This window comes from Shimia fortis, assembly GCF_040225985.1.
GTDB lineage: Bacteria > Pseudomonadota > Alphaproteobacteria > Rhodobacterales > Rhodobacteraceae > Shimia.
This window is the reverse complement of record NZ_JBBPEU010000012.1, coordinates 1-54,978: the sequence shown is the minus strand read 5'-3', so window position 1 is coordinate 54,978 and position 54,978 is coordinate 1. Positions and strand designations below refer to the sequence as shown.

The window sequence follows — 54,978 nt, the reverse complement described above, 5'->3', positions numbered from 1 at the left end:
ATGGGCATGTAGTCTTCTTCATTCGGGAAAAAGCTTTCCTCGCTGACCCAGCGTGTCGGCAGCACGGGCTTTTCCCATTTGTGGGATCCCGCGACCATGCGCAGCGTAGCGTCCTTGACCGGATCAAGTGGCGACCAGAAGCTGACGGTCTGCGAGCCTTCTACGAAATAGTAGGGGCCATCCGTGTGCCAAGGGGTGGACATCGAGGTGCCGGGCTCTTTCACGAGCACGTGGTCGTGAAACACCTGAACCGTCTTTGATTGCATCAGGTCTGCCGCGACCTCTGCCGCGGGTGATGTTCGGATCACCTTTTCGAATTCCGGGATTCGCTGCCAGTTGCAGTAATCATCAAAAAACCGGCCAGTCTCGCCCTGTTTCTCGTTCTCGGAGGCATAGGGGCCTGGTTCGGCCATATTGGTTGCCACACCGGCGCGCAGATCATCGACATGGTCGGCAAACAAACCTCGGATCAGGACGACACCGTCGCGCTGAAAGGTCTCGATATCCTGTTGGGTGACAAAGGGATGAGGCATGGAGGCGGCTCCGGTCTTGATTTCGAGCCGAAGCTGCGCCTTCAAATGGCAAAGGTCAAGCGTGCTATCCGACGGATCACAGCATCCAGTCGATGGGCAGCCACCCCGAGGCCGTGACCAACCAGCGGTGCAAGGTGCCGACATTCGGCTCTTGTGTCAGTACAGCCCTGCCGCCTTCGGGTGTGCTTTCGGTCCAGTAAAGGGCGCCGGTCTCGTCCTGATGCACCTGATATGACAGTTTCGGATTGTCAAAAGCCTCTGAGATCGTTGTAGCGATTCTGGGGCTTTCAATCAGCAATCCCATTTCGCAATTCAGGTTGGCCGACCGCGGATCAAGGTTGTAGGATCCGATAAAAGCCCGTTCCCGATCAAACGACATCACCTTGGCGTGCAGGCTCGATGCCGATCCGGCAAGAATTTCAGGCAGGCTCAGCTCCCGGTGCTGTTCGCGCAGGGCGCGCAACTCGAAGAGTTGTGTGCCGTTTTCCAAAAGCGCTGGACGGCGCTGCATGTAGGCCCCATGTACGGGGGGCACATCCGTGGCTTCCATCGAATTGGTCAGCACCCGAGTCGCCACGCCGTTGGCTGCCATTTGGTCGAACACCGCCATCGCGGGATCGCCCGGCACGAAATAGGCCGACACCATATCGACACTGGTTTCGGCTTCGAGGGCAAATCGGGTCAGGGCACTGGCAATTTGCTCACTGTCATCCGCCTGCCCAAGTCCCTTTGTGGGCGGGTCCGAGAAAAGTTCGACCTGTGTCCATTCCATCGGCACGTCGCGTTCGCGGATACCCTGCGCCAGTGCCGAGGTTCTGATCGCGTCCTGATAGCCCGAGCCAAGCGCAGTCTGGCGCGCCGTGGCTGCCGCTTCCTTGATCGGGGTGCCTGTTTTGTAATGCGGCGGCAAAACCTGTTCGGCGTCATAGACCGAGGCGCTGTTCCAGTAGCTGTCAAAATTCGCGGTAACGTCATCGACAATGTCCCCGACCGCCAGCACATCGACATCGACATAATGGAAACCCTGCCCGAACTCGAAATAGATGTCACCAATATTGCGTCCACCGATGATCGTCGCGAACCCGTCAAAGGTGATCGACTTGTTATGCATCCTGCGGTTCAGGCGCGGAAAGTCGAACAGGTACGAGGCCAGCTTGGGATTGCGCAGGGTGAAAGGGTTGAAGATACGCACATCTGCATGGGGCATCGCATCCAGTTCGGCCAGCATGTTGTCGAGCCCCGGAATGCCGTTGTCATCCAGCAAAAGACGCACCCGCACGCCACGCTCTGCCGCGGCCCGCAACTCGTCCAGCAGCATCAGACCGGTCGTGTCATTCTGCCAGATATAGTATTGTGCATCGATCGAGCTTTGCGCCTCGTGCATCAAAAGGGCGCGCGCGGTGAAGGCATCGCGCCCGTGAATCAAAGGCATCACGCCGGTTTGGCCCCGATTCCTCTCCACCGCCGGCTTCAGGATCTGGCCTAGCGGCGTATTCCAATCGGCCGGAAGGCTTTGCATTTCGGTTTCGAAATTCGTCCCCGGCAAGGGAAACAGAATGCGGGCGGTCATAATCGCCAGAACTGACAGCACCGAAAGGATCAGGAGGAGGCTAAGCAGTTTTCTCATGACTGCATCCTAAGCCGATCAGAAGGTGTTTGCCTAGCGCTTGCCGTGCATCTGGCATTCGTCCGGTCTTTGATTGTCGCAGTGTTCAACACACGGTTTCGGAGAGGCCCCGTGCAGAATTGCATCGCTTCACGCGGCAAATGGCCCGTGCGGATGGAAAGCTCCGTATCGGCGTTGCCGCGCCTGTCATTCTGTGGCAAGACGATCTCATCCCGAGTCTGAACGAAGAGTTTGGTATGGCCGACTACGACGTATTGCGCGAAACCATGGTGGATACTCAGATCCGCCCATCGGATGTGACCAAGTATACAGTGATTGACGCGATGTTGTCGGTCCCCCGCGAGGTCTATGTCCCGCGCGACCGCCGTCAGGCCGCTTATGTTGGCGATCATGTCCCGCTCGACAATGGGCGTGTTGTGATGGATCCCCGCGTTCTGGCTAAGATGCTTGATTTCGTGGACATCCAGAAAGACGAGTTGGTGCTGGATATCGGCTCCGGGCTTGGCTATTCGGCCGCCGTCATTGCGCGCATGGCCGAGGCTGTCGTTGCCGTGGAAGACGATGAAGACCGCGTGAGCGAGGCTCAGACCATTCTGGCCGAGCAGGGGGCGGATAACGTCATCCTGCACAGTGGCGAACTTGCCGAAGGTGCTGCCGAACACGGACCCTATGATGTCATCACGATCCAGGGCGCTGTGGAAACCCTGCCCGACGCCGTGGTTGCCCAGTTGAAAGAAGGCGGACGCATTATCTGTCTGTTCCAGGACGGGGCGCTTGGCGAGGTACGTATCGGATACATGATCGACGGGCAGATCAACTGGCGTCTGGCATTCAACGCAGGCGCACCCGTGTTGCCGGGGTTTGAAAAACATAACGCATTCACGCTGTGACGAAACACGCCGCGGCGGGCCGAATCCTGCCGCGTTGGTATGAGAGGTTGAGGGCAGATGGCTCGGGGAATTCTGAATTCGTTTAAGGCCGGCGTCATCGCCATGGCCGCCGCAGTGTCAATGCCGGTTGCGGCGCAGACTGAAACACTGGCGGATGCGCTGGCGAGCGCCTATGACCATAGCGGGCTTTTGCAACAGAACCGGGCGCTGCTGCGCGCCGCGGACGAAGATGTTGCTGCGACCTATGCCCTGTTGCGTCCGATCCTGAACTGGTCGGGCACCGTGACACAGCAGTTCGGCACATTCTCATCGGCGACGACCGGGGGGGTAACCCGCGATATTGATACGGCCGAGGCTTTTATTGGGCTCGGCTTTGAATTGTTGTTGTATGACAATGGTGCAACACGGCTTGCCGTGGAAGCTGCGGAAGAGGCCGTGCTTGCCACGCGTCAAACACTGTTGAACACCGAACAGGCGATCCTGTTCGAGGCCGTGCAGGGGTTCATGGACGTGGTGCGCGATGCCCAGATCGTGCAGTTGCAACAAAACAACCTGCGCCTCGTGGCGCGTGAATTGCAGGCCGCACGAGACCGGTTTGAAGTGGGCGAAGTGACCCGCACCGACGTGGCGCTTGCCGAGGCCCGCCTTGCGGGTGGCCGTGCAGATCTGGCCATCGCACAGGGCGACCTGATGCGGTCGCGTGAACGTTTTGCCGCCGCGACCGGACACCAGCCGGGGGCGCTGGTTGCGCCGTCGGTTGCGCCCAAAACTCCTGCTACTGTCGAAGATGTGAAAGCCATTGCGGTGCGTTCGCACCCTTTGATGATCAAAGCACAGCATGACATTGCCGCCGCAGAAATCGCGGTGTTGCGTGCACGGGCGCTGATGGGCCCGTCTGTACGTCTTGAAGGGTCTTATGGCCTTACCGAGGATTTTGACAACCCCTACAGCACCCATGCAGGCAGTGTTGGCATCCGAGCGACCGGCCCGATCTATCAGGGTGGGCGGCTCTCCGCACTTCTGCGTCAGGCGATGGCACGGCGGGATGCGGCGCGTGCCGCCCTGCACGACACCCGCCACACCATTCGTCAGCAGGCAGGTAGTGCCTGGGCGGTATTGGCGGCCGCAACGGCGCAGTTGGCTGCAAGTGGCGAACAGATCGAAGCCTCGCAGATCGCCTTTGACGGCATTCGCGAAGAAGCCAAGCTTGGCGCGCGGACCACGCTGGACGTGCTGATCGCCGAGCAGGACCTTCTGGATGCGCGGTCGAACCGCATCACCGCGCAGGCCGCGCAATACTCGGCCGCCTACGGGGTGCTGTCCTCGATGGGACTGTTGACGGCGGAATACCTGAACCTCAACGTCGAAATCTATGACCCGGTGGCCTATTACGACATGGTCCGGGATGCCCCTGCGCTTGTTTCCAAGCGTGGTCAACAGCTCGACCGGGTTTTGCGCGCAATCGGCAAAGAGTGACAATTTTCGCTATCTGTTGTGCGAAAATTCCCGAGGGGGTACACTCTCTCGGAGGCAAAGATGGTGTGAAGAATGTCTGACGCAGTAAGCAATGCGGAAATTGAGGATGTCTTGTCGTCCATTCGACGCTTGGTCTCTGAAGGCGGGCGCCCGCACACTGCGGCCACGGAGACGGCCCCATCACCCGAGAAAACAGGACAGGAGCCCGTTGCGCCCGAAGGTGCGGACCGGCTGGTTCTGACACCCGCTTTGCGCGTCTCTGAACCGGTTGAGGATGCCGAGGAAGTTCCCGCGCCCGAGGCTAAAAGCCCCAGTGTTTCAAGCGAAATCGTGTCTGCAGACAGCCTTGAGGATGAAGAACCCGACAGCGGCTTGCATGAGGATGAGGCCGAGGCGCCGCTCATGTTCGCGCATTCGAACTACACCAGCGAGGACCCGGAAGAGGATCTTTCGGACGCGGACTTGGAGCAGGCAGAAGCGGCCTATGACGAGGACGAACCCGGTGACGAGGTCTATGATACCGTCGCTGATATGTCCCCCGAAGATATCGCCGAAGAGGGCTATCCCATGCCGGCCCCCGATTCGCGTATCCTGCGTTGGGAAACCGTGTCGAACCCCACGATCGAACCGTATGAGCCGGATGAACCCGGCGACAGTGATTATGCGGGCACCAATATCCAGTCGTTGAAATGGCAGGGGCGAGACACTGAGTCGGCCACGTCCGAAATCGAAACGCCTGACACAATGGCAGAGCGGATCGAGGCCGAGGCCATGGCCTATGCCACTGAAACGGTCGAGGAAACGTTGGCGCCTGAACTGGAAAACGTCGATCTGGATGACTCGGTCACGCTGGATGAAGCCATGCTGCGCGAAATGGTCGCCGACATCGTTCGGCAGGAATTGCAAGGCGCGCTAGGCGAACGGATCACCCGCAACGTTCGCAAGCTCGTGCGTCGTGAAATCCACCGCGCATTGGCGGCACAGGATTTGGGCTAGATACGCGCACGGCCAGTCTTGATTGAGACTTCGCAATAAAGAAAAGCACATCCGCGAGGATGTGCTTTTCTGATTTCAGCGCAAGCGTTTCAATCAGGCGGCTTCGGCCTGTTGCGCGGCATTGCGGCGCTCGCTTTCCTCGCGGGACAGGGCGACCGATGTGCGTACGCCCTTGCCGACGAATTCCATCAGGCCGGCCACGACGCGTTCGTTCGGGTCGATTCCGGCACAGCTCAGCACTTCGCGACCGTCGCGCGAACGGGCCCAGCGGGCGATCTGTTCAGGTCCATTGCCGTATTTCTTGTCGTCGGCAATGGCGTCATCCAAAGCGGCCAGCACCACGGCGGCAAACAGTTTGCGCGCGCGGTTACCTTGTTCATTATTGAAAGCCGTTCCATCAACGAAATCTCGCATCTCGTCGTCCTTGTATTATTGCTCTTGCGTTTTCGGCGTGGCGCCCCTTATGGCGTAGTATTGTCGATTCGGATAGGGCGATAATGCATAGCATCTATGCAAAATGTGCATGACTTGGGATCGGTGGTGCACGAGATAGGTTGCCTTGCCTCCTGTCAACGGGCCAGATATAGGTGCGGGCAATCCAATATCAACCCTTTTGACACGGTTTCGTCACAATGCCCAAAATCAACGGAAACGAAATTCGCCCCGGCAATGTTCTGGAGCACAACGGTGGTCTTTGGGCCGCTGTAAAGGTCGATCATGTGAAACCCGGCAAGGGCGGTGCCTTTGCTCAGGTGGAAATGCGTAACCTGCGCAACGGGTCCAAGCTGAACGAACGCTTCCGCAGCGCCGACAAGGTCGAGCGGGTCCGTCTGGAGCAAAAAGATCAACAATTTCTGTACGAAGACGACGGAATGCTGATCTTCATGGACACAGAAACCTATGAACAGATCCAGCTTCCTGCCGATCTTTTGGGGGACCGCCGTCCGTTCTTGCAGGACGGTATGACCATCGTGGTCGAGTTCTACGAGAGCGAAGCGCTGAACGCGACCCTGCCGCAAAAAGTGACCTGCAAGATCGTCGAGACCGAGCCGGTTGTCAAAGGTCAGACCGCGGCGAACTCGTTCAAACCGGCCGTGCTCGATAATGGTGTGCGCGTGATGGTGCCGCCGTTTGTCGGTCAGGACGAGGACATCGTCGTGAATACCGAGACCATGGAATACGCCGAACGCGCCTAAGTGACGTTACGTTCCATTCTCAAAGGGCCCGCAGAATCTGCGGGCCTTTTGTATTTTGCGGGGGCGGCGCGGCATTCTCGACGCAATAGGGGCCATCTCAAAAACCGAGTCGGGCGAGGCGCGTGTCTACAAGGGGGCGATAACTGTCGCCAAACAGGACCAGATGCACGAGGGCGGGCCAGAGCTGATAGAGGGGCAGGCGCGCGGACCAGGCGGGAAGGGTGGGGCCGTAGCCATCCCAGAAGGCGGGAGGTGGATGTCCAAACAGGTGCAGCATGGCAAGATCAACTTCCGCATCGCCATAGTAACAGGCCGGGTCGATCAGGTATGCCCCTTTCTGCGTAAACAGCGCGTTCCCCGTCCAGAGATCACCGTGCAGAAGAGATTTCCGAGGTGACTGCGGCAGCAAATCAGGAAGGTGGCGACACAGGATTTCAAGGCGCTTCCGCAAGTCACCCTGCAGCCTGTCAGAATTCGGCAAAAGCCGTCTTTCGGCCCAAAACGCGGGCCAGTCCGCGCTAGATTGATTTTTAATCGTCACGGGCCCGAAGGCATAATCCTCGGGCCACCCGAAATCGGCGCCTTGAGCTTCGTGCAATATCCGCAGCCCTGCACCAAGAGCGTGCCAGCCGGTGTCCGATGCGTGGGCCTCGGGCAGGTGGGCAAGAAACAGCACATCGCCTGACACGCCCAACACTTCTGGAACAGGGGCACTGGCAGCGACCATGGCATGTAGCATTCGGGCTTCGACTTGAATCCGGGGCCCTAGCTTGGCAACGATCTGTTCCCCACTGTCGAGTTTCACGACAAAGACGTCAGACAGGTCACCGCCGTGTAAGCGCTTCGTGGTCGTTGCGTCGCATCCAAAAACCGTTTGCGTCGCTAGGGCCAGGGCGTGCGGGATCACGGCTGCCAGCTGACGGTGGCGTCTCCAGCCTGCATGTCCGGCCCCGCGCGGTCAAAGCGCAGGTAGGCAATCGCCTTGTCCCCAGAGCGGGTCAGCAGCGTGCCAACAGCCTTGGGGCCGGCTGTGATGGTGGTGCCCGTATCGGCCGCGCCAGACACATCAACGACGGCTAGCCCCTTGCGCAGTTCGGTCTTGTGCTTCATCCGCGCGGTGACCTCTTGCCCCACGTAACAGCCCTTGCGGAAATCCACCCCATGCAGGCGTTCGAACCCCGCCTCCAGAATATAGGTGTCGGGGGTCAGTTCTATCCCCGTTTCCGGAATGCAATGCGCGACGCGCAGCGCATCCCAGTCCACGGTATCGTTTTGCTGGGGCTCCGGGCGATACGCTCGCCATCCAAGTGCGGGATGTCGTGGGTCGGAAAGCCCATCTTCGGGCGTTGCGTCCACGCCGCGGTGTACATGCAGCGGGCTTTCCAAAATGTCGACCTTGGCGCGCAGTTTATACATGGCCAGGCGCGGGATCAGCGTTGTGCCAAGTTCCGCATCCACGTCAAGCAGGATGGAGTCGCCATGTCGGGATAGAAAGAAATCGGCCAGATACTTGCCCTGTGGTGTCAGGATCGCGGCATAGACGAGGCCGTTTTCGATGCCCTCAATATCATTCGTTACCAGCCCCTGAAGAAAGTGTGTGCTGTCCGGGCCTGTTATTTCAAAAACGCTGCGTTGCCGTTTCATGGTCTGTCCTGTTCTTGGGCTTTCCAGTCATATAGATAGAAAAACGCCATGCAACAGGGCAGGAGATAGAAATGCGTGCACCGGTTTCCGTTGTGATCCCGACGCTGAACGCCGAAGGGGGCCTGCCCGCCTGTCTTTCGGCCCTGTTCGAAGGTGTGCAGGCAGGGCTGATCCGCGAGCTTGTGATCGTGGACGGGGGATCAGAGGATACCACCCAGGAGATCGCACAAGAGGCTGGCGCGACCTTGGTCGAGACCTCGCCGTCACGGGGCGGGCAACTCGGGGCAGGGGCAAGGGCCAGCGAGGGCGAATGGCTCTTGTTTGTCCATGCAGACACAGTTCTGTCAGAAGGCTGGAGCGCGGCGGTAGAGCCCGTTCTTTCGAACCCGGACAGGGCCCATTATTTCAAGCTGCGCTTTGATCAGGGCGGTGTGCCCGCGCGGATCGTGGCGGGGTGGGCCAACCTGCGCGCGCGGCTTTTCGGGGTGCCCTATGGGGATCAGGGGCTGCTTGTGTCGCGTGTCGTCTATAACGCGAATGGAGGATATCCGGATATCCCGCTGATGGAGGACGTGGCCATTGCCCGTGCACTCAAAGGGCGACTGAGGGTATTGCCCGCCACGGCCGTGACCAGTTCCGCAAAGTACCGCAAGCAAGGCTGGCTGCGCCGTGGGGCGCGCAACCTGACGACGCTGACGCGGTATCTGTTGGGGGCTTCGCCAGAGAGTTTGGCACAGTCCTATCGCCGTTAGAGCCCAGGCAAACGCGACAACAACCGCCCCAGCCAACCCTTTTCTGGCACGTCACTGGTTGGTTTCAATTTGATGACACGGTCTTTCAGTGCGCGTTCCTCGGCGGTTTGTCCATCGGCACTGAATTGCAGGTTATAGAGGTCGGCATAGATGCCATCGCGGGCGAGAAGGTCTTCGTGGCTGCCTTCGTCCACGACCTTGCCCTGATCCATCACGACGATCTTGTCGGCCTCGCGCACGGTACTGAGGCGGTGTGCAATCACCAGCGTCGTACGCCCCTTGGCAAGGCGGTCCAACGCCTGTTGCACCACCGTTTCCGACTGCGCATCAAGGGCGCTGGTGGCCTCGTCCAGCAAAAGGATCGGTGTATCCCGCAACAGGGCACGCGCGATGACCACGCGCTGACGTTGCCCGCCCGAGAGTGAGGTGCCACGCGGTCCGACGCGCGTTTCCAACCCGTCAGGCAGGGCGTTCACGAAATCACTGACATGGGCGGCGTCAAGCACGCCCTTCAACTGTTCGTCGCTGACATCAGTGCGCCCCAAGAGGATATTCTCGCGCAGGGTTTCGTCGAACAGCAGCGCCTCCTGCGACACCACAGAGAACAGGTTGCGAAGATCGCCAAGCGTCATCTCGTTCGTTGCGACCCCGCCGATTTCCACGCGCCCCGAATCCGGATCGACCAACCGGGTCAAAAGGTTGAATACCGTCGATTTTCCGGCACCCGAGGCCCCGACAATTGCGGTGGTTTTGCCCGGCTCGGCAACGAAACTGGTGCCGCGCAGAACCTGCGTGTCGCCATAGGCCAGCGTGACGCCGTCCAGCTTCACCTCTGGCACGCCTTCCGGTGCAGCCACCGGATTGGGGGGCGACAGAAGCGTCGGGCGGGTTTCAACGATTTCTTTCAGCCGTTCGATGCTGGCTGCTGCCACCTGCCACATCCCGCTCAGGGCACCCATGCGACGCAGGGGTTCAAAGGCAATCGAAATGGCGGTGAAAAAGCTCATGAACTCGCCCGTGGTCTTTTTGCCTTCGATGATTTCCCCGCCGCCATAGATCAGCACAGCAAGGAATCCGATCCCGGCCATCAGGTCGATCAGAGAGGTGATCGAAGCCGACCCCAACCGCACACGCACCTCCGTGCGCACAAGGAAATCGGTCAACGCCTTGAACCGGCCCGCCTGATAGGTCTCAAGACGGTTCAGTTTGACCGGCACGATCCCATGGAATACCTCGTCCAAACGCGTGGACATATCGGCGCCAAGATCGCGAGCTTCGCGCGACCTGCGCCGTACGAAACGCTGGGCGACAAGCGATGGCAGAACCAGCAGCGGAATGCCGACAAGCGTGACAAGCGTCCAGCGCCAGTCGACATAAATCGCCACCGAGAACAGAGAGATCAGGGCGAACAGATCACGCCCGGCCCCGATGATAAAGGCGGTCCAGACTCCGTTGATGGATTGCACATCCGCCTGTACCCGCTGGATCAGGTATCCCGGCGGATGAGTCTGGTGATAGGAGTTGTCCTGCCCCATCAAGCGCTGCAACAGCAAGAGTCGCAGATCTGCGGCCGAGCGTTGCTGGATATAGCTCAGCATTACCTTGTAGATCAGCCCGGCCACAGCGCGCACAAGGAATATCCCGAGGATGATCAAGCCCACACGCCAAAGCGCATCCGCGTTTCCGGCGGCAAACACGTCGTCGAACATAGGCATCATCATATAGCTGATCGCGCCCATCATGCCGCCTTCCAGGGCCATGAACACCATGGCCAGGGCAAGCATCACCCAGTGTTTCTGAAGGAAATTTCTCCACAGCCACAGGAACAATCCTTTACTGTGGCCTGGGTCGGTGGCGTCGCTCTTGCTCATGTTGCTGGCACCTTGTTATTGCACCCGCCTGTCGGGTGATGGACCGCATCCGTCTAAGAGGGAAACCCCCAGCTGATCGTTGGGACTCTATGCACGAAGTGGCAAGGATGTCCAGATTTCCCGCAGGTGAGATACAATCGTACGGGTTGGGGTGTTGTCGGGATTGACGAAGCAAAACACGGCGTTAGGGTTCGATGGTTTCTTGCAGGAGTCTTGCCTCATGCCGCTTGCCAACGGCCGTTCCTATCTTGCCATCCCGGGACCATCTGTCATGCCCGAGGACGTCTTGCGTGCCATGCATCGCGGCGCGCCCAATATTTACGAAGGCGAACTGGTCGACATGACCTATGGTCTTGTGCCCGATCTGAAACGCGTGGCCGGCACACAGCATCATGCCGCGATCTATATCGGAAACGGCCACGCCGCATGGGAAGCCGCATTGGCCAATGTCGTCACGCCGGGCGAAACTGTTCTTGTGCCTGCCACCGGGCGGTTCGGCTTTGGCTGGGCCGAAATGGCCGAGGGCATCGGGGCCGACGTGCAGGTGATCGACTTTGGAAGACAGCACGCCATGGACCCTGCCAAGGTGGCCGAGGCACTGGTCGCGGACAAGGCGCACAAGATCAAGGCGGTTCTGGGGGTACATGTGGACACCTCGACTTCGGTGCGCAACGATATTGCGGCCCTGCGGGCGGCGATGGATGCCGCCGATCACCCTGCTTTGTTGATGGTGGATTGCATCGCGTCGCTTGGGTGTGACCGTTTCGAGATGGACCGCTGGGGCGTTGATGTGATGGTCACGGCCTCGCAAAAGGGGCTGATGTTGCCGCCGGGACTGGGCTTTGTGTTCTTCAACGGCAAGGCCGCCGATGTACGGGCAGACATGCCAAGGGTCAGCCGCTATTGGGATTGGACGCCGCGCGCCAACCCCGAGTTTTACTACCAACTCTTCTGCGGCACTGCGCCAACCCATCACCTGTACGGGCTACGCGCGGCGCTGGACATGATTTTCGAGGAAGGGTTGGAAAATGTCTGGGCGCGCCACGCAACGCTTGCCCGCGCGATCTGGGCGGCGGTTGACGCATGGGGCCAAGGCGGCCCGATTGCCCTCAACATCAAGGATCCAGCCCTGCGCAGCCACGCGGTGACGTCGCTGCATATCGGCGCCCCGCTTGGTACAAACCTGCGGCGCTGGACCCAGCACGAGGCCGGTCTGACGCTTGGCATCGGGCTGGGCATGGGCACGGACGAAGACCCGCAGGGCGATGGGTATTTCCGCTTTGGCCACATGGGGCATGTCAATGCGCAGATGGTTCTGGCGATCCTGTCGACGGTGCAGGCCGGAATGACGGCGCTGGATATTCCCTTCGGCCCCGGCGGGCTGGATGCGGCGACAAGGGTGATTGCGCTGGGCTAGGGGTATTTGCCCTGTGCCCTCAAATGGCGTTCAAAAAGGGTGATGGCATAATTCAGCACCCAGCCCGCAACCAGGACCGCAGGCAAGCCCCAGATTGCCAGAAGCACTCCGAAAAACCAGAGGAGATTGACAAATCCCATTACCAGCGCGGGTGTCGTATAGTTCTCAACTCGGTTGATCGGTCGGGCCATGGCATATCCTTTCCGATTAGAGGATACTTCGGTTTCCGCATCTGACCAGCCACGGTTCTGTGAACATGGGCAGGATCAGCCAAGTTCTGCCAGTACGTCTGGCAAGGCTGCCGCAAAAATGCGTAAATCCTCGGGGCGTCCACAGCTGACCCGGATGCAGCGGTTTTGGGGCGCGACAAAGGGCATGCGCACAAAGACGCCTCGCGCCACCAGCCCGTCCAGAACCGCCTTGGCAAAGGTGCCGTCCCGGCCACAATCAATCGCCACGAAATTGGTTGCTGAAGGCACAGCCGACAGTCCATTCTCACCGGCAATCCGCGAGATTTCATCTCGCGCTGCGGCAACATCGGCACAGGTCTGCTGAAGCCAGTCTTGGTCATGCAGCGCGGCCAATGCGCCGACCTGTGATACCCGGTTCATGCCAAAATGGTTTCGGATTTTTTCGAAATTGCGGATCAGATCGGCTGCCCCCATCGCATAGCCCACACGCGCACCGGCCATGCCATATGCCTTGGAAAAGGTACGCATCCGGATGACCCGCGGATCTTCAATGTCCAGATCCGGCGCCGTGCCCTCGGGCGCGAATTCTACATAGGCCTCATCCAGCACCAACAGGGTGCCGTCTGGTAGGGCGGCCATGGCCGCCTTGATGTCTGCGCCGGACATCCACGTGCCCATCGGATTGTCGGGATTGGCGAAATAGACCATTTTGGCCTCGACCTCGGCCGCCTTGGCGATCAAAGCAGACAGGTCTTCGCGATCTTCGCGATAGGGAACCTTGTGCAGGATGCCGCCATATCCGGCAACGTGGTAATTGAACGTGGGATAGGCCCCGTCCGAGGTGACAACCGCGTCTCCCGGTTCGACCAGAAGCCGCACAAGATACCCCAGCAACCCGTCGATGCCTTCGCCCACAACGATATTCGTGGGCGCGATGCCATGATGCCGGGCAAGGGCCTGTCGCAGGTCGTGGCTTTCCGGGTCGGCATACATCCAGACCCCGTCGCTGGCCTCTTTCATGGTGGCTATGGCGCGCGGCGAGGCGCCAAAAACGTTTTCGTTCGCGCCAAGCCGAGCCTGAAAGGCGCGACCCATGGCACGTTCCTGTGCCTCGGGGCCGACAAAGGGCACGGTGGCGGGCAAGGTCTGGGCGAGGGCGGTATAGCGTGGTCCGGTCATGTGGGCAGATAACCCCAAGGTCGGACTGTCGGCAAGGCTTGTCAGAACAGACGCCCCCGTGCAGGCTGCGGCCAAGAGCGATAGGGAGAGTATGATGCGCGCGTTTTTGATACTGCTGTTGGCGGGGCTTGGCTATTTGCTGTTCTGGCCTGTGCCGGTTGATCCCGTGGCCTATGACCCGCCCAAGGATGAAGGCTTTGTCGGCGCTTATGCCGAGAACGACCTACTGGATATGGCCGAAACCGTATCCCTGCCGGATGGTGAGATCGGTCCCGAGGACATTGCCGTGATGCCGGACGGGGGCGTTTACACTACTTCGCATTCCGGCATTCTTTATCGTATCGACGGTGACACACCGGTCGCGGTCGACCGGTTGGGCGGCCGTCCCCTTGGCCTCAAGGCTGGACCGGACGGGGCCCTTTATATTTCCGACAGTTTTCGCGGCGTGATGCGGTGGAGCGGGCCGGGCACGCTGACGCCCGTTGTGGAAGAGATCGACGGCGGCCCTGTCATCTATGCCAACCAGATCGAACTGGCGCGGGATGGCACGATCTATTTCTCCAACTCGTCGGACCGCTTCGATCCCGAAACAATGGGCGGGACCAAGCCGACCTCGGTTCTGACCATCTGGGAACAGTCTGACGCGGGCTATGTCGCGCGCCGCACGCCGGATGGCACGGTCGAAAAGATCGCCACGGGGTTTGTTTATACCAACGGAATTGCCTTGTCGCCGAACGAGGATTTCCTGCTGATCGCGGAAACGGGGCGGGCGCGACTCCACCGGTTGTGGCTGACGGGGCATAAGGCAGGCACACAAGAGGTGTTCCTCGACAATCTGCCGGGCTATCCTGATAACCTCGAAGCGCAGGGCGACGGCACCTATTGGTTGGCGTTTGCCAGCCCGCGCGTCCCGTCCGAGGCATTGATGCCCTATCCCTTCCTGCGCAAGGTGATCTGGCGTCTGGGCCCGATGGTGCGACCAGCACCGATTCATCGTGGGATGCTGATTCAGTTTGATGGCGACGGCACGGTTTTGCGCACGGTGCAGGATCCGGGCGGACGCCTTGGCATCACGACCGGGGGCAAGGTTGTCGATGATACTCTCTACATCACAACCCTCGACTCGCCCTGGTTTGCGCGCCTGCCGGTGTTGAAACTGCCCTGACGTTTCTCTGGCACGGCGCGGGGATTGGCGGCAGAGTGGCGTCGAATCCAAAACGGGAGGCCGCCATGTCGCGTGTATCAGTAGAAGTTGAGAACCACATCGCCCGGGTGACGCTAACCCGTGGGGACAAGATGAATGCGCTGGACACCAAGATGATCGATGCGATCATCGAGGCGGGCGAAAGCCTTCTGGATCGCTCGGATGTACGCGCCGTGGTTCTGGCCGGAGAGGGCGATGCCTTTTGCGCGGGCCTCGATATCATGAGTTTTGCGACGCTGGCAGGGGGCGATCCCAAGAAAATCCTGATGCCGCGCAGCCATGGCGACAGCAACAAGTTCCAACAGGTCTGCATGGTCTGGCAGAAAATTCCCGTGCCAGTGATTGCCGCGCTGAAAGGGGTCTGTATCGGTGGCGGTCTACAGATTGCGCTGGGCGCGGATATTCGCATTGCGGCCCCAGACACCCGCCTGTCCGTTTTGGAAATGAAATGGGGTCTTGTGCCGGACATGGGCGGAATGGTGATCCTGCCGCGTCTTTTGCGGTCGGACGTGCTGCGCAAGCTGACCTATACAAACGAGATGATCGAGGCGCCCCAAGCCGAGGCATGGGGGTTGGTCACCGAACTGGCTGATGATCCCGAAGCGGCGGCGCTCGCCCTTGCCGAGCAGATCGCGGGCAAGAGCCCCTCGGGCATCCGTGCGGCCAAGGCACTGATCGACTATGCCGAAACCCATATGGATGATGTCGAGGCTGTTTTACTCGAGGAAAGCCGCGCACAGGCTGATTTGATTGGTAAACCGCACCAGATGGAGGTGATTGCCGCCAACATGCAAAAACGCGCCCCGGTTTTCAAAGACTAGGGTCTAAGCGCCTTGCGGCCCAGCAGATAGGTGAGCAGGATGAGCACGCCGAACAGGGTCATGGTCAGCGGAATGGCGCGGTGGCTACCGTCAAACAACACCGTTGCAAGTGCCGCGCCTGCCGCGCCGAATGACATCTGAACCGCGCCGACCAGCGAATTGGCGAAGCCAGGCATATCCCCCGCCGGTTCAAGGGCTAGCGCGACAGAGGTGGGCATCACGGTACCAAAGGCGATCACGAACAGGCAGACCGCCCCCCAGAACGCCGGCAGTGAAGGTGCGAAAACTGTGGCGGCCAGCGTGGTTAGTGTGGCGAGACCGGCAAAGGCGACAGCCAACCCGTTGACCCGCAGCAAGGGCAGGGTCTTGAGCATGTGGCGCACGGTCAACGCCCCGGCGGTATTGGCCGCAGCCGCGAGGGCAAAGAGCGACCCAAACGCCTGCGGGGAGACGTCATAGACGGTTTCGGTCAGGACCGCCCCAATCGACAACATCGCGGCATAGCCTGCAAAGGCAAAGCTGCCCATGAACATCGGCACCAGGAACGCCTTGAAAGACAACAGTTTTTTCGATGAGGACAGCACGAATGACAGGGTAAACCGTTCGGGGCGGCGTTGTCCGCCTGTCTCTTCAAGCACGAAAAGTGTATAGGTCAGAAATGCCACGCCCATCAGCGCAAGGGCCCAGAAAATCATGCGCCAGTCAAACAGAACCAGAAGCCCCGATCCCAGAACCGGTGCAATCAGCGTGCCAATGGTCAGGATGGCCATCAGCATGGCCAGAATGCGCGCGGCATCGTTGCCCGAGGCCACATCGCGCACCATGGCGCGGGCAATGACGGGCGTGCCACCGGTCAGCCCTTGCAAGGCACGCATCCAGATCAAGAACTCGAAACTTGGGGCCAGCGCGCAGGCGATTGTGGACAGGGTAAACCCGATCAGGGCTAGGATCAGCGCCAGCCTGCGCCCGAACGCGTCCGAAAACAGGCCCCAAAACAACTGGCCGATGGCGTAGGCGATGAAATAGGCTCCGACCAAGAGCGATCCCAAGGCATCCTCGACCCGGAAATCGCGCGCGATCAGCCCCGTGGCGGGCAACACAATGTCGATCGAAACCGCCGTCAGCGCGGTGATGCCACCGAAAAAGACCATGGCATCGGTCCGCTCGAATGCAGATTTACCCATCAGATCATCCCTTGCATGAAAAAAAGGCGCCCACAATGCGGACGCCCTGTGAATTGCTTCACTTGTTAAGTGGTTTATCCGATTTCTGCAAGCCTTGCGAGGGCGGCCTTAAGCTTGGCTTCTTCCTCTTCGCGGGCGGCAAGGTTCTCGCGCGCTTCCTCGACCACTTCGGCCGGGGCCGAAGCAACGAATTTCGGGTTGTTGAGACGTCCGCGCAGTCCGCCCAATTCCTTGGCCAGCTTGCCGAGGGTTTTTTCAAGCCGTGCCTTTTCCTCGTCGATGTCGATGATATCAGCCAACGGCAGACCAAAGGTGCCGCCATCAACTGCGACGGTGATGCAACCCTTCGGGAAGTCGGCCACGTCGGTCAGGCTGTCGATGCGCGCGATCTTCTTGATCAGTGCCTCGTTCCGGGTCCAGGCACCTTTGCCGGCGTCATCCAGTTCCGTCACCAGCATCGGAATTTTCAGACCGGCAGGCACATGCATTTGGGCCCGCGCCGAGCGTACGTTCTCGATCACCGAGATTACCCAGTTCATCTCGCGGTCGGCCTCGGCATCGACCAGATCGGCCACCGCATAGGTCGGCCAGTCCTGATGCACCAGCATATTCGCACGGTCAGCAGTCACGCCCCACAGCTCTTCGGTGATGAAGGGCATGATCGGGTGCAGCATGATCATGCACTGGTCCAGAACCCAGCCCATCGTGGCACGGGTTTCAGCTTTGATGGCGTCATCGTCGCTGTTGAGCAGCGGCTTGGCGAATTCCACATACCAGTCGCAAACTTTGCCCCAGACAAAAGCATAAAGCCCCAGCGCTGCGTCGTTGAAGCGGAACCCGTCAAAGGCATCGTCAACGGTCTCACGGACCTTTGCTGTCTCGCCGATGATCCATTTGTTTACGGTGGCGGTGGCCCGTGGCACCTCTGCAGCGGGCGCGCCATTTGCGTAAACCTCGTTCATCTCGGCAAAGCGCACGGCGTTCCAGATCTTGGTGCCGAAGTTGCGATAGCCCTTGATGCGTTCCATATCCAGCTTCAGAACTCCGCCCAGTGCCGCCATCGCCGCCGACGAGAACCTCAGCGCGTCCGCGCCGTATTCGTCGATGATGTCGAGCGGATCCATGACGTTGCCGGTGGATTTCGACATCTTCTTGCCCTTGGCGTCGCGGACGAGGCCATGCAGGTAAACAGTGTCGAACGGAATTTCGTCGACCACGGCCAACTGCATCATCATCATGCGCGCGACCCAGAAGAAAAGGATGTCCTGACCGGTGATCAGGGTCGAGGTCGGGAAATACTTCCGCATTTCCGGCGTATCCTCGGGCCAGCCCAGCGTGCCGATGGGCCAGAGACCGGACGAGAACCAAGTGTCCAGAACGTCGGCGTCACGCCAAACCGGATAAACCAGCTTGGTCGGGTCCTGGGTCATTTCGTATTCGGCCAGCGATGCGGCAAACCGCGACACGGCTTCGTTGCGGTCGGCGACCTCGACCACGGTGGCGTGGTTCAGCGGGGTCGGCAGGCCGGCCTCAACATCGTCGAATTGGGCCTTCACCTCTTCGAAGCTGGCGGCACAGTGGTGACGTTCATCGCCCAAGAGCAGCTTCTGTTCCGACAGAAGGCGTCCCATTTCGACCAGATCAAGACTGCCGTCGCCTTCGTCATCCTTGAAGCCTTCGCCAGACAGGTCAAAGCCGTACCAGACCGGAATCTGGTGGCCCCACCACAGCTGACGCGAGATGCACCAGGGTTCGATGTTTTCCAGCCAGTGGTAATAAACCTTCTCGCCCGACTCAGGCAGGATTTTCACGTCGCCATTGCGCACGGCGTCCAGCGCGGGGCCGACAACCTTTTCCGCATCCACGAACCACTGGTCTGTCAGCATCGGTTCGATCACCACCTTTGAGCGGTCGCCAAACGGCTGCATGATCGGCTTGCTTTCGACATAGGGAATGGTTTCCGGTTCGCCTTCGGCACCCGCAGCGGGGTTCGGGATCATCACGGCCAGACCTTCTTCGGTGATCTGGTTGATCACCAGCGTCCGTGCTTCGAACCGGTCGAGACCGCGCAGGTCGTCGGGGACAAGGTTGATCGCGTCGACTTCGTTCTCGGTGAATCCGGCACCTTTCGCATGGGCCTGTGCCTTGGCCGCTTCCTCGGCATAGGGCATACCGTCTGCGCGCATATGGCCCTTCATGTCCATCAGGCGATACATCGGAATGCCGCCGCGCTTGGCCACCTGATAGTCGTTGAAGTCATGCGCGCCGGTGATCTTCACCGCGCCCGAGCCGAAATCGGGATCGGGATATTCATCGGTGATGATCGGGATCAGACGGCGGTGTTCTTTGGGTCCAACCGGAATTTCAACCAGCTTGCCCACAATGGGCGCATAGCGTTCATCCGACGGATGCACGGCAACCGCGCCGTCGCCCAGCATGGTTTCGGGGCGGGTCGTAGCGATCGAGATGTAGTCGCGCTCTTCTTCAAGGGTGACGTTCCCGTCTTCGTCTTTTTCGACATAGGTATAGGTTGCGCCACCGGCCAGCGGGTATTTGAAATGCCACATGTGGCCCGCAACTTCGATATTCTCGACCTCAAGGTCCGAGATCGCGGTTTCGAAATGCGGGTCCCAGTTCACCAGCCGCTTGCCACGATAGATGAAGCCCTTGTTGTACATGTCGACAAAGACCTTGATCACGGCATCGTGGAAATTGCCGTGGGCCTCGTCTTCGGGGGCGCCGGGAGCGCCGGACATGGTGAACGCGGTGCGGTCAAAGTCACAAGAGGCCCCGAGGCGCTTCAGCTGGTTGATGATGGTGCCGCCGGACTGGTCTTTCCATTCCCAGACCTTTTCAAGGAACTTTTCGCGGCCCAGTTCGCGGCGCGAGGGTTCCTGATTTTCCGCCAGCTTGCGTTCAACAACCATCTGGGTCGCGATTCCCGCATGGTCGGTACCCGGCTGCCAGAGGGTATCGAACCCCTGCATGCGCTTCCAGCGGATCAGGATATCCTGCAACGTATTGTTGAACGCGTGGCCCATGTGAAGAACGCCGGTCACGTTCGGGGGCGGGATCATAATGCAATAGGTTGAGGCGCCGGGTTTTGCGTTTGCGCCGGCGGTGAAACAGCCCGCCTTCTCCCAGGCCTCGAACAGGCGGGTTTCAGCTTCGGCCGCGTTAAAGGTCTTTTCCATTGCCATTTGAGTGATCCTGCAAAACGTCTGTGTCCGATCCCCATCTAGCGAAAGGGCGCGGAAAGGGGAAGGTGGGAGGTGGTACAATCCGGTGAATTAAGGGGTGGGAACCGGGGCCTAGGCACGCATTTGACGCACCGTTGCAGCAAAGCTGCGCGAGACCGGCAAGCAGCGACCGTCGCTCAGATAGGCCACCAGACGATTGTTGTGTCGTCCGAGCCCCCGAAAGGCCGAGGCTGCGATCCAGTGCGACCGGTGAATTTGCTGTCCCGGATAATCACCAAGTTCTTCAAGCGCGTCGCCAAAACGCAGGTGGATCAGGTCCCGTCCGGCTTGGGTCGTGACTTCGACATAATGATCCTGCGCCGTGAGTGAAATGAGGGTATGCCCCAACTCGGGCGAGAGGCGCGCAAAAAATGGTGGTTGTTGGCGGGCGGGGGCCGGCGGCGCCCCCGACGCGGCGGGGCCAGCGGGGATGGCAGGGCGAAGCCATGTCACGACAACAAAACCTAGGACGGCGATCACGAGAAACACATAGCCCACGATGCGAAAATTCCAGAAGGTGCCGCCGTCGGGGCGAAACACAGCTTCGAGCCCCAACACCGAAACCGCCGTGGGCACCCCGGCTAGGGCCAGCGCTATCGTGACATTGCGAACGGGCTTTCCCGGCCGGTACGGCCCCCATCTGCGCAGGCACACGATGGCGATTGCCACACAGAGCCAGCCCGTTCCAAGCGCGATCGCCCAATAGGCCGCTCGCGACCAAAAGGAAAAGTCGAACGTTCCGAAGGGACCGATCGTCGTGAAAACCCCTACGGCCATGATATAGGCCGCGGCCATCTCGGGCAGATACCAGCGGGGGTCTTCGCGTGTCGCAGAGGGGCGAGAGGTGTCGTTCACGAAGTCTGGCCTTCCATTCACGTAATCTGAGTTGTTTGTTGCCCGTGCCTCTGGTCATGGCAAGTGCATTGTCATGGTTAATCGGAGAAGTGTCATGGAACTTGGATGGGTGATGATGATCGTGGTTGGCGGCGTGGCCGGATATATCGCGAGTCGGATCACGAACACGCAACGCGGACTGGTCGCCAATATCGTACTGGGCATTATCGGGGCGGTGTTGCTCAACCTCGTCCTCTCCAAGGGGTTTGGTATCCATCTTGGCGGACTGGTCGGGCAGTTCTTTACGGCGGTCGCGGGGGCAAGCCTGCTCATCGTCATTCGTCGTGCGATCAGAAAGGGCTGAAAACATGGTGATATCGATATTGCATGGTGCGCCGTTCTGGGTCTGGCCGGTACTGGCTTTGCTTGTCTGGTTGGGGTTGCGGGCCACACGGGTACGTTCCGTGGCGAGCTGGTCGCTTTATGTTCTACCGCTTGCGGGCCTGTTGTCGTTAAATGCCGTTCACGGGCTGAATGTTGGCGTTGCCGTGTGGGCTGTCTTCGGGGGGGGCTATCTGAGCGGGGCACTGTTCGGCAGGCGGTATCAGGCAGGGTTGGTGCTTGAAAAGTCGGGCGGCGTGGTGCGCCTCGCCGGCGAGTGGATGACGCTTCTTGTTCTTATGATCGTGTTCTGGGTGAACTTTGCTGGCGGTGTGGCGCAAGCAATAGCCCCGGTGGTTTACGCGTCTTTCGGGTTCAAGCTTGGGTTCGCAGCGATTGCCGGACTTGCTGCAGGATCGTTTCTTGGCCGCGCAATTGCCGTACTGCGGGCCTGAGCGGCGCAGGACGGCGCGCGCCTTGTCTCGTTGATTGGACGGTGTTCAGTCCGTGCGCTCGCGGGCAATATCGCTATTGGTCAAAGGAACACGCTCACCGCTTCGGATTACCGTCGGATCATAGGGGGCGCGGGCAAAGACCTCTTCCACCATCGGGGCAAAGAACGACAGGGGCAGGTCGTCATAGTCAGGATCAAAGGACGCCTGATCCCAGCGTTCGCAGAATTCGGCGCAATCGTCGAAATAGGGGTGGCCTTTGTGGCGGTCCCGCTTGTTCTGGTCGAAGCCGTCAAGGTGATGACCATAGTAAAGCATCTGAAAGTCACCATGCGTCCGGACGCACCATGTGCATTGTTCGCGTACAAAGGGTTTGAGGATCGTCGCAGCGTATTCGTCATGGTTATAGGGCGCGTAGATGTCGCCGATGTCATGCAGCAATGCCGCCACGATCCAGTCGATATCGGCTCCGTCCCGCCAGGCACGTGTGGCCGATTGTACCGAATGACCCAGACGCGTGATCTGATAGCCGGACAGGCTCTGGTCCAGATCGACAAGTGCAGTCAACAGGCGCTGGGCGGTGTGTTTGGTGTGGTCGATCTCGTGTTCTGTCAGGAATTCATATTCTTCCTTGGTGCCGTCCTTCATCTGCGTGAAACTGACCTTGTCCATTACCGTGCTCCCTCGTAGAGACCTTTTTCTTTCGTACCTGCCATGGTCACCTGCGCCTGGTGCGCGCGGATCTTGTCATGCATGGCGATACCTTCGGGCGTGAACCATTCCTGAGCAGGCGCATAGTGGATGAAATGCCCCTTTTTGTCCGTGCCGCGCACCGGGATCGCATAATCCTGACCGCCATGTTCCTGAGCCACGTCCGGCGTCAGATACCGCACAACCGCCGCAATCCGTCGATCTGCCGAGATGTTGGGGCCAGATCCGTGAATGGTCAAGCCGTGATGCAGCGACATCTGGCCGGGGTGCAGTTCGATTGCGACTTTGTCTGCCTGGTTAATATCCACGGCAATTTCCTGGCCGCGAGACAGCAGATTGTCAGCTTCGAACGTATCCTGATGGGGCAGGATCGCGTTTTTGTGCGACCCGCGCACGAAATCCATGCACCCCGAAGCCGGCGTCGCGGGAGAAAGAGGAATCCACGCCGTGACCAGCCCGTCAATGGCGCCCATGCCCCAATAGGTGAGGTCCTGATGCATGGTCACGACATGGCGTGTACCCGGTTCCTTGACGAAGAACTCAACCGAATAAAGCAGAATGTCGGGACCAAGCAGATCCTCGACCGCATCCAGAATGCCCGGATGGCTGCCGATCTCCCAGGCGAGCGGCATCACACATTGGGCATTAAGCCGTTTGTAGCTGTTGAGAGGCAATGGTAGGCCCGCGTCAAGCCAGTTGCGCTCCATCAGTTCAAAGGCAATACGCCATGCGGCAGCCTGATCTGTGGCCACGACCGGCAGGGGAAAAATAAATCCGTCTTTCCAATATCGGCTGACCTGTTCTGCCGACAGATGGCCAGAGGTCAAAGGGAGAGATGGAATCATCGCGCTGGTCCTCGGTTGGTGTCTTGCGTGACCCTAACTTGACCCTCTCTAACTCGAGAGCGACGGTTCTTGCAGGTAAGGCTAAGTTTTACTTATCCTACTCGCATGGAAAACCGTATCCCCTCGCTGAACTGGCTGCGTGTCTTCGAAGCAGCCGCGCGCACGGAAAGTTTTGCCCGCGCCGCGGCACAGCTTCACATGTCGCCTGCCGCAGTCAGCCAGCAGGTGCGTGCGCTGGAAGAGCGGCTCGGCACGCCTCTGTTTGTCAGACAGGCCCAATCCGTGCGCCTGACCGAAGCGGGGCGCGCCTATCTGCCACCTGTCCAACAAGCGTTGATGACCCTTGAGAGCGCGACCGATGTTCTGTTCGGGGCCAGCCGGGGGCAGGGGCTCTACGTGCAGTCGGTGCTGATCTTTGCGCATGGTATCCTTGCGCAGGGCATTGCCGATTTTGAAACCCGACACCCTGATGTTTCGCTGATGCTTTCGACCGGAAATTCGGCATCGGATTTTCACCACGGGTTCACGGATCTGAAGATCATCTTCGGGAATCCTCACGCTTATGGCGCCGAAAGCGACCGCATCATGGGCGAATGCCTTGTGCCCGTTGCACCCCCCGAAATCGTGGCGCAGATCGCCCAGCCCTCGGACTTTCTGAAGTTCCCCTTGATCGAGGTCGGCACGCACCGGTCAGGCTGGGTGCAGGTGCTTGAAGAATTGCGAGTCATGCCCGGACGCCGCCAGATGGTACATGCCGACAGCACCGTCATGGCCATGGCGATGAGCCGTGCCGGACGCGGGATCGCCTTGGCCCGTTCTCCGGCCAGCGATCTGGATGTTTCGGCCGGGGGATTGACCCCTTGTTTGCCGGAGTTTTCCGTGCAGGGCAGCGAGGCCTACCATCTTGTCTATGACTCGCTACGAGGATTGCGTCCGCCTGCCCGCCAGTTTCGTATCTGGTTGCTGGACTGGGTCGCTGCTCAAGGTTGGCCTTGACTGACCCGCGCCCCCAAAATTAACTGCGGGTGCGGTCCAGTTTGGTGGCAAGATGGATCAGGCTTTCCGATCCCTTGACCCCGCGTGTTTCTCCGATCAGATCAAGCGTCTGGTCCAACTCGGCGGTGCTGTTTGCCGCGACAATCACGATCAGATCCACCCGCCCCGAGCAGGTATGCACGGTTTCCACGGCAGGCAGGGTTTTCAGCCGCTGCAACACGGACGGCCCGGCACGCAACTCGATCGACACCAGAACGGTGGCCCGGATCCTCGGGCGCACCACCTCGCCCAGACGCAGGGTATAGCCTGCGATGGCGCCGGTTTCCTCCAGCCGGTCAAGTCGGGCCTGCACCGTGGTACGCGCCAGCCCCAGCTTGCGGGCCAGCGTCGCGACCGGTGCGCGCGCATTTTCACTCAGGGCCGAGATCAAGGCGCGGTCTGTTTCGTCTAATTGCATCTTAGCTTCGTCACAATGACAGCAATGGCAGAAGATTTATCTGATTTGATACGTGAGATCGACGAAAAATCCGTTCATCCTGAAAGAAGAACAGGATTTGAGGTGGCGACATGCGCAATCAACCGGCCCTTTGGCCGTCCCCCGAGTGGCATCTGAAGAAATTTCGTCCAGATCTGCCGGTGCTTTACTTCGCCCCAGATGTGCTGCAAGCGACCGCGCGCAGGTTCATTGAGGGGTTTCAGGGGCTTGTGACCTATGCGGTCAAGGCCAATGACGACGCCGAGGTTTTGGATAACCTTGTGGCTGCGGGCGTTACGGCCTTTGATGTGGCTTCGCCTCGCGAAATGCATCGGGTGCGGGCCGTCCTGCCCGATGCCGTGCTGCATTATCACAACCCGGTGCGCTCGCACGGGGAAATCGCCGAAGCGGTCGGGCACGGTATCCGCAGTTGGTCTGTCGACAGCCCCAACGAGCTTGAAAAACTGGTGGATGTGCCCCGCGAGAACACCGAGATCGCAGTGCGCCTGCGCTTGCCCGTGCCTGGCGCGGCCTATGATTTTGGCGAGAAATTCGGTGCCGACCCCGATCTCGCCGTGGCTTTGCTGCAAAAGGCGGCCGGTATGGGGTTCGCCACCGCGCTGACCTTCCACCCCGGAACCCAGTGCCGCGACCCGCAGGCGTGGGCCGTCTATATAATCGAGGCGGCGGATGTGGCGCATCGGGCTGGTGTAACGCTGACACGTTTGAATGTTGGCGGCGGGTTTGCGGCCCATCGCGACGGGCAAGCCCCCGATCTTGAAGCCGTGTTTGACCGGGTCGCCACCGAAACGCGCCGTGCCTTTGGCCGCGACGCTCCTGAACTTGTTTGCGAGCCGGGCCGTGCCATGGTGGCCGAAGCGTTCACATTGGGGCTGCGGGTCAAATCCGTCCGCAAGGATCACGCAGTTTTCCTGAATGACGGTGTCTACGGCTCTCTGACCGAACTGCGCGACATTGGCGCGCCGGACCGTATCATCGTGATGCGCCCTGACGGGACACGGGCGTCTGGTGTGCCTACCCCGCACGTGGTGTTCGGGCCGACCTGTGACTCGCTGGACCGGTTGCCCGACCCTTTGCCCCTGCCCGCGGATATCCAGGAAGATGACTATGTTCTCTTCCGCGCAATGGGGGCCTATTCCGCGTCGATCTCGACTGGATTCAACGGCTACGGGCTTCAGGACGTGGTGACAGTGACCGCATTGTGAACGACGCCGCGTAGTGCGACTTGGGGGTGGACGGCGCGCGCCGGGAGAGTACATTTAATTTGTTATCTACCAGCGAGGGGCGCTCTGATGGACAAGTTCGGTAAAAGCCAATCAGTCAAACGTGTCGAGGATCTTCGGTTTCTGCGGGGCGAGGGACGTTATGTCGATGACATTGCCCCCGAGGGTGCCCTGTTCGGCGTGTTCCTGCGTTCTCCGGTGGCTCATGCCGTGATCACCCAATTGGACGTGAGCGACGCACGCGAGGCTGACGGCGTGCATGCGGTCCTGACCGTCGATGATCTCAAGGCGGCAGGCATGAACGTGGCGATGCGCGCCATGACGCTTGAAAATCGCGACGGGTCCCAATCCGTGAACCCCTATCGCCCGATGTTGGCCGACACCAAGGTCCGCTTCGTAGGCGAACCGGTTGCCCTGGTCGTGGCCGAAACTCTGGACCAGGCGCGCGACGCGGTGGAAATGATCCTGTTCGACTATGACGAATTGCCCGCCCATATGGACCGCGCGCCGGGCGGTGAGGCCCTGCATGGCAATGTGCCCGACAACCGTGCTTTTGACTGGGGCATGGGGGAAGAAACCGCCGTTGCGGATCTGTTTGCCAAGGCCGCGCATGTGGTCTCGCTCGAGGTTGATGACAACCGGGTCATCGTGAACCCGCTTGAACCACGTGGATGTTATGCCGAGTGGCAGGACGGACGACTACATGTCGCCGTTAATGCGCAGGGGGTCTGGGTGCCCAAGGATCACCTTGCGGCCGGGTTTAACCTGCCCAAGGAACAGGTGCGTGTGACCAACCCTGACGTGGGCGGCGGCTTTGGCCTCAAAGGGATGGTCCACCCCGAGATGTTCTCGGTCGCGCAGGCCGCGCGGCAGATCGGGCGGCCCGTGCGCTGGATGTCGGATCGGACCGAGGCAATGCTGGGCGACAACGGCGCGCGCGATCTGGTTTCGACCGCGGAAATGGCCTTTGATGAAAACCACAAGGCCATCGCCTATCGGGTGCATACGCGTGCGAACCTCGGCGCCTACAGTTCGCAATTCGGACAATTGATCCAGACCCGCCTGTTCAGCCGTGTATTGATGGGGGTTTATGATGTACAGGCCACGTGGTTGAACGTGGAAGGCATCTATACCAACACCGCGCCGGTCGATGCCTATCGTGGCGCAGGCCGCCCCGAGGCGATCTATGTGCTTGAGCGTCTGATGGACCGGGCCGCGCGCGAATTGGGCGTCGACCCGTGGGATCTGCGCCGCAAGAATTTCATCGCGCCCGAGGCTTTCCCCTATGCCGCCGCGACCGGCGAAACCTATGATGTTGGAGATTTCCCACGCGTTCTGGACCGCGCCGCTGAATTTGCCGATCTGGACGGCTTTGCCGCACGCAAGGAGGCCAGCGAAGCACGCGGCAGGCTGCGAGGGCAGGGCCTTTGTTACTATATCGAAAGCATTCTGGGTGATCCTTCAGAGGGTGCGAAGGTCGAATTCAGAGAGGACGGCACTGTGGCGATCTATGTCGGCACCCAAAGCAACGGTCAGGGGCACGAGACGGTTTATGCTCAGTTCCTGTCGGACCAGACCGGCATTCCGGCCCATCTGATCGAGGTAGTGCAGGGCGACAGTGACCGGATCGAACGCGGCGGCGGCACGGGTGGATCCCGCTCGGTCACGGTGCAGAACTCGGCCACGCTGGCCACGGTCGACGTCATGATGGCTGCCTTCCGCCCCTATCTGGCTGACAAGATGGGCGTGTCCGAGGATGCAATCGGGTTCGACGATGAACGGTTCCGCGCGGAAGGGTCGAACATGACGCCAACCGTGCTTGACGTGGCCGAGATGGCCCGGACCGATGGGCGTGCCGATCTTTTGACCCACGAGTCGCGCATCACCCTGCCGGCGCGATCCTTCCCGAACGGCGCCCATGTCTGCGAGGTCGAGATCGACCCCGAGACCGGGCAAACCGTGGTGGACCGCTATACCGTGGTCGATGATTTTGGCAACCTGATCAACCCGATGCTGGCAGAAGGGCAGGTGCACGGCGGCGTTGCGCAGGGGATCGGGCAGGCCATTATGGAGCATGTCGGCTATGATGAAGATGGCCAGCTGCTCACGGCAACGTTCATGGACTATGCGATGCCAAGAGCCGCGGATGTGCCTATATATAGGTTTGACACCGTGCCGGTGCCGTCTACGGCCAATATCATGGGCATGAAGGGCTGTGGCGAGGCCGGAACGGTGGGCGCGATGGCGGCAACGGCCAACGCCGTGCAGGACGCGCTGTGGGATCGTGGCGTGCGTCAGGCGGATATGCCGTTTACGCCGGTGAAAGTATGGGAATTGCTAAGGGATGTCGCTCACACGGATCGGTAAAAGGCTTCTTGGATGGCTCGGACGCCCGCTGCGTTCGGACCACACAAAAACGCGCAAGCGCGGACCGCAGAGTCATGTGATCATCCTGGATGGCACGATGTCATCCCTCGAACCCGGGCAGGAAACCAACGCCGGCCTGACCTATCGGTTGCTACAGGAAATGAATGGCCAGCTGACCCTCTATTACGAGGCAGGGGTGCAGTGGCAAAGCTGGCACAACGCCATCGACGTGATGATCGGGCGCGGTCTGAACCGCCAGATCCGCCGCGCCTATGGGTTTCTGGCCTCGCGTTATCGCCCGGGGGACAAGATTTTCCTGATGGGCTATTCGCGGGGGGCGTTTGCCGTGCGCTCTTTGGCCGGGATCATCGACAGGGTTGGGCTGGTGCGGGCCAACTGCGCCACCGAACGCAATATCCGGCAGGTCTACCGACTCTATGAAAACAACCCCGACGGGGATGCCGCGCGGGCCTTTGCGGACGCCTTTTGCCACCCCCATGTCGAGATCGAGATGATCGGCGTCTGGGACACGGTCAAGGCGTTGGGCCTGCGATTGCCCGTGTTGTGGCGGCTGACCGAGGAACGGCATGCCTTTCACAACCATCACCTTGCCGACAACGTCAAACACGGGTTTCACGCTCTGGCGCTTGATGAAACCCGCGAGGTGTTCGAACCCGTGCTGTGGGAGTGTCCCGAGGAATGGCCGGGTCAACGTGCCGAACAGATGTGGTTCCGGGGCGCGCATGGCGATATCGGCGCGCAGCTTGGCGGGTTCGAGGCCGCCCGTCCGCTGTCCAATATTCCGTTGGTCTGGATGCTTGAGCGTGCGGAAAGCTGCGGTTTGCCACTGCCCGAAGGCTGGCGCGGCAGGTTTCCCTGTGACCCCGATGCCCCGGCGGCGGGTACATGGCGGGGCTGGGGCAAGATGTTCCTGCTGCGCAAGGCCCGTCGCGTGGGGCAGGACCGATCCGAGGCGATTCATCCTACTGCGCAAAACCATGTACCAACGCACCTACAGGACGGAATGCGTGTCGCCGATTAGGGGCGCGGTGGCCTCAGTCGCGCCAATCCACCATCTCATCCAAGGATGCGCGCTCGGTGCGGAATGCGTTGGCGGGATGCGTCATGTCGGCATATCCGAATGAGATCGCGGCAAGGATTAACTGATCTTCGGAAATATCGAAATGGGCCCGCACCGTATCGGCATAAAAGGCCAGCGCGGCCTGCGGAATCGTGGCGACGCCCTGTGACTGCGCACTCAGGCAAAAGGCCGTGATGAACCCGCCGCAATCCAGCGCGCCATAGCTGCCAAGCTCGGCCGCCGTGGTGATGAGCGCAACATGCGGCGCGCCGAAGAATGCATAGTTTTCGCGCATTTGCGCCGCGCGCCCCGCCTTGTCTGCGCGTTCGATTCCCACCGCCTCGTAAAGTTGCAGGCCACAGGTTTGGCGGCGTGCTTTGCGCAGGCCGCTATAACCGCTCGGGGGCGGAAAGTCGGTACTGGCCCCCTGCGTGTCGAAGGCATCCAGCATGACCTGCCGGAACGCTTCGGTGCTGGCACCCGAGGTCAGGATGACCTGCCACGGCTGGGCATTGCACCAACTGGGCACACGCCCGGCATCCTGCAGGATGGTTTCGATCACGTCACGTGGCACGGGTGTGTCAAGGAACCCACGGCAGGAATGGCGTGTTTGCAGAAGGTGCTGGAGTGAGTCGTGATGTGTCATGGTGCCCGCTTTGGCCTTACTGTGTTTGGGCCATCACATAGCCGATCGCCGCAGCGATACAAAGACCAAGCACCGTGGCAAAGGCGATTTTCCAGCCGGAATAGGGGCGTTCGCCCTGCACGCGGCCGGTCTGGCCGTTGACGACGAAACGATAGGTCTTGCCCCGATACTTGTACGCGGCCAGCCAGACCGGCAGCAGGATGTGCTTGAAGGTCACATCACTGACCTGCGTGTTGATCTGATGGATCATCTGGCGATCGCCGCCGATATCGAACCGCACGTCGCGCTGGATCACCTGATCCATCTGGGCACGCGCCTCTTCATAGCCTTCGGCCAGTTCGACCGCATAGCCCTCGGCGCGGAATCCGGCGAGGTATTCCGGGCTATAGGGTTGCAGATCGCCCAGATCCCAGGGTTGCAGAGCATCGGTATAGCTTTTGGGCAGAGACCGAGATGCCAGGACGAGCACATCGTCAAAAAACCGCGCCACGCGCCCCCGCACCGGCGTCCAGCGCACTTTCTGCACCTGTCGCTGCTGGCGCTTGCCGTCTACCATCACCGTGTGCGTTTCGTAATAAACAATGCCGCGCTGGCCGGAATAGCTGGATTTTGTTTCCGCGTCATATGTCCAGAATGGTACGTAGATACCGTTCATCTTGCGCCCCTTGCGGGCGTATTCCTGTAACCCGTTCGGCGCGAACCAAAGCCGCCCGAGCCAGTCATTCATGGCCTTGTGCGCCTGCCGTTCGGTCCATTTGAACGGCAATACGGCGCGGGGTTTGATATGCCGGTGGGTGCCGGTGTCGGTCACCACGGGCGTGGCACAGAACGGGCATTCCGTGCTGTGGGTGATGGCATCGAACTCGACCTGCGCCGCACAGTTGGGGCAGGTGGAAACGCGGGTTTCCTCGATTTCCTGCGCCGGAAGCTGGTCGTTCAGCGCCTCGCGGAAATCCAGTTCGCGGATGGCAGGGTCGTCCTGCCCGACGAGGTGCGTGACGTGGCCGCAATGGTCACAGGTCAGGGTGCCCCGGGTCGGGTCGAACCTGTAGTCGGCACCGCATTGTTCGCAGGGAAACCGGTGCGTGCTTTCCGGTGTCGGGGGCGGTGGCGGCATCTGCGACATCAGCGATCGTATCTCCGGCGAGAGAACTTGGGAAAAGGGTGCAGCGGGGCCAAGCCAGCCCCGCAATCAGATGGGATGTCAGGCGCCGGGCGGTGGGGGTGGCAGGATGGTGAAAAGCTGCGCCAACTCGGCCACGTCTTCGGCCCGCTTCCATCCGTCCTGACCCGGGGTCCAGACATAGGTTTCGCGCGTCACATCTCCGGCGGTGGCCATCCGACCGAGAGCTGCCTTGGAAAACGGCCCCTTGGTCTGGCCGTTTTCGGCGATGTGCCAGACATGTTCGACCGGTGGCGGGGGCGGGGGAACGGCGGCGGCTTGCGGCGCGGGCGAGGCCTGTTCGGCAGGGCGCGCGCCCCACGGGCCCTGATTTGCCATCTGCTGGGCCATGGCCATGCCCATCCCTGCGCCAATCCCGGCGCCCATACCGGAGTTCGGCGTCTGCGCGGCGGCGGTCATGGCTTCGGCTGCCGAGAACTGGGTGTATTTGCCAAGATCCCCGACGATGCCCATCGAGGTGCGCTTGTCCATCGCCTCTTCCACGGCGGGCGGCAGCGAGATGTTCTCGATATAGAATTCCGGCATCGCCAGCCCGTATTCGGCCAGCGTGCCCGAGATCTGCGCCGTAATGAGCTTGGCCAGATCGGCGGTATTCGCCGCCATATCCAACACCGGAATGCCCGATCCGGCAATCACGCGGCTAAATTCCTGCACGATGATATTGCGGATCTGATAGCTGATCTCGTCCATGGTGAATTCGCCATCCGTGCCGACGATCTCGGTCAGGAAACGTGCCGGATCCACCACCCGAATCGCATAGGTGCCATAGGCCCGCAGGCGTACCGGGCCGAATTCGGGATCGCGGCAGATGATCGGATTCTTGGTACCCCATTTCAGATCACCAAAGCGGGTCGTGTTGACGAAATAGATTTCCGACTTGAACGGGGATTTGAACCCGTGATCCCAGTGCTGAAGCGTGGTCATCACCGGCATGTTGTTGGTCTCAAGCATGTAAAGACCGGGCGTAAACACATCCGCCAGTTGGCCTTCATGCACGAACACCGCCGCCTGACCTTCGCGCACGGTCAGCTTGGCGCCATACTTGATTTCATGGCCTTCCCTCTCGAACCGCCAGACCATCGTGTCCCGGGTATCATCAACCCAGTGGATCACGTCGATGAATTCACCGGTGAGAAAATCGAAAATACCCATGGAACGCGTCTCCTTCGCGAATATCAGTAAATACGGCCAGCCTGCTCGCGGGCCAGAATACGAACAACAGGCCGTGCCTGGTCCAATGTCATGCCAAGCCCGAGCCGTGGATCATAAAGGATCGCCAGCAGCGATTCATCATGTGTTGTCAGCAGGGCAAATTCGTCATCGTCATTAAAGATCGACGGGCGCGCCTGTGGGCTGTCATTGGCCAGACCAAGACCCTGCGCGATTTCCTCGTGATAGCAGGACTTGCGCATCAGGTCGGGGTGCTCGGCCCGCACCAACGCCACGGCGGTGCGATAATCATGGTCGTTCTCGCTGGCCGAAAAAGCCACGACAAGGCAATGGATCGACCGGGGCACGTTGGTGAACAGCGACAGGGTGGTCGGGCTGGCCCCCGGCAGGATCTGCTGCAGACGGGCCTGCAACTGGTTGCGGTCATCTTCGCCCATCACCAGAACATGGAAATTCGCGCGCCCGCCGCCATAGGAAATGGGGTGCCCCGTAACACCGGCCAGCCGCGCGGCGAATGATCTGATCGTTGCCGTATCCTGGCTGCGCATGTCCCTTGGCACCGAGGCACCGAACTCGGCAGAGATGCGTACCGGTCCCGACCAGCGCCGCAACTGACCCGCCCCGCCGCTCGACGGACGTAAGCCGCCGCCGCGCGCATATTCGTCGTAAAAGGCGATCTGTTCAAAATTCCGTGCCAGCATGTCCGGCGTATAGGGCGTGTCCGGCCCACCACCATCGGTGCGCAGCAGCCCCCGCGCCAGCAGGTCGGCCTGCACATTGGTGTAATAGGTCTGAAGCGCGCGGCTGGCCTCGGACTGGGGTTGCGGCGCAGTCGTGGGGGCAGGGGGGCGCTGGCCCGTAGGCATGTCGTCACAGGCGACCAAAGCCGCCGCACCCGCCGCAAGGGCGATATGCCGGATCCAGCGCCGCACCTGTCAGTCTTTCGGAACCGCGCCCGACGCCGTATCCCCAAGGCCGGTGGCCCGCGCCTTGGCCGCAGCCAGCGTATCGCGCAGTTCAGCTTCCATCTTCTGAAGGTCGGCTTCGGCGGCGGCCCGCTTGGCCTTGCCTTCATCGGCGATTTGCAGCGATTCCTGAATGGTTCCGATCAGATCTGCATTGGCCTGCTTCACCGCCTCGATGTCAAAGACGCCGCGTTCCATTTCCTGCCGGATCACCTTGTTGCTTTGGCGCAGGTTGGCGGCGTTCGAGGTCAGCAATTCGTTGGTCAGGTCATTGGCTTCGCGCACCGCGCCCGCAGCCTCGGCGCTGCGCTGGATCGTGACCGCCTGTGCCAGTTGGTTCTCCCAAAGCGGTACGGTGTTGACCAGGGTCGAATTGATCTTGGTGATCAGGCTCTTGTCGTTTTCCTGTACCAGCCGGATCGAAGGCAGGGATTGCATCGTGACCTGCCGCGTCAGCTTGAGGTCATGCACCCGCCGTTCCAGATCATCGCGCGCCGCGCGCAGGTCGCGCAATTCCTGCGCCTTCATCACCTGATCTTCTTCGGGGGCGGCCTGAACCGCGGCCTCCTTGGCAGGAATGTCGGTCTGGTCCAGGTCGGCAATCTTGGCTTCCCCAGCAGCGATATAGAGCGCCAGTTCGTCATAGAAGGCCAGCGTCTTTTCATACAGCAGGTCCAGCGACTTGATATCCTTGAGCAGCTTGTGCTCGTGGCTCAGAAGTTCTTCGGTGATGCGGTCGATCTGGCCCTGCACCTCTTCATACTGCGCGGTAAACTTGGCAAAGGGGGCTGCACGCCCCAGCAGTTTTTCCCAGAAGGTCCGCTCGCGGCGCACATCCAGTTCCGAAACCGAAAATCCGCGGATCGTCGTCACGATGTTGCGCAGGCTGTCCCCGGCAGGGCCCACATCCTTGTTGCGCACATCGGCCAGCATGGCCTGACTGATTTCCTGCAATTCGGCTTGTGCACGCGACCCGAAATGCACGATAGACCCGGTGTCGGTCATGTCGAGTTCGGCCATACGGCGCGTGATTTCTTCGCCCAAGGGGGCATCGGCCTTTTCGAGGGGCACGATATCACCGGCCGCCGCCGGTTCGGCCAGTTCCACTGCGGTCACGTCTTCCAGTTCTTTCAGGGCGGCCTGCGCCTGTTGAAGGGTCTTCTCGGACATGGACTTACCTCTCATGGGTTGGGGCGCCTGAGACACCCTCGCGCTGCAACCTGTCGCGCAGCACTTCGATTTCGATTGTCAGATCGCTCCTGTCATCCAGCAAGAGCTTTTCCGTACGGGCGGCGAAATTCTGCTCCAGATCGTCAAGCAGCGCCTCGTAGTCGGCACGGGCCTCGGGATCCCGTGTGCGCGCATAGACATCCGCGAACTTGAGCGTCGCATCCCGCGCGCCCATCAAATAAACGCCAAGATACTTGCGGGCGGCTGTCAGGTCGCGCGGGTCTTCCTCGACCACGCGAAAAAGGCGGCGCGCGGCGGTCTGGAATTGTGCAACCCGTGTTTCGAGGCTGCGGTCGCCACAGCGTTTGATGGCGTCCGTCATGGCGGCAAGGTGGCTTTCCGCGTCTTCCACCGCCCGCGCCACACGGTCGGTCTGGAACCGGTCAACACCATCCATACCCTTGTCGCGCAAGGGATCCAGCCCGAAGGCCATCAGGTGCAGGGCCGTCCCAACACAGGCGTAAATGACTGGTGCCGCGAGTCCGCCGGTGCCCGCCCAGCCTGCCAGCGCCAGCCCCAGCCCTGTCAGAAACGCTCCGAGGATCTTGCGGGGCAGCGCAGGGCGGCGTGCCACGCTGCGCGCCTCATAGGCTTCTTCCGCCAACAGCCCCTCGCGCGTCATCCACGCGGCCAGCAGCAACAGGCCAAGCGCCACAAGGCACAGCGCCAAATTTACCGGACCAGCGCCAAATGCCTGCCAGATCAGGGGCAGCGGTGCAAAAAACAACAGGTTGACCCGTCCGCCCACCTTGCTGCGGCGTGCCCCTTCAAAGGGCGCGGCAGGCTGCTGCGGGCGTGACTTTGGATGTGACTGCGGGCGGGAAGTGTCCTGCGGGCTGTATTTGCCACCAAAGCGCCGGGCCATCACACACCCCCCGCGATCGAGACATAAAGGATCAGCACCAGCAGCAGCACATAGGCCAGTTTTTGCAATGTGGTGCCCGACATCCGGTTAAGCCTCCTGTAAACCTGACAGAAATCTAAGCAGTCCCTGCCCAACTTGCTAGGGGGAAGATTGCGCGGGCGCCCTCAGAATCGTGCCGGCCGGAGCCGGCCGCCGTTTTTCACCTTTGGAGAAATACTTCGGGGTTTCAGGGGCAGCGCCCCTGAGCCAAGCCGCCAAGGCGCCGACCTGAAGCGGGGTGAAGAGATCAGCGGCGGCGTTTGCGCTGGGGCTTGGCGCGGCTCTCTGTTGGTACCGCACCATCCAGCCCCAACTGGTCGCGCAGCACCCGGCGCCGCACTTCCTCGACCTCGCCCGATTTCAGGTTGCCCAGCTGAAACGGCCCATAGGACACCCGGATCAAGCGGTTCACGTTCAAACCGACCACTTCCATCGCGCGACGGATTTCACGGTTGCGACCTTCGCGGATGCCCACTGTCAGCCACGCATTCGCCCCCTGTTGCCGGTCAAGCGAAACCTGCATCGGCTGGAACTTTTCGCCCTCGATCACCACACCTTTGCGCAGCGGCTCAAGCGTCTTCTCGTTGGGGCGCCCGTTCACCCGCACCCGATATTTACGCAGCCATCCCGTCGAAGGCAGTTCCAGCTTGCGCTTCACGCCGCCATCATTGGTCAGCAGCAGCAACCCTTCCGAGTTCAGGTCAAGCCGCCCCACCGACATGACGCGGGGGAGATCATCTGGCAGATGGTCGAAAATCGTGTCGCGCCCCTGTTCGTCCTTATGGGATGTCACCAGCCCCGTCGGCTTGTGATAAAGCCACAGGCGCTCGGGTTCCGGCTCGGCCAGGGGGTTGCCGTCCACGGTGATCCTGTCCTTGTCCGTCACGTTCAACGCCGGGCTGGTGATCTTCTGGCCGTTCACGGTCACGCGACCGGCCTCGATCATGCGTTCTGCTTCGCGGCGGCTGGCAAGGCCCGCACGGGCCAGAACCTTGGCGATCCTGTCGCCTTTTGGAGTTTGCTGGGTCATGTCCCCGTCCTAGCCCGCTTTCAGGGATTGCGAAAGGGGGCTTGGCAGGGCACACCAGAAGAATGGTGTTCACAAGTTTCATGCAACAAGCGCTGGATCAGGCGCACGCGGCGGCGGACCGGGGCGAGGTGCCCGTCGGGGCCGTCATTGTCAGCCCTGACGGACAGGTCGTGGCCCGCGCCGGAAACCGGACCCGCGAATTGCACGACCCGACCGCGCATGCGGAAATCCTTGCCATGCGCGCCGCCTGTGCGGCGCTTGGCAGCGAACGCCTTGTCGGACACGATCTCTATGTCACGCTGGAACCCTGTCCGATGTGCGCTAGCGCCATCAGTCAGGCCCGGATCGCCCGTCTTTACTATGGTGCCGCCGATCCGAAATCGGGTGGGGTGGCGCAGGGGCCGCGCATCTTTGCACAGCCCCAGAGCCACCATGTCCCCGAAATCTATGACGGCATTGCCGCAGCCGAGTCAGAGGCGCTGCTCAAGGCGTTTTTTGCCGCAAAACGCGCGCCATAGAAATCCTGCCAACCTCAGACCGGTGCGACAAAAATCTCGCGCGGAATATCAGTCAGCGGTTGTCCGCCGTCAGGGGTAATCACGAAGGTTTCGGTGATGGCCAGCCCCCAATCCGGTGTCCAAAGGCCCGGCATTAGGTGAAACACCATGTTTTCTTCCAGCGGGGTCACATCCCCGGGCCGCAGGCTCATCGTGCGCTCACCCCAGTCCGGTGGGTAGCTCAGCCCAACGGGATAGCCCGTCCGGTTGCCTTTGACATAGCCCGCATTGGCAAAGCTTTCGTAGACGCAGGCCGCGATCTCCTCGCAGGTGACACCGGGGCGGGCCGCCGCGAAAGTTTCTTCAATCGCCCGCAATACGGCCGCTTCTGCACGCCGGATGTCATCTGGCGGGTCGCCCAGGAACAGTGTGCGGCTGATCGGACAATGATATCGATGGTAACAGCCCGAGATTTCGAAATAGGTGGCTTCGCCTTCGGTCAGGGGGCGGTCATTCCACGTGATATGTGACGCCGACGCTTCAAGCCCCGAGGGCGCGATCGGCGCAATTGCCGGGTAGTCCCCTGCCAGCCCCGGCAGACCGGCCACCCCCGCCGCCTGCACCTCGGCGACCAGTTCGTGCTTGGGGCGCCCTTCGCGAAAGCCCGCCCGCAAGACCTCGTGCATATGGGCGCTCAACTGACCAGCCTTACGCATCAGCTCCAATTCGGTCGGGCTTTTCACCGCGCGCTGCCAGTTGACCAGCCCCGTGGCATCGGCAATCTCGTCCACGCCAAATGCGGTTTCCAGAACCCTGTGCGCTGCCGCCGAGTAGTAATAATTGTCCATCTCGACCCCCAACGCCCGGGTCCAGCCATAGACCTCGAGCAAGGCCACCAGCGATTTGTAAGGGTGGTGGTCCGGGTGTTGGACATGTTCCTCGGGCCAGTCGAACAGGCAATCCACGGGCAGCCAGGATGTCTGCGATGCACCGGGCTTGTCCTGCGTACGCCCCCACCACAGCGGCGTGCCATCCTTGTGCAGCACCACAACCTGCGGCACGTAAAAGCTCCATCCGTCATAGCCCGTCAGCCACGCCATGTTCGACGGGTCCGCCACAATCAGCGTCTCGATATCCTGTGCGGCCATCGCGGCGCGGGTCATGGCAAGGCGCGACTCGTACTCGGCTTGTGTGAAATCAGAGGCCGGCATGTCAGAGCTCGATCGCCTGCATGATTTCAGGTTCGATCACATCCACCCCTGGCAAGCCCTTGGCCAGCGCCTCGGCAGATTGTTCGAGAATCGGGAAGGTGCGGTAATGGCATGGGATCACGGTTTTAAAATCGAAATACCGTTTCGCCGCATAGGCCGCGCCCTGCATGTCCATCGTGAAATGCCCCCCGGCACACAGGATGCCCACATCCGGTTTGTAATAGTCCCCGATCCAGTCCATGTCGGCCATGATGTCCGTATCCCCCGAGATGTAGACCACGCGCCCCTCGGCCCGCAGGATATAGCCACATTCCGAGCCGGCCGCCTTGGGGCCCGCGTCGCTGCCAAAAGTCGAGGAATGCACCGCGTTCACCATGGTCAGCGTCACCCCATCGCCCAGATCCACGGTGCCGCCCTTGTTGAAGCCGACCGTGTCCAGATGTTCGTGTTCTTCCCAGTAAGACATCAGGTCATATTGCCCGATGATCGGCACCGACAGCTTGCGCGCCAGCGGCAGCATGTCGATCACATGGTCGAAATGCGCATGGGTCAGAATTAGGTGGGTGGCCCCCGAAACCGCCGCCTCGTGCTGGTCTTCGGGCAGCATCGGGTTGCCGGTCAGCCAAGGATCCACCAAGAGAACCTTATCTCCGGTTTCGATTCGGAACGACGCGTGTCCAAGCCAAATGATTTTCATCTCTCTCTCCCTGAATGACGATTATTTTGTGAACTGCTCTCCGAATGTTTTCGTAAAGACCCCGGAGGCTTACAGATCAGCCTAGCACCTTTCCTTGCGGAGAAAAGAGCCAATGGACCTGACCGCCGCCATCGACAACTATTGCGAACGGACCGGACCGGAATACTGGTCCGAACCCGTGAACGCGGTGACCAACGCCGCCTTCCTGATCGCCGCTGCGCTTATGTGGCACCGTCTGCGTGGACAGGATCTGCCCCTGGCGCGGGCTTTGGTGATCATCCTTGCCGGTATCGGAGTCGGCAGTTACCTGTTCCATAGCTACGGGCAGATCTGGGCTGCGATTGCCGACACCACGCCGATCCTGCTCTATGTCCTGCTCTACATTTTTATCGCCAACCGCGTTTACTGGGGCCTTTCCCTCTGGTCCGCCCTCGGGGCCACCACGCTGTTCTTTCCCTTCGCTGCAATCACCGTGCCACTTTTCCGGATGGTCCCCGGTCTGGGGTCTTCCGCAGGCTATGCGCCTGTGCCACTCCTGATCTTTCTTTACGCCTTTGCCTTGCGCCATCGCCTGCCTGACACTGCGCGCAGCCTTGCTCTCGGGGCGTTGATACTCTGCATCTCGCTTGTCTTCCGCAGTCTTGATCTGCCCATCTGTGGTGCGCTGCCGCTGGGCACGCATTTCCTATGGCATATCCTGAACGCGCTCATGCTCGGCTGGATGATCGAGGTTTACCGCCGCCACACCCTGACCGCGCGCTGACGCGGCTTTTTCTTGGAAACATACCTCTGGGGTCCGGGGGCAGAGCCCCCGCGCCGTGCCCGCAGGGCGCGGCATGCGCAGGCATGACACAGGGCGTGAGGCCCTCTTTGCCGGTTTCCCCCGGCTCAATGCTTGCACCCTATCCACGGGAAGGCTAAAGGCTGTTTCCAAGGTTTAACTGGAGTTTTGGCATGTCGATTGACAAGGACACCGCCGCGCGCGTGGCCAAGCTGGCGCGGATCAAGGTCGAAGATGACGCGCTGCCCGCGCTGGCGCAGGAATTCAACACCATCCTCGGCTTTATCGAACAGCTGAACGAAGTTGACGTGGACGGGGTTGAGCCGATGACCTCGGTCACACCGATGCGCCTCAAGCGCCGCGAAGACGTTGTGACCGACGGCAACCAGCCGGAAAAAGTGCTGGCCAACGCCCCTGACGCTCGCGAGGGCTTTTTCGCCGTGCCAAAGGTGGTGGAGTGAGCGGCTTTTAGGAAACTGTTCGTTGGACAGTTTCAGCCGTGAACGGGCGGAGCCCGATGATGCACCGTCGCCAAGCAGAAAATGGGCTATTGGAGCCGATACGATATGACAAACGATCTGAACAAACTGACCCTTGCCGAAGCCCGTGACAAGCTGCGGGCCGGGGATGTTACCTCGGTTGAACTGACCGAAAGCTGCCTCTCGGCCATCGAAGGCGCAGGTGCGCTGAACGCCTTTGTCCACAACACCCCCGAAATCGCGCTGGAGCAGGCGCGCGCCGCTGATGCGCGCCTTTCGGCGGGCGACGCGCCCGCCATGTGTGGCCTGCCGCTTGGCATCAAGGACCTTTTCTGTACCAAGGGCGTGCCGTCGCAGGCTGCGTCGGGCATTCTCGAAGGGTTCAAGCCCGAATATGAATCCACCGTCACGCAAAACCTGTTCGATGCAGGCTCGGTCATGCTGGGCAAGTTGAACATGGACGAATTCGCCATGGGGTCGTCGAACGAGACCTCGGTCTATGGCAACGCAGTCAGCCCGTGGCGCCGTGGCAATGATGACACCCCGTTGACCCCGGGTGGCTCGTCGGGTGGGTCTGCATCTGCGGTCGCAGCCGATCTCTGTCTGGCCGCGACCGGCACCGACACCGGCGGCTCTATCCGCCAGCCAGCTGCCTTTACCGGCATTGTCGGGATCAAACCGACCTATGGCCGCTGCTCGCGCTGGGGCATCGTGGCTTTTGCCTCCTCGCTGGATCAGGCCGGCCCGATGACCAAAACCGTGCGTGATGCAGCGATCATGTTGGAAGCCATGTGCGGACACGACCCCAAAGACAGCACCAGCGCCGATCTGCCAGTGCCCAATTTCGAGGCCATGCTGACCGGTGATATCAAGGGCAAGAAAATCGGGATTCCCAAGGAATACCACATGGACGGCATGCCCGAAGAGATCGAACAGCTCTGGGCAGAAGGCCGCGCCATGATGCAGGCCGCTGGTGCCGAACTCGTCGATATCTCGCTGCCGCACACCAAATACGCGCTGCCGGCCTATTACGTGATCGCTCCGGCCGAAGCATCTTCGAACCTTGCCCGTTATGACGGTGTGCGCTTTGGCCATCGCGCCACGCTCGCCGCGGGCGACGGCATCACCGAGATGTACGAAAAGACCCGCGCCGAAGGGTTTGGCGACGAAGTCAAGCGCCGCGTGATGGTCGGTACCTACGTGCTGTCCGCCGGGTTCTACGACGCCTATTACAATCGCGCCCGCCGTGTGCGTGCCCTGATCAAGAAAGACTTCGAAGACGCGTTCAACGCAGGCGTTGACGCGATCCTGACCCCGGCCACCCCTTCGGCAGCCTTTGGTCTGGGCGAGATGAACGACGAAGATCCGGTCAAGATGTACCTGAACGACGTGTTCACCGTCACCGTAAACCTCGCGGGCCTGCCCGGCATCTCGGTGCCAACAGGTCTGGATCATCAGGGCCTGCCGCTGGGGCTGCAACTGATCGGGCGTCCGTGGGAAGAAGGTGACTTGCTGAACACCGCCTACGCACTGGAAAGCGCCGCAGGATTTGTAGCCAAACCCGGCAAATGGTGGTAAAACTGCTCAAAACCTAAAAAACAAGAGCAGGTTCTGACAATATGCGAGTGTTTCTGACGGGCTGTGTCCTCGTGGCCTTGGCCGCGTGCCAGCCCAAGATTCCCGACAGCGCTGCCGGCGTTGGTTTCGACAATGCGGTGAACTCGCCGCAGGCACAGAAACAGATTGACGCGCAGCTGACGCAGGTGCCGCCCATTCCGCCGGCCAATAGCGTGTCACAGGAAACTCTGGCCACACTACAGCGCACATCGGTGACGACTACGGCGGCCCCTGTGCCGGCGCCCGCCCCGGTGGCAACCGCGCCCGTGGCAGTGCCACCGCCTGCGCCACAACCGGTTCAGGTTGCTTCCGTACCCGCGCCGACCCCTGCGTCACCAGCACCGTCTGCACCGGCCACGACCGAGCCCGCGGCCCCCGCCCGCACCGCGCCGGACCAACCCCAGACCACACCTGATGGCGTTGTGCATGCCAGCCCCTCGAACCCGGCGCCGGTTCTCATGAACAATCCCGGCCTGTCGAACGAGAATGATTTCGCCGCCGTCGGCGCGCGCAGGTCCATTGATGACGACGCCGCGCGTCTGGCCAATGCCAAGGCGAACTACCAGGTGATCTCGCCCACCGCCGTGCCCAAACGGCAGGGCAACGGCGCGCCGAATATCGTCGCCTATGCACTCCAGACCAAGAACCCCGTCGGGACCAAGGTTTATACGCGCGTCGGGCTGAAAAACGCTTCGCGCCACGAGCAGGCCTGCGCGGCTTATCCGTCTGCGAACGAGGCGCAGGCCGCCTTTCTGGCAAAGGGTGGCCCCAAGCGCGACCGTCTGGGGCTTGACCCCGATGGTGACGGGTTTGCCTGCAAATGGGATCCGGCCCCTTATCGTGCCGCCGCCGGCGGCTAGGGGCCATGCCCGCCGCCACTCAGGTCCCCTGCGAGAGTTTCGGCCCCCGCCGGAACGCCGCGCGGCCTGACATTATCGTTCTGCACTATACCGCGATGGAAAGCGCCAAAGCCGCGCTTGAGCGCCTTTGCGACCCTGATGTCGAAGTCTCGGCGCATTACCTGATCGCCGAGGACGGGCGTCTTTGGCAAATGGTGTCCGAAGACATGCGCGCCTGGCACGCCGGGGCCGGGGCCTGGGGCGATGTTGCGGATGTGAACTCGCGCTCGATCGGGATCGAACTGGCCAATCACGGCGACCACCCTTTCCCCGAACCGCAGATGCGCGTGCTGGAAACCTTGATGCAAGACATCATGGCCCGCTGGGCGATCCCGCCTGCGCGGGTGATCGGGCATTCCGATATGGCTCCGGGCCGCAAAAGGGACCCCGGACCGCGCTTTGACTGGCCACGGCTCGCGCGCGGAGGGCTGGCACTGCCCACCCCCGACGGCGCTCCAGCTGCCCCTTGCCCCGAGCGCTTTCGCGCGGCGGTCTGCGGCTTCGGTTTTCCAGACGTCGAGGATTCGGTTTTGCTCGGGGCTGTGCGCCTGCGCTTTCGGCCGTGGGGGGAGGGGCCCCTTGCCCCCGAAGACATGGCCATCGCGCAGGGCCTTGCGCTCGCGCGATTGACCTGATCCGTCCGACAGCCTAAAGCAGACCTCGCACAGAGGGCCGGATGGCCGCGGGGGCGACCCCGAGGAAAGTCCGGACTCCACAAGGCAACGGTGCCGGGTAACGCCCGGCCGGGGCAACCCGAGGGAAAGCGCCACAGAGAATAGACCGCCCTTGTGCGCAGGGGTAAGGGTGAAACGGTGGAGTAAGAGACCACCGCGGGCCTGGCAACAGGACCGGCACGGCAAGCCCCACCGGGAGCAATGCCAAATAGGGACCGCGCGTGGCGCAAGCCACAGGGGAGTCTTGCCCCGAGCAGGTCCGGGTTGGCAGCTAGAGGGATTCCGGTAACGGGATCTCAAGAAGAATGGTCATCCAGAGGGGGAAACCCCTTGGACAGAATCCGGCTTACAGGCCCTCTGTGCATATGCGCCTGCCGGTGCTGAAATACGGGAAATATGGCCGCCAGACCGGATGGCAAAATGGCGATTTTGGCCAAAACCCCGCGCGTGTTCAAAAAACGGTGCAAAAAACCGCTTTTGCCAAAGTTTCTTGAACTACCCCCATTGACTCGGGGTGGTGTATCCTTAAAAGGCAGGCTTCATGAGAATTTCACGGGCACTGCTGCCCGCGCAGGAGAAGAACAATGGCGAAGCCGACGACCATCAAGATCCGTCTGAACTCGACCGCGGGCACGGGCCATTTCTACGTGACCAAGAAAAATGCGCGAACCATGACCGAAAAGATGGTCGTACGTAAGTACGATCCGGTGGTGCGCAAGCATGTCGAGTACAAGGAAGGCAAGATCAAGTAAGATCGCCCCTTGAGACAAAATGCAGAAGCCGCGCCAACAGGGCGCGGCTTTTTGCTTTTCTGCACATCGGTCCCGCCCTGACCTCAGAACATCCTGACGACAGGGAGGCCGCCATGTGCCCCGATATCCAGTGCCCCGACATACAGATTCGCCCCGCAATGCCCGCAGATAGCAGTGCCGTGACCCAGTTGCTGCGCAAATCCTATCCGCAGTTGCTGCCCGAGGATTACGCACCGACGACCCTGCGTGCCGTGCTGCCCCATATCACAACCGCACAGCCCGCGCTTTTATCCTGTGGCACCTATTACCTTGCACAGAACGATCAGGGCACGGTTGTGGGGGCAGGGGGCTGGACCGATATTTCACCCGCACGGGGGGTGGGCCGCGACGGAGAAGGGCATATCCGCCATGTGGCGACGCATCCGGGCTTTCTGCGCCGGGGCATCGCGCGGGCGCTGATCTCCCAGTCCCTAGACGCCGCCCGCGCCTTTGGCCTTGTGCGGATGCACTGCATGAGCACGCTGACAGCGCGCCCCTTCTATCAGGAGATGGGCTTTGCCCCAGTGGCCGAGATCGAACTGACCCTCGCCCCTGGTGTGCATTTCCCTGCGGTCCAGATGCTGTGCGACATCTGATCCGCGCCGAAAAGAAAAGGGCCGGTTACTCGGACCGGCCCTTGATGTCGTGATGTGTCTGCGCGTCTTATTCGCGATTGCCGAACAATTGCAGCAGGAACATGAACATGTTGATAAAGTCGAGATACAGGCTCAGCGCGCCCATGATCGCAGCTTTACCCAGCCATTCGGTGTCGCCAGTGTGCGCCATCTGCAGGTAGGTGTTTTTGATCTTCTGCGTGTCATAGGCAGTCAGGCCCGCAAAGATCAGCACACCCAGAACCGACACGGCAAAGGCAATCGCAGGCGAGCCGAGGAAGATGTTCACGATCGACGCGACCAGGATACCGATCACACCCATGATCAGGAACGCGCCCCAACCCGAGATGTCTTTCTTAGTGGTGTAGCCCCAGAGCGACAGACCGGCAAAGGCGATCGAGGTCACGAGGAACACCTGCGCGATCGAATAGCCGGTGAACACGATAAAGATCGAGCTCATCGACACACCCATGATGGTGGCGAACACGTAGAAGAACAGCTGCGCACCGGCGGCCGACAGGCGGTTGATGGCCGCGCCAAAGGCAAAAACCATGATCAGCGGGGCGAACATGATCAGCCATTTCAACGGCGACGCATATATCGCATAGCCCAGCGAGGTCAGGTATGTGTCAGCATTCAGTTGTCCGCTGGCGCCAGCGGGATCGCTGGTGACGGCCAGACCGGCAAGGGCCCACGCGGCGACGAAGGTGATCAGTGTCCCCACCGACATCGTGCCGTAGACCTTGTTCATGTGGGCGCGAAGCCCTTCGTCAATCTGGGCCGTGCGGACGCCCGCAGTGCTCCGGATTGTGTCAAATTCAGCCATTAAAGCCTCCGAGGTTGAACTGTTTGGGCTGCCGGATCACTCCGGCAGCCGTCCCCAGAAATATCGGTGAGCTTTGCAGCTTTTTCAAGGTTTTTAGAGTCGAATTTCCGACTGTTTCAGCACTGGACCCAAGTCTTCGGCACGTCCCAGATCGGACGCTTGGCTTCGGCCAGTGCCTCGGCGCGGGTCAGGCCGATATCAAGCAGCGCGGCATCGTCCAGCCGAGCCAGCGCGTGGCGCTGACGGTACAGCGCCAGCAGACCCATCAAAGAGGGCTTGCGGGCAGAGGAAAGGCCGGCAGTGCGACCCATTGCAGAAGTATAAGCCATAATCCTGTCCTTTCTGATTTTGAAATGGTTTTGGCATCTTTCATCAACTTGCTTGATGTATATGGGGAAATGTGTTTATTTTAAAAACGAATGTTTGTGAGATCATTCATCAAAAATGGTGATGAAATGCGGAATCTTGATGTAACCACGTTGCGTAGTTTTGTGGCAGTTGCCGATCTGGGCGGGGTCACCAAGGCGGCCGGTTTTTTGCACCTGACGCAATCTGCTGTCTCCATGCAGTTGAAAAGACTTGAGGAATTGATCGGTGTCACCTTGCTCGACCGGTCCGGGCGCGGCATCGCACTCACCCCGGCGGGGGAGCAGCTTTTGGGCTATGCGCGCCGCATGGTGTCGCTCAATGACGAGGTGATCCGACGTCTGACCCATGAAGAGTTCGAAGGCGAAGTCACGCTCGGGGTGCCGCATGACATCGTCTATCCGGTGATTCCGCGCGCGATGCAGCAGTTCGCCGCCGCCTATCCCAGAATCAAGGTGCACCTTATTTCGTCCTACACCCGGTCGCTGCGTGCGCAGTTCGACAAGGGCGAATGTGATCTCATCCTCACCACCGAGGCCGAGAGCGGGTCGGGGGCAGAGTTGCTGTGTACCCTGCCCATGGCTTGGATCGGCGCGCCTGGTGGGGCCACGTGGCGCCGCCGCCCGTTCCGGTTTGCTTCCGGCGACAATTGCGTGTTCCGCAGCAGTGCCATTCGTGCGTTGGACGATGCGGGCATCGAATGGGAAATGGCGGTCGAAACCAATTCCGAGCGCACGGTCGAGGCAACAGTCAGCGCCGATCTTGGCGTGATGGCGATGATCGAAGGCACCCAGCCGCCGCATCTTGAGGTGGTGGCCCATAACGGTGCGCTGCCGGATCTCGGGGTGCAGAACATCAACATGTACGGCGCGCAATCCGGCAAGGGCGATGTGATTGCCTACCTCGCCGACCTGTTGCGTAAGGGGTTCCACCCGATGCAGGGACGCTACGATATCCAGTCCGCGCACCGTCGCCATGTCGTGGTAGCTGCCCGCTGATCCGGTCGCCGAAAGGGCGAATCCAGCACCGTTCTGGCGCGAGGGTCGGCCCCCTCAGACCCGATACGCTGAGGCGGATCGGCATCGCCTCGCCGCTTCCCGCACATTTAGGTCGCGAATCCCCCTCGGGTACGCATCACGAGAGCTTGACCAAAACCGCTTTCCACTCCATATCCCGCTACCATGACCGACCTGAACAAAATCCGCAATTTCTCGATCGTGGCCCATATTGACCACGGCAAGTCCACGCTGGCCGACCGCCTTATCCAAGAGACGGGAACGGTGCAGGACCGCGACATGAAAGAGCAATTGCTCGACAGCATGGATATCGAGCGCGAGCGCGGCATCACCATCAAGGCCAACACCGTGCGGATCGACTATCAGGCGGATGATGGCGAGACCTATGTCCTGAACCTTATCGACACCCCCGGACACGTCGATTTCGCCTACGAGGTGTCGCGGTCGATGCGCGCCGTCGAGGGGTCGCTACTAGTGGTCGACTCGACCCAAGGGGTCGAGGCCCAGACGCTGGCAAATGTCTATCAGGCCATCGACGCCGACCACGAAATTGTGCCGGTCCTGAACAAGATCGACCTGCCCGCGTCCGATTGTGATCGCGTGGCCGAACAGATCGAAGACGTGATCGGCATCGACGCCACTGGCGCGATCCAGGTCAGCGCCAAAACGGGGCAGGGCATCCACGAAACGCTCGAGGCGATTGTGCGCGACCTGCCCGCCCCGACCGGGACTGTCGATGCACCGCTCAAGGCGATGCTGGTTGATTCATGGTATGACGCATATCTCGGCGTGATCGTCCTTGTTCGGATCATGGACGGTACGCTCAAGAAGGGCATGAAGGTCAAGATGATGTCGAACGGGTCGATCCACCATGTCGACCGCGTCGGCGTATTCCGCCCCCAGATGCAGATGATCGACAGCCTTGGCCCCGGCGAGATCGGGTTTCTGACCGCGTCGATCAAGCAAGTGCGCGACACCCGCGTCGGCGATACCATCACCAATGACAAACACGGCACCGAAACGCCGCTGCCCGGCTTTAAGCCTGCACAGCCCGTGGTGTTCTGTGGCCTTTTCCCCGTCGACAGTGCCGAGTTTGAAGACCTGCGCGACGCGATTGAAAAACTGGCTTTGAATGATGCCTCCTTCTCGTATGAGATGGAAACTTCTGCCGCGCTCGGCTTTGGTTTCCGCTGCGGGTTTCTCGGGCTGTTGCACCTCGAAGTGATCCGCGACCGGATCGAGCGCGAATATGACATCGAACTGATCACCACCGCGCCCAGCGTGATCTATCACATCTACATGCGCGACGGCTCGATGATCGAGCTGCACAACCCTGCCGACATGCCCGACCTGACCCATGTCGACCATCTGGAAGAACCGCGCATCAAGGCGACGATCCTTGTGCCCGACGAATTCCTCGGCGATGTGCTGAAACTCTGCCAGGACCGCCGCGGCATTCAGGAAGACCTGACCTATGCGGGCAGCCGGGCGATGGTTGTCTATGACCTTCCCCTTAATGAAGTTGTGTTCGACTTCTATGATCGCCTGAAATCGGTAACAAAGGGTTACGCGTCCTTCGACTACCAAATGACCGGCTATCGTCAGGACAATCTGGTCAAGATGTCGATCCTCGTGAATGACGAACCGGTCGATGCGCTTTCGACCATGGTACACCGCGATCGCGCCGAGATGCGGGGCCGCGCCATGTGCGAAAAGCTCAAAGACCTGATCCCGCGCCACATGTTCAAGATCCCGATCCAGGCGGCCATCGGCGGCAAGGTCATTGCCCGCGAAACCCTGTCTGCCCTGCGCAAGGACGTGACCGCGAAATGCTATGGCGGCGACGCCACGCGGAAGCGGAAACTGCTGGACAAGCAAAAGGCCGGTAAGAAAAAGATGCGCCAGTTCGGCAAGGTCGACATCCCGCAAGAAGCGTTCATCTCGGCGTTGAAGATGGATTCGTAAGGCGAGTTCCAAGCCACCAAAAAGACATGTTAAAGGCCGCCTTTTTGGGCGGCTTTTTCGTTAGAATCGGCCTGCCCGTGCAATGCACGGTCAGCGCCATCCTGCAGCGAAGCCGATTTCAATCTTCACTCTTTCCCCCGCCGCCAGAACGCCCACCAGCGCCGTTTCGGTGCGGACACCATCACGCCCAGCTCTCCGCCCTCGACCGGTTCCAACCCGCCTGCTGCCAATATCCCGCGTTCGGCGGCGCGCTCGATCTGGACCTGTTGCATCTGGAGCGCGGCCTCGCGCGGGGTGACCGGATCGCCGTTCAGCCCCGAGACAAACCCCGGCAGCAGGCAGTTGCCGAACATCCCGCTCAGCGGGTTGCGGATGCCGCGCGTGTCGCGTTCTTGCAGGTCCCAGATCCGCTTGACCTCCTCGAACGAGACGATGGCGGCGATGGGGCGGCCGTGACGGGTCAGCACGAAGTGTTCGCGCGGGTCCTGAACAAGAGTGCAGATCTGGCCCAGATGGGCGCGGGCCTTGCTGATGGTCAGTCTCATGGTTCCTCCGGGGGTGTACAAAATGGTCGCTGCTCCGGAAATTGTTGTACAAACCGGTTAAAACCCGCCTGTCGCGCCGTGCGCCGCGCGATTTACCAGCGGCGTAACTTTCCGTTGCGGGATGGTGCGGGGCTGCTACGATGCGGGTGTTTTCCGCGATCGGAGTTTGCCATGAAGTTTCGTTTTGCACTTGCCTTTGTCGCCGCCGCCGGGGCTGCCTCGGCCGAGGGGATCGGGGTGAATATGCCCGAGATCGGCAAGGGCAGCTATGCCGTCTACCAGGCTGGGGATCAGATTTATACCCATGTATTTGCAGGGAAATCGGGCGCCTATCACGTTTATGACGTGGTTCCGGGAGATGATCCGTCGGCCATGGAGGGGCGGTCGCGCTATTTCCGTGATGGTGCGGGGCAGACAGTGAAATGGGTGACCGCCGCCGGCGAGGTGGTGAGCTTCACGCCCCACAACTGCCAGCGCACCGTGGGTGAGTGCAGCTTTGTGGAAGAGGGTGTGGTAGATGGAAAGCCATATAAAACCAATATGTTACGGACGAATACGCCCACCTCGAGCGGGTTCCGGTTCGAGCAAAAGGGCTATGGCCCCGACGGTGAGTCCTATCTCTTGATGCGCGGCAAGGTCGAGCTGGATGATTATGGTCTCGTACGCCGCGGCACCGTCCGCAACGCCGAGGCCAAGACCCGGTTCAAGCGGCTGAGGGCGGTGATCCGCTAGCGGCGTTCTGCGCGCCCGTTGCAAAAGAAAGACCTGTCCTTAGATTGGGTCATATGGATTTTTCAAGGAGACCCCAATGCCTTTGACCGTTGCCGAGATGATGGAAGCCGCCAATGCCGCCGTGCCACGGATCAGCGTGGCCGACGCACAAGCCAAGATCGCTGAGGGGGCTTTGTTGCTTGATATCCGGGACGCGCCCGAATTGCAGATGCAGGGCCGCGCCGCCGGCAGCCACCACATCCCGCGCGGGATGCTGGAATTCCGTGCCGATCCCGCCACCCAGTTCCATGATGCAGAGTTGAAATTCGACCGTCCGATCATCCTGCATTGTGCCTCTGGCGGGCGCGCCGCGCTGGCGGGCAAATTGCTCAAGGATATGGGATATGCCGAGGTCTATAACCTTGGCGGCTTGAGTGACTGGAAAGATGGGGGCGGGCCCGCGTCCGAGCCTGTCGACCCTGGTATGTGAAGCGCTAGACAAAATGAAAAAAAGCGGCCTTTTCGGGGCCGCTTTTCTCATCTGTCCTTGCCGAACCGCTCAGGCGTAGGTCAGCCAAATCCAGACCATGAGGATATAGCATAGGTGGTGCAGCGTTTGATCCACGCCGAGTGCCCGCCAGAAGGCGGCATCGGCCGGGGTCCAGCCCTTGCTTTTGTTTTGACCCGCTTTCCACCAGTCGATGTGGAAATGCAGCACCCATTCCAGCACCACGATCCCGACCAAGAGTGGCAGTGGTGTGCTGAACGCAAGGAGGATCACGGCTGAGAATGCGACGTGCACTCCGGCATGGCATGTGCGCCCGAGATGGAAATAGCGATCGCGCCCGTCCATCATCCACATCGTCTGGAAATAGAAATCCGCCAGCAGATGCTTGATCTGCAGCGCTGCGAACAGCAACAGGATGGCGGTTGTCGTTTCCATGGGCCGGCCTTGGTTTCCGGGGTCTTATTTTTTCAGGGTAGCCGATATTGCACGCAAATCAACGGGGCAATCGGATGCCGTGTGGTCAGTAGCGAGTCCTTGATCCCGAGGAGTCTTCGTTGCTAACCTTGCAACAATTAGAAGCGACGGGCGGGTTCCGCCCCCGACAGAAGGGCCACGGCCATAGAACGCTCGTTATTTTCTTTCATCTGGAAATACTCCAAACGCGATCAGCTTATTCTCCTCGTGATGACCGCGTGCCTGTTCCCGCTGTTGTACCTGACTCTGGAACTGCCCAAGCGGATCATCAACGACGCGATTTCATCGGATCAGGCCTTTATCTATATAGACGCGCTCGACATCGAGCTGGATCAGGTGACTTTTCTTTTCGTGTTGTGCGGGGGCTTTCTTTTGGCGGTCCTGGCGCATGGCCTGATGAAAATGCGCATCAATACGATGAAAGGCATCCTGTCTGAACGGATGCTGCGGCGCTATCGCTATACGCTGATCGGGCGGATCATGCGGTTTCCGCAATCCTATCTGCGGCGCACCTCGCAAGGGGAAATGGTGTCGATGATCACGTCCGAATCCGAACCGATGGGCGGGATGATGGGCGACGCGATCAGCCTGCCGGTGCTGCAGGCCGGCCAGATGCTGACCATTCTGTTTTTCCTGTTTGCCCAGAGTGTGTGGTTCGGGCTGGCGGCCTGTGCGCTGATTCCGCTGCAGGCGTGGATCATCCCGAAGCTGCAATGGCAGATCAACCTGCACAACAAAGACCGGATTGGTCAGGTGCGGTTGTTGGCCGGGGAAATCGGTGAAACTGCGGCCGGGGCGCCGACATTGCGAGTCAACGCAGGCTGGCGCTATCGGTTGGCGCAGGTCACGCGCCGGTTGGGCACGTTGTTCGACATCCGCCTGACCATCTACAAGAAGAAATTCTTCATGAAGTTCCTCAACAACTTCATCACCCAGCTCACACCGTTCTTCTTTTATGCAGTCGGCGGCCTTCTTGTTATTCAGGGTAAGGTCTCTCTCGGGGCGCTGGTGGCCGCGCTGGCAGCATACAAGGATCTGTCCTCGCCGTGGAAAGAGCTGCTGAATTATTACAACCGCGTGCAGGACATGTCACTGCGCTGGACACTGATTGCCGAGCGGTTTGATCCTGCCGGGATGGTGGACGAAAAACTGTTCGAAGGCGAGCCCGAGGAAATCCCGCATCTGGATGGCGATATCGAATTGTGCAACGTCACGGTTACAGACCACAATGGCGACTCTATTCTTGAAGACATTTCGCTGACGCTGCCCAAGGGAGGGCTTGTGGCGATTTCCACCAACGATCAGGAGGAGCGCCGCGCTGTTGCCGAGCTTTTGACCCGAGAGGTGAATGCGTCGGCAGGCAAAGTTATGATTGACGGCGAAAACCTTGAAAGCTTGCACCAGATGGTGATCGCGACGCGCATTGGTTACGCCGAGATGCCGCCCTATGTCTTTCAGGGCACGTTCGGGGCCAATATTACGATGCCCCTGAGGGTCGCGCCAGTAAACCTGTTCGATATCCGCCCCGAGCGGGTTGCCGCTGAAAAGCACCGGGACACTGAAACGGAACGGTCCGGCAACAGCATGGACACCTATCTGGCCGATTGGGTCGATCCAGCACGGGCGGGCGTGGCAGATCGTGATGAACTGAGAGACTGGTGGCTGCGTGCCATGGATGCGATCGGCGCGGGCGAAGGCATGTATCGGCGCGCGCTCGAACAGATCTTCCTGCCCAAGGAAGCGCCCGATCTGGCCGAGAAACTTGTTGCGCTGCGCCCGCGCGTGCTTGAGGTGCTCAGGGAAGAAGGGCTCGAGACCGAGTTCTACCGCTTTGACCCCGAGCGGTATAATCCCACCATGCCGGTTTCAGCCAACTTGTTCTTTGCCACGGCCACCGAACGGGGACGTGAATATGATGAAGGCACCGTCAGCGATTTCCTTGAACTGCTGAAAGAACTGGGTCTGGCAGAAGGCATGTTGCGCCTCTCTGGCGAGGTGATCGAGATGCTCAACCTGACCTTCGGGGTCGACGGCACCGAGCATCCGCTGTTCCAGCGGCTGGGGCTTGATCCCGATGCCTTCCGCCGGCAGGTCGAATTGACCCGCAAAATCCGCGAAGAAGGGCATGCCGGGCTTGACCATGACGAACAGGTCGAGATGCTGTCCCTGCCGTTCGAAGTGTCCGCAGAACAGATCGGTCCGGCCTTTTCCGAGGATCTGAAAAGCCTCATACTTGATCTGCGTCATGCGCAGCGGGTCAAGCTCGAGGCGTGGCTGGCAGATTTCTATGAGCCGTTGAACGAAGCCAAGTTTGCGCCCGGCCTGAGCGTTCTGGAAAACGCGCTATACGGAACGATCTCATCCTCTGCCGGTGGCAAGGGGGATGCGGTGCGCGATGTCGTGGCGCGAGTGCTGGATGAGGCCGGTCTTAAACAACAGATCGTGGAACTTCTTTTCCGCGTGCAAACTGGCATTGCCGGGGCAGGGACCCCTTCATCCCTGATTGGGCCGATTGCCATCAGCCGCGCCGTCGTCAAGCGCCCCGAGTTGCTTATCCTCGATGGCGTGCTTGCAGGTGAAGACCCGGCCCATGCACGTTCAATCATTCGGAACCTGCGCGCGTTGCTTCCAGAGGCCAGCCTCTTGTTCTTGGAAGAGCAGATTCAGCAACCCGAAGAGTTTGAGCATGTGTTCGAGATTGAACATGGGCGGCTTAAGGATGGCGAGATTTATGGAGAGGGATTTACGGACAACGCGGCCAGTGCCGACCTGCGCCAGAAGATGCGCGCCCTTGTGTCAACCGACCTGTTCGCCAGCCTGCCGCGACGACAGCTGCGCCTTTTGGCCTTTGGTGCCCAATGGGCGGACCTGCCTGCGGATGAATATGTTTTTCACATGGGGGACAACGCGGCGGATGGCGCCTACTTGATTCTTGAGGGGGAGGCCGAACTGTCCTTCACGACAGAGGACGGTCATCGGGAAGTTGTCGCCGTTGCTGGACCTGGCACACTTGTCGGCGAGTTGGCCCTGATCCGCAAGGAGCCGCGTGCGCTGGACATGTACGCGCGTACGCCCATGCGGGCGCTGAGACTTGGAGAAGAGGAATTTCTCGCCGTGGTCGAAAACGATGCGGGCACAGCTTTCAAGATCATGCAGGTTCTTGCGGGCTATGTGGGGGCCCGCAAGTCGGGTGATGATTCCGACTCCCAGTGATTTGCCGTTGTTGGCAGGCGATTCCAGAAAAATTCCAGAAATTGACCCGGTTTCTGAGGGGCACAGCCCCGAGTCGACCTGAATCGGTTCAAGATTCCCGTCGATTCACCCCAAATCACCCCGTGATTCCGGCAAATTTCGGGGGGCGGGCCTGTTATCGCGGTGGAAAACCTGGCCAATGCCAAAGGATGCTGCCCAAATCATGTGCGGAAATCCCTTGTTTTATTGAGGTTTCAAATTTTAGCAGAAGTTTTTTGCAGAAATGTGAAAAAAGCACTTGCGGGTTTTGTGCAGTAACCGTAGAACCCCCCTCACCGGCGGCGCTGAGGCGCACAACGGGACGCCAGACGGAGCGGCGGA

At 60.5% G+C, this 54,978-nt stretch carries 56 protein-coding genes and 1 other RNA gene (1 of these 57 only partly in view); 29 read left to right on the top strand and 28 right to left on the bottom strand.

Annotation, left to right across the window (positions count from 1 at the left end; translation table 11 throughout):
• A protein-coding gene (locus tag WNE31_RS15995; protein ID WP_349980956.1) for a phytanoyl-CoA dioxygenase family protein crosses the window boundary here: on the bottom strand, positions 1-533 show its 5' portion. It extends 265 nt beyond the left edge of the window; only the first 533 of its 798 coding nucleotides appear in the window; its start codon is at positions 531-533; its stop codon lies beyond the left edge, outside the window.
• 76 nt (positions 534-609) lie between these two features.
• A complete protein-coding gene (locus tag WNE31_RS15990) occupies positions 610-2,160 on the bottom strand; it encodes a phospholipase D family protein (protein ID WP_349980955.1) in 1,551 nt (516 codons plus the stop codon).
• A gap of 236 nt (positions 2,161-2,396) precedes the next feature.
• Between WNE31_RS15990 and WNE31_RS15985 the strand changes: the two genes are divergently transcribed.
• The 3 genes from WNE31_RS15985 (at position 2,397) to WNE31_RS15975 (ending at position 5,522) form a co-directional block, all read left to right on the top strand.
• Positions 2,397-3,050: a protein-L-isoaspartate O-methyltransferase family protein gene (locus tag WNE31_RS15985; protein WP_349980954.1), complete on the top strand. Its 654-nt coding sequence runs from the start codon at positions 2,397-2,399 to the stop codon at positions 3,048-3,050.
• Between the two features lie 57 nt (positions 3,051-3,107).
• Positions 3,108-4,526: a TolC family outer membrane protein gene (locus tag WNE31_RS15980; protein ID WP_349980953.1), complete on the top strand. Its 1,419-nt coding sequence runs from the start codon at positions 3,108-3,110 to the stop codon at positions 4,524-4,526.
• 72 nt (positions 4,527-4,598) lie between these two features.
• Positions 4,599-5,522, top strand: a complete 924-nt coding sequence (locus tag WNE31_RS15975) for a hypothetical protein (RefSeq protein WP_349980952.1) — start codon at positions 4,599-4,601, stop codon at positions 5,520-5,522.
• Between the two features lie 93 nt (positions 5,523-5,615).
• Here WNE31_RS15975 and WNE31_RS15970 read toward each other — a convergent pair whose 3' ends face one another.
• Entirely contained in the window at positions 5,616-5,936 is a 321-nt protein-coding gene (locus WNE31_RS15970) for a DUF6280 family protein (RefSeq protein WP_349980951.1), read from the bottom strand.
• A gap of 218 nt (positions 5,937-6,154) precedes the next feature.
• Here WNE31_RS15970 and efp point away from each other — a divergent pair, with 218 nt between their 5' ends.
• On the top strand, positions 6,155-6,718 hold the full coding sequence (gene efp / locus WNE31_RS15965) for an elongation factor P (protein ID WP_349980950.1): 564 nt from the start codon (positions 6,155-6,157) through the stop codon (positions 6,716-6,718).
• A gap of 97 nt (positions 6,719-6,815) precedes the next feature.
• Here the strand turns inward: efp and WNE31_RS15960 are convergent, their stop codons facing one another.
• Positions 6,816-7,625: a fructosamine kinase family protein gene (locus WNE31_RS15960; RefSeq protein ID WP_349980949.1), complete on the bottom strand. Its 810-nt coding sequence runs from the start codon at positions 7,623-7,625 to the stop codon at positions 6,816-6,818.
• The gene (ygfZ, locus tag WNE31_RS15955) at positions 7,622-8,362 is read right to left on the bottom strand and encodes a CAF17-like 4Fe-4S cluster assembly/insertion protein YgfZ (protein ID WP_349980948.1); all 741 of its coding nucleotides are present in this window, start codon (positions 8,360-8,362) and stop codon (positions 7,622-7,624) included. The genes WNE31_RS15960 and ygfZ overlap by 4 nt, the downstream gene beginning before the upstream one ends.
• Positions 8,363-8,433: 71 nt before the next feature.
• Here ygfZ and WNE31_RS15950 point away from each other — a divergent pair, with 71 nt between their 5' ends.
• Positions 8,434-9,114 (top strand): TIGR04283 family arsenosugar biosynthesis glycosyltransferase, encoded by a 681-nt coding sequence (locus tag WNE31_RS15950; RefSeq protein WP_349980947.1) that lies wholly within the window; start codon positions 8,434-8,436, stop codon positions 9,112-9,114.
• Here the strand turns inward: WNE31_RS15950 and WNE31_RS15945 are convergent.
• Entirely contained in the window at positions 9,111-10,985 is a 1,875-nt protein-coding gene (locus WNE31_RS15945) for an ABC transporter ATP-binding protein (protein ID WP_349980946.1), read from the bottom strand. The two genes, WNE31_RS15950 and WNE31_RS15945, sit on opposite strands and share 4 nt — an antisense overlap.
• A gap of 220 nt (positions 10,986-11,205) precedes the next feature.
• On the opposite strand from WNE31_RS15945, the gene WNE31_RS15940 reads away from it, so the two are divergent.
• The gene (locus tag WNE31_RS15940; RefSeq protein ID WP_349980945.1) at positions 11,206-12,402 is read left to right on the top strand and encodes a pyridoxal-phosphate-dependent aminotransferase family protein; all 1,197 of its coding nucleotides are present in this window, start codon (positions 11,206-11,208) and stop codon (positions 12,400-12,402) included.
• Here the strand turns inward: WNE31_RS15940 and WNE31_RS15935 are convergent.
• The gene (locus tag WNE31_RS15935) at positions 12,399-12,593 is read right to left on the bottom strand and encodes a hypothetical protein (protein WP_349980944.1); all 195 of its coding nucleotides are present in this window, start codon (positions 12,591-12,593) and stop codon (positions 12,399-12,401) included. The two genes, WNE31_RS15940 and WNE31_RS15935, sit on opposite strands and share 4 nt — an antisense overlap.
• 75 nt (positions 12,594-12,668) lie before the next feature.
• Entirely contained in the window at positions 12,669-13,772 is a 1,104-nt protein-coding gene (locus tag WNE31_RS15930) for a pyridoxal phosphate-dependent aminotransferase (protein WP_349980943.1), read from the bottom strand.
• A 94-nt stretch (positions 13,773-13,866) separates the two neighbouring features.
• Here WNE31_RS15930 and WNE31_RS15925 point away from each other — a divergent pair, with 94 nt between their 5' ends.
• Both WNE31_RS15925 and WNE31_RS15920 read left to right on the top strand, forming a co-directional pair.
• Positions 13,867-14,937, top strand: coding sequence for an SMP-30/gluconolactonase/LRE family protein (locus tag WNE31_RS15925; protein ID WP_349980942.1), 1,071 nt, complete (start codon positions 13,867-13,869; stop codon positions 14,935-14,937).
• 65 nt (positions 14,938-15,002) lie between these two features.
• A complete protein-coding gene (locus tag WNE31_RS15920) occupies positions 15,003-15,797 on the top strand; it encodes a crotonase/enoyl-CoA hydratase family protein (RefSeq protein WP_349980941.1) in 795 nt (264 codons plus the stop codon).
• Here the strand turns inward: WNE31_RS15920 and WNE31_RS15915 are convergent.
• From WNE31_RS15915 to WNE31_RS15905, 3 genes are all read right to left on the bottom strand, one after another.
• Positions 15,794-16,981 (bottom strand): MFS transporter, encoded by a 1,188-nt coding sequence (locus WNE31_RS15915; RefSeq protein WP_349980940.1) that lies wholly within the window; start codon positions 16,979-16,981, stop codon positions 15,794-15,796. The two genes, WNE31_RS15920 and WNE31_RS15915, sit on opposite strands and share 4 nt — an antisense overlap.
• Before the next feature lie 74 nt (positions 16,982-17,055).
• Positions 17,056-20,181, bottom strand: a complete 3,126-nt coding sequence (locus tag WNE31_RS15910) for a valine--tRNA ligase (protein ID WP_349980939.1) — start codon at positions 20,179-20,181, stop codon at positions 17,056-17,058.
• A gap of 111 nt (positions 20,182-20,292) precedes the next feature.
• A complete protein-coding gene (locus tag WNE31_RS15905; protein WP_349980938.1) occupies positions 20,293-21,075 on the bottom strand; it encodes a LytTR family DNA-binding domain-containing protein in 783 nt (260 codons plus the stop codon).
• A 94-nt stretch (positions 21,076-21,169) separates the two neighbouring features.
• On the opposite strand from WNE31_RS15905, the gene WNE31_RS15900 reads away from it, so the two are divergent.
• Together WNE31_RS15900 and WNE31_RS15895 are read left to right on the top strand one after the other, a co-directional pair.
• Positions 21,170-21,418 carry a GlsB/YeaQ/YmgE family stress response membrane protein gene (locus WNE31_RS15900; protein WP_349980937.1) on the top strand — a complete coding sequence of 83 codons (249 nt, stop codon included), beginning with the start codon at positions 21,170-21,172 and terminating at the stop codon, positions 21,416-21,418.
• Between the two features lie 4 nt (positions 21,419-21,422).
• A complete protein-coding gene (locus tag WNE31_RS15895) occupies positions 21,423-21,890 on the top strand; it encodes a hypothetical protein (protein WP_349980936.1) in 468 nt (155 codons plus the stop codon).
• 45 nt (positions 21,891-21,935) lie between these two features.
• On the opposite strand, the gene WNE31_RS15890 is transcribed toward WNE31_RS15895, so the two are convergent.
• Both WNE31_RS15890 and WNE31_RS15885 read right to left on the bottom strand, forming a co-directional pair.
• Positions 21,936-22,559, bottom strand: coding sequence for an HD domain-containing protein (locus WNE31_RS15890; protein WP_349980935.1), 624 nt, complete (start codon positions 22,557-22,559; stop codon positions 21,936-21,938).
• Positions 22,559-23,443, bottom strand: a complete 885-nt coding sequence (locus tag WNE31_RS15885; RefSeq protein WP_349980934.1) for a phytanoyl-CoA dioxygenase family protein — start codon at positions 23,441-23,443, stop codon at positions 22,559-22,561. Before WNE31_RS15885 ends, WNE31_RS15890 begins: the two co-directional genes overlap by 1 nt.
• A gap of 105 nt (positions 23,444-23,548) precedes the next feature.
• Here WNE31_RS15885 and WNE31_RS15880 point away from each other — a divergent pair, with 105 nt between their 5' ends.
• A complete protein-coding gene (locus WNE31_RS15880) occupies positions 23,549-24,439 on the top strand; it encodes a LysR family transcriptional regulator (protein ID WP_349980933.1) in 891 nt (296 codons plus the stop codon).
• 19 nt (positions 24,440-24,458) lie between these two features.
• Here WNE31_RS15880 and WNE31_RS15875 read toward each other — a convergent pair whose 3' ends face one another.
• Positions 24,459-24,896: an Lrp/AsnC family transcriptional regulator gene (locus tag WNE31_RS15875; protein WP_349980932.1), complete on the bottom strand. Its 438-nt coding sequence runs from the start codon at positions 24,894-24,896 to the stop codon at positions 24,459-24,461.
• 110 nt (positions 24,897-25,006) lie between these two features.
• On the opposite strand from WNE31_RS15875, the gene WNE31_RS15870 reads away from it, so the two are divergent.
• The 3 genes from WNE31_RS15870 (at position 25,007) to WNE31_RS15860 (ending at position 29,567) form a co-directional block, all read left to right on the top strand.
• On the top strand, positions 25,007-26,140 hold the full coding sequence (locus tag WNE31_RS15870) for a type III PLP-dependent enzyme (RefSeq protein ID WP_349980931.1): 1,134 nt from the start codon (positions 25,007-25,009) through the stop codon (positions 26,138-26,140).
• A gap of 87 nt (positions 26,141-26,227) precedes the next feature.
• A complete protein-coding gene (locus tag WNE31_RS15865) occupies positions 26,228-28,525 on the top strand; it encodes a xanthine dehydrogenase family protein molybdopterin-binding subunit (protein WP_349980930.1) in 2,298 nt (765 codons plus the stop codon).
• Positions 28,503-29,567, top strand: coding sequence for a DUF2235 domain-containing protein (locus WNE31_RS15860; RefSeq protein WP_349980929.1), 1,065 nt, complete (start codon positions 28,503-28,505; stop codon positions 29,565-29,567). Before WNE31_RS15865 ends, WNE31_RS15860 begins: the two co-directional genes overlap by 23 nt.
• 13 nt (positions 29,568-29,580) lie before the next feature.
• On the opposite strand, the gene WNE31_RS15855 is transcribed toward WNE31_RS15860, so the two are convergent.
• The 7 genes from WNE31_RS15855 to WNE31_RS15825 form a co-directional block, all read right to left on the bottom strand.
• Complete coding sequence (locus WNE31_RS15855) at positions 29,581-30,252, bottom strand: nitroreductase (RefSeq protein WP_349980928.1); 672 nt, start codon at positions 30,250-30,252, stop codon at positions 29,581-29,583.
• A 16-nt stretch (positions 30,253-30,268) separates the two neighbouring features.
• Entirely contained in the window at positions 30,269-31,378 is a 1,110-nt protein-coding gene (locus WNE31_RS15850; protein WP_349980927.1) for a TFIIB-type zinc ribbon-containing protein, read from the bottom strand.
• 78 nt (positions 31,379-31,456) lie between these two features.
• Positions 31,457-32,587, bottom strand: a complete 1,131-nt coding sequence (locus WNE31_RS15845) for an SPFH domain-containing protein (protein WP_349980926.1) — start codon at positions 32,585-32,587, stop codon at positions 31,457-31,459.
• A gap of 23 nt (positions 32,588-32,610) precedes the next feature.
• Positions 32,611-33,537 carry a DUF2927 domain-containing protein gene (locus WNE31_RS15840; protein ID WP_349980925.1) on the bottom strand — a complete coding sequence of 309 codons (927 nt, stop codon included), beginning with the start codon at positions 33,535-33,537 and terminating at the stop codon, positions 32,611-32,613.
• Between the two features lie 3 nt (positions 33,538-33,540).
• Positions 33,541-34,740 carry a toxic anion resistance protein gene (locus WNE31_RS15835; RefSeq protein ID WP_349980924.1) on the bottom strand — a complete coding sequence of 400 codons (1,200 nt, stop codon included), beginning with the start codon at positions 34,738-34,740 and terminating at the stop codon, positions 33,541-33,543.
• 4 nt (positions 34,741-34,744) lie between these two features.
• Complete coding sequence (locus WNE31_RS15830; protein ID WP_349980923.1) at positions 34,745-35,665, bottom strand: 5-bromo-4-chloroindolyl phosphate hydrolysis family protein; 921 nt, start codon at positions 35,663-35,665, stop codon at positions 34,745-34,747.
• 286 nt (positions 35,666-35,951) lie between these two features.
• A complete protein-coding gene (locus tag WNE31_RS15825; RefSeq protein WP_349980922.1) occupies positions 35,952-36,734 on the bottom strand; it encodes a pseudouridine synthase in 783 nt (260 codons plus the stop codon).
• Between the two features lie 62 nt (positions 36,735-36,796).
• Between WNE31_RS15825 and WNE31_RS15820 the strand changes: the two genes are divergently transcribed.
• Entirely contained in the window at positions 36,797-37,252 is a 456-nt protein-coding gene (locus WNE31_RS15820) for a nucleoside deaminase (RefSeq protein WP_349980921.1), read from the top strand.
• A 14-nt stretch (positions 37,253-37,266) separates the two neighbouring features.
• Here the strand turns inward: WNE31_RS15820 and WNE31_RS15815 are convergent, their stop codons facing one another.
• Together WNE31_RS15815 and WNE31_RS15810 are read right to left on the bottom strand one after the other, a co-directional pair.
• On the bottom strand, positions 37,267-38,442 hold the full coding sequence (locus tag WNE31_RS15815) for a M24 family metallopeptidase (protein ID WP_349980920.1): 1,176 nt from the start codon (positions 38,440-38,442) through the stop codon (positions 37,267-37,269).
• 1 nt (position 38,443) lies between these two features.
• Positions 38,444-39,139, bottom strand: a complete 696-nt coding sequence (locus tag WNE31_RS15810; protein WP_349980919.1) for a metal-dependent hydrolase — start codon at positions 39,137-39,139, stop codon at positions 38,444-38,446.
• Between the two features lie 112 nt (positions 39,140-39,251).
• On the opposite strand from WNE31_RS15810, the gene WNE31_RS15805 reads away from it, so the two are divergent.
• The 9 genes from WNE31_RS15805 to WNE31_RS15765 all read left to right on the top strand — a co-directional run bounded on the left by WNE31_RS15805 (position 39,252) and on the right by WNE31_RS15765 (position 44,976).
• A complete protein-coding gene (locus WNE31_RS15805; protein ID WP_349980918.1) occupies positions 39,252-39,902 on the top strand; it encodes a ceramidase domain-containing protein in 651 nt (216 codons plus the stop codon).
• A 191-nt stretch (positions 39,903-40,093) separates the two neighbouring features.
• Entirely contained in the window at positions 40,094-40,381 is a 288-nt protein-coding gene (gene gatC, locus WNE31_RS15800; protein WP_349980917.1) for an Asp-tRNA(Asn)/Glu-tRNA(Gln) amidotransferase subunit GatC, read from the top strand.
• 105 nt (positions 40,382-40,486) lie between these two features.
• Positions 40,487-41,977: an Asp-tRNA(Asn)/Glu-tRNA(Gln) amidotransferase subunit GatA gene (gene gatA, locus WNE31_RS15795; RefSeq protein WP_349980916.1), complete on the top strand. Its 1,491-nt coding sequence runs from the start codon at positions 40,487-40,489 to the stop codon at positions 41,975-41,977.
• Between the two features lie 41 nt (positions 41,978-42,018).
• Entirely contained in the window at positions 42,019-42,876 is an 858-nt protein-coding gene (locus tag WNE31_RS15790) for a hypothetical protein (protein ID WP_349980915.1), read from the top strand.
• Between the two features lie 5 nt (positions 42,877-42,881).
• Positions 42,882-43,550 carry an N-acetylmuramoyl-L-alanine amidase gene (locus WNE31_RS15785; protein WP_349980914.1) on the top strand — a complete coding sequence of 223 codons (669 nt, stop codon included), beginning with the start codon at positions 42,882-42,884 and terminating at the stop codon, positions 43,548-43,550.
• Positions 43,551-43,579: 29 nt separating this feature from the next.
• Positions 43,580-43,954: RNase P RNA component class A (rnpB, locus tag WNE31_RS15780), an RNA gene on the top strand.
• Entirely contained in the window at positions 43,955-44,083 is a 129-nt protein-coding gene (locus WNE31_RS15775; protein WP_349980913.1) for a hypothetical protein, read from the top strand.
• A gap of 90 nt (positions 44,084-44,173) precedes the next feature.
• Positions 44,174-44,341, top strand: a complete 168-nt coding sequence (gene rpmG / locus WNE31_RS15770) for a 50S ribosomal protein L33 (RefSeq protein WP_007814563.1) — start codon at positions 44,174-44,176, stop codon at positions 44,339-44,341.
• Positions 44,342-44,454: 113 nt separating this feature from the next.
• Entirely contained in the window at positions 44,455-44,976 is a 522-nt protein-coding gene (locus WNE31_RS15765; protein ID WP_349980912.1) for a GNAT family N-acetyltransferase, read from the top strand.
• 67 nt (positions 44,977-45,043) lie between these two features.
• On the opposite strand, the gene WNE31_RS15760 is transcribed toward WNE31_RS15765, so the two are convergent.
• A complete protein-coding gene (locus WNE31_RS15760; RefSeq protein WP_349980911.1) occupies positions 45,044-45,820 on the bottom strand; it encodes a Bax inhibitor-1/YccA family protein in 777 nt (258 codons plus the stop codon).
• A gap of 116 nt (positions 45,821-45,936) precedes the next feature.
• A complete protein-coding gene (locus WNE31_RS15755; protein ID WP_349980910.1) occupies positions 45,937-46,149 on the bottom strand; it encodes a DUF1127 domain-containing protein in 213 nt (70 codons plus the stop codon).
• A gap of 126 nt (positions 46,150-46,275) precedes the next feature.
• On the opposite strand from WNE31_RS15755, the gene WNE31_RS15750 reads away from it, so the two are divergent.
• Complete coding sequence (locus WNE31_RS15750; RefSeq protein WP_349980909.1) at positions 46,276-47,184, top strand: LysR family transcriptional regulator; 909 nt, start codon at positions 46,276-46,278, stop codon at positions 47,182-47,184.
• A gap of 183 nt (positions 47,185-47,367) precedes the next feature.
• Positions 47,368-49,167 carry a translation elongation factor 4 gene (gene lepA, locus WNE31_RS15745; RefSeq protein ID WP_349980908.1) on the top strand — a complete coding sequence of 600 codons (1,800 nt, stop codon included), beginning with the start codon at positions 47,368-47,370 and terminating at the stop codon, positions 49,165-49,167.
• A gap of 125 nt (positions 49,168-49,292) precedes the next feature.
• On the opposite strand, the gene WNE31_RS15740 is transcribed toward lepA, so the two are convergent.
• On the bottom strand, positions 49,293-49,712 hold the full coding sequence (locus WNE31_RS15740) for a type II toxin-antitoxin system Phd/YefM family antitoxin (RefSeq protein ID WP_349980907.1): 420 nt from the start codon (positions 49,710-49,712) through the stop codon (positions 49,293-49,295).
• Positions 49,713-49,883: 171 nt separating this feature from the next.
• Here WNE31_RS15740 and WNE31_RS15735 point away from each other — a divergent pair, with 171 nt between their 5' ends.
• Entirely contained in the window at positions 49,884-50,444 is a 561-nt protein-coding gene (locus tag WNE31_RS15735) for a hypothetical protein (protein WP_349980906.1), read from the top strand.
• A gap of 76 nt (positions 50,445-50,520) precedes the next feature.
• The gene (locus tag WNE31_RS15730) at positions 50,521-50,913 is read left to right on the top strand and encodes a rhodanese-like domain-containing protein (RefSeq protein ID WP_349980905.1); all 393 of its coding nucleotides are present in this window, start codon (positions 50,521-50,523) and stop codon (positions 50,911-50,913) included.
• A 69-nt stretch (positions 50,914-50,982) separates the two neighbouring features.
• Here WNE31_RS15730 and WNE31_RS15725 read toward each other — a convergent pair whose 3' ends face one another.
• The gene (locus tag WNE31_RS15725) at positions 50,983-51,366 is read right to left on the bottom strand and encodes a DUF3307 domain-containing protein (protein ID WP_349980904.1); all 384 of its coding nucleotides are present in this window, start codon (positions 51,364-51,366) and stop codon (positions 50,983-50,985) included.
• A gap of 249 nt (positions 51,367-51,615) precedes the next feature.
• On the opposite strand from WNE31_RS15725, the gene WNE31_RS15720 reads away from it, so the two are divergent.
• Positions 51,616-54,618 (top strand): cyclic nucleotide-binding domain-containing protein, encoded by a 3,003-nt coding sequence (locus WNE31_RS15720; protein WP_349980903.1) that lies wholly within the window; start codon positions 51,616-51,618, stop codon positions 54,616-54,618.
• A gap of 154 nt (positions 54,619-54,772) precedes the next feature.
• Here the strand turns inward: WNE31_RS15720 and WNE31_RS15715 are convergent.
• A partial coding sequence (locus WNE31_RS15715) for a hypothetical protein (protein WP_349980902.1) occupies positions 54,773-54,978 on the bottom strand: 206 nt, incomplete at its 5' end.

What these genes read in the sequence shown, in the direction of transcription:
- WNE31_RS15935 (WP_349980944.1), bottom strand. Translation starts at nt 12,593, where the DNA reads ATGGCCCGACCGATCAACCGAGTTGAGAACTATACGACACCCGCGCTG.
- WNE31_RS15990 (WP_349980955.1), bottom strand. Translation starts at nt 2,160, where the DNA reads ATGAGAAAACTGCTTAGCCTCCTCCTGATCCTTTCGGTGCTGTCAGTT.
- WNE31_RS15980 (WP_349980953.1), top strand. Translation starts at nt 3,108, where the DNA reads ATGGCTCGGGGAATTCTGAATTCGTTTAAGGCCGGCGTCATCGCCATG.
- WNE31_RS15775 (WP_349980913.1), top strand. Translation starts at nt 43,955, where the DNA reads ATGCGCCTGCCGGTGCTGAAATACGGGAAATATGGCCGCCAGACCGGA.
- WNE31_RS15975 (WP_349980952.1), top strand. Translation starts at nt 4,599, where the DNA reads ATGTCTGACGCAGTAAGCAATGCGGAAATTGAGGATGTCTTGTCGTCC.
- WNE31_RS15970 (WP_349980951.1), bottom strand. Translation starts at nt 5,936, where the DNA reads ATGCGAGATTTCGTTGATGGAACGGCTTTCAATAATGAACAAGGTAAC.
- WNE31_RS15930 (WP_349980943.1), bottom strand. Translation starts at nt 13,772, where the DNA reads ATGACCGGACCACGCTATACCGCCCTCGCCCAGACCTTGCCCGCCACC.
- WNE31_RS15815 (WP_349980920.1), bottom strand. Translation starts at nt 38,442, where the DNA reads ATGCCGGCCTCTGATTTCACACAAGCCGAGTACGAGTCGCGCCTTGCC.
- WNE31_RS15725 (WP_349980904.1), bottom strand. Translation starts at nt 51,366, where the DNA reads ATGGAAACGACAACCGCCATCCTGTTGCTGTTCGCAGCGCTGCAGATC.
- WNE31_RS15805 (WP_349980918.1), top strand. Translation starts at nt 39,252, where the DNA reads ATGGACCTGACCGCCGCCATCGACAACTATTGCGAACGGACCGGACCG.
- gatC (WP_349980917.1), top strand. Translation starts at nt 40,094, where the DNA reads ATGTCGATTGACAAGGACACCGCCGCGCGCGTGGCCAAGCTGGCGCGG.
- WNE31_RS15910 (WP_349980939.1), bottom strand. Translation starts at nt 20,181, where the DNA reads ATGGCAATGGAAAAGACCTTTAACGCGGCCGAAGCTGAAACCCGCCTG.
- lepA (WP_349980908.1), top strand. Translation starts at nt 47,368, where the DNA reads ATGACCGACCTGAACAAAATCCGCAATTTCTCGATCGTGGCCCATATT.
- WNE31_RS15750 (WP_349980909.1), top strand. Translation starts at nt 46,276, where the DNA reads ATGCGGAATCTTGATGTAACCACGTTGCGTAGTTTTGTGGCAGTTGCC.
- WNE31_RS15830 (WP_349980923.1), bottom strand. Translation starts at nt 35,665, where the DNA reads ATGGCCCGGCGCTTTGGTGGCAAATACAGCCCGCAGGACACTTCCCGC.
- WNE31_RS15885 (WP_349980934.1), bottom strand. Translation starts at nt 23,443, where the DNA reads ATGATTCCATCTCTCCCTTTGACCTCTGGCCATCTGTCGGCAGAACAG.
- WNE31_RS15950 (WP_349980947.1), top strand. Translation starts at nt 8,434, where the DNA reads ATGCGTGCACCGGTTTCCGTTGTGATCCCGACGCTGAACGCCGAAGGG.
- WNE31_RS15900 (WP_349980937.1), top strand. Translation starts at nt 21,170, where the DNA reads ATGGAACTTGGATGGGTGATGATGATCGTGGTTGGCGGCGTGGCCGGA.
- WNE31_RS15845 (WP_349980926.1), bottom strand. Translation starts at nt 32,587, where the DNA reads ATGGGTATTTTCGATTTTCTCACCGGTGAATTCATCGACGTGATCCAC.
- efp (WP_349980950.1), top strand. Translation starts at nt 6,155, where the DNA reads ATGCCCAAAATCAACGGAAACGAAATTCGCCCCGGCAATGTTCTGGAG.
- WNE31_RS15730 (WP_349980905.1), top strand. Translation starts at nt 50,521, where the DNA reads ATGCCTTTGACCGTTGCCGAGATGATGGAAGCCGCCAATGCCGCCGTG.
- WNE31_RS15720 (WP_349980903.1), top strand. Translation starts at nt 51,616, where the DNA reads ATGACCGCGTGCCTGTTCCCGCTGTTGTACCTGACTCTGGAACTGCCC.
- WNE31_RS15835 (WP_349980924.1), bottom strand. Translation starts at nt 34,740, where the DNA reads ATGTCCGAGAAGACCCTTCAACAGGCGCAGGCCGCCCTGAAAGAACTG.
- WNE31_RS15820 (WP_349980921.1), top strand. Translation starts at nt 36,797, where the DNA reads ATGGTGTTCACAAGTTTCATGCAACAAGCGCTGGATCAGGCGCACGCG.
- WNE31_RS15895 (WP_349980936.1), top strand. Translation starts at nt 21,423, where the DNA reads ATGGTGATATCGATATTGCATGGTGCGCCGTTCTGGGTCTGGCCGGTA.
- WNE31_RS15755 (WP_349980910.1), bottom strand. Translation starts at nt 46,149, where the DNA reads ATGGCTTATACTTCTGCAATGGGTCGCACTGCCGGCCTTTCCTCTGCC.
- WNE31_RS15765 (WP_349980912.1), top strand. Translation starts at nt 44,455, where the DNA reads ATGTGCCCCGATATCCAGTGCCCCGACATACAGATTCGCCCCGCAATG.
- WNE31_RS15920 (WP_349980941.1), top strand. Translation starts at nt 15,003, where the DNA reads ATGTCGCGTGTATCAGTAGAAGTTGAGAACCACATCGCCCGGGTGACG.
- WNE31_RS15890 (WP_349980935.1), bottom strand. Translation starts at nt 22,559, where the DNA reads ATGGACAAGGTCAGTTTCACGCAGATGAAGGACGGCACCAAGGAAGAA.
- WNE31_RS15760 (WP_349980911.1), bottom strand. Translation starts at nt 45,820, where the DNA reads ATGGCTGAATTTGACACAATCCGGAGCACTGCGGGCGTCCGCACGGCC.
- WNE31_RS15790 (WP_349980915.1), top strand. Translation starts at nt 42,019, where the DNA reads ATGCGAGTGTTTCTGACGGGCTGTGTCCTCGTGGCCTTGGCCGCGTGC.
- gatA (WP_349980916.1), top strand. Translation starts at nt 40,487, where the DNA reads ATGACAAACGATCTGAACAAACTGACCCTTGCCGAAGCCCGTGACAAG.
- WNE31_RS15880 (WP_349980933.1), top strand. Translation starts at nt 23,549, where the DNA reads ATGGAAAACCGTATCCCCTCGCTGAACTGGCTGCGTGTCTTCGAAGCA.
- WNE31_RS15925 (WP_349980942.1), top strand. Translation starts at nt 13,867, where the DNA reads ATGCGCGCGTTTTTGATACTGCTGTTGGCGGGGCTTGGCTATTTGCTG.
- rpmG (WP_007814563.1), top strand. Translation starts at nt 44,174, where the DNA reads ATGGCGAAGCCGACGACCATCAAGATCCGTCTGAACTCGACCGCGGGC.
- WNE31_RS15825 (WP_349980922.1), bottom strand. Translation starts at nt 36,734, where the DNA reads ATGACCCAGCAAACTCCAAAAGGCGACAGGATCGCCAAGGTTCTGGCC.
- WNE31_RS15810 (WP_349980919.1), bottom strand. Translation starts at nt 39,139, where the DNA reads ATGAAAATCATTTGGCTTGGACACGCGTCGTTCCGAATCGAAACCGGA.
- WNE31_RS15865 (WP_349980930.1), top strand. Translation starts at nt 26,228, where the DNA reads ATGGACAAGTTCGGTAAAAGCCAATCAGTCAAACGTGTCGAGGATCTT.
- WNE31_RS15785 (WP_349980914.1), top strand. Translation starts at nt 42,882, where the DNA reads ATGCCCGCCGCCACTCAGGTCCCCTGCGAGAGTTTCGGCCCCCGCCGG.
- WNE31_RS15945 (WP_349980946.1), bottom strand. Translation starts at nt 10,985, where the DNA reads ATGAGCAAGAGCGACGCCACCGACCCAGGCCACAGTAAAGGATTGTTC.
- WNE31_RS15850 (WP_349980927.1), bottom strand. Translation starts at nt 31,378, where the DNA reads ATGTCGCAGATGCCGCCACCGCCCCCGACACCGGAAAGCACGCACCGG.
- WNE31_RS15915 (WP_349980940.1), bottom strand. Translation starts at nt 16,981, where the DNA reads ATGGGTAAATCTGCATTCGAGCGGACCGATGCCATGGTCTTTTTCGGT.
- WNE31_RS15985 (WP_349980954.1), top strand. Translation starts at nt 2,397, where the DNA reads ATGGCCGACTACGACGTATTGCGCGAAACCATGGTGGATACTCAGATC.
- WNE31_RS15740 (WP_349980907.1), bottom strand. Translation starts at nt 49,712, where the DNA reads ATGAGACTGACCATCAGCAAGGCCCGCGCCCATCTGGGCCAGATCTGC.
- WNE31_RS15875 (WP_349980932.1), bottom strand. Translation starts at nt 24,896, where the DNA reads ATGCAATTAGACGAAACAGACCGCGCCTTGATCTCGGCCCTGAGTGAA.
- ygfZ (WP_349980948.1), bottom strand. Translation starts at nt 8,362, where the DNA reads ATGAAACGGCAACGCAGCGTTTTTGAAATAACAGGCCCGGACAGCACA.
- WNE31_RS15735 (WP_349980906.1), top strand. Translation starts at nt 49,884, where the DNA reads ATGAAGTTTCGTTTTGCACTTGCCTTTGTCGCCGCCGCCGGGGCTGCC.
- WNE31_RS15855 (WP_349980928.1), bottom strand. Translation starts at nt 30,252, where the DNA reads ATGACACATCACGACTCACTCCAGCACCTTCTGCAAACACGCCATTCC.
- WNE31_RS15940 (WP_349980945.1), top strand. Translation starts at nt 11,206, where the DNA reads ATGCCGCTTGCCAACGGCCGTTCCTATCTTGCCATCCCGGGACCATCT.
- WNE31_RS15860 (WP_349980929.1), top strand. Translation starts at nt 28,503, where the DNA reads ATGTCGCTCACACGGATCGGTAAAAGGCTTCTTGGATGGCTCGGACGC.
- WNE31_RS15870 (WP_349980931.1), top strand. Translation starts at nt 25,007, where the DNA reads ATGCGCAATCAACCGGCCCTTTGGCCGTCCCCCGAGTGGCATCTGAAG.